The following is a 56,848-nucleotide window of genomic DNA, read 5'->3' on the forward strand; positions in this document are numbered from 1 at the left end:
TCCCACCTTGCCGAACTACCGATTCCCGGAAAGCCCGCCGGCCACTTGCTGCTGGTAGCCTCCAGTGAGCTGCCGGGCGTGTTCTACACCGGCACCCTGACAGCAAGCCTGGCCATCCTCGCCTGCAGCGTCCTGCTCTGGCTGCTGGTGGCGCGGCAAATCCGTCGCATGGTCACCCGCCCCATCCGACGCCTGGAGGAGCTCTCGCGCCAGGTGACCCGCGAAGAGAACTATGCCCTGCGTGCTCCCCGTGGAAATCGCGACGAAATCGGCAGCCTGGCGGACGCGTTCAACACCATGCTCAGCCGCATCGAGGCCCGCGAGCAGCAACTCAAGCGTGCCCGCGACGACGCCCAGGCGGCGTTCGACCAGGCCCATGAACTTGCGGAGGAAACCCGTCACTCCAACCGCAAGCTGGAGCTCGAAGTGCAGGTGCGCAGCAAGATCGAGAAGAAGCTCACCGGTTTCCAGAACTACCTGAACAGCATCATCGACTCCATGCCCTCGGCGCTCATCGCGCTGGACGAACAGCTCTACGTTACACAATGGAACCAGGAGGCCAGCGCACTCTCCGGCACACCCATGGACGATGCGCTCAACCAGCCGGTATTCCTCGCCTTTCCCTCGCTCAAGCCCTTCCTCCCGCAGATCCGCCTGACGGCCGAAAAGCACAAGGTGGAGAAGGTGGAACGGGTGAGCTGGCTGGTGGGCGAGAACGTCCACAACTATGCACTGACCTTCTACCCGCTGATGGGGGGTACCGGGCGCGGTGTGGTAATACGCATCGACGACATCACCCAGCGTCTATCGATGGAAGAACTGATGGTGCAATCGGAGAAGATGCTCTCGGTAGGCGGCCTGGCCGCCGGCATGGCCCACGAGATCAACAACCCGCTGGGTGCCATCCTGCACAACGTGCAGAACATCCGCAGGCGCATCTCCCCTGAACTCGACCGCAACCAGCAGCAAGCGGCCATCAACGGCCTCAGCCTGACATCAGTCAACCAATACCTGGAGGCACGCGAGGTGCCCAAGCTGCTAGACGACATTCATCAGGCTGGTGCCCGTGCTGCAAAGATCGTTTCCCACATGCTCGCCTTCAGTCGGCGCAGCAATCGCCAGTTGGCGCCCTGCCAGTTGCCGGTACTGATCGACCAGGCACTGGAAATCGCCAGCAACGACTTCGACCTGACGGAAGGTTTCGACTTCAAGGGTCTCAAGATCGTCCGCGAGTTTGACCCGGAGCTGGGACCCGTTCCGGGCACCGCGAACGAGCTGGAGCAGGTGTTGCTCAACCTGCTGAAAAACGCCGCCCAGGCCATTCACCTGCGCGAAGACGATGAGGAAGGCCGCATCACGCTTCGCACCAGGCTGTGCCCGCCTTGGGCGGAAATCCAGGTGGAGGATACCGGCATGGGTATCCCCGAGAACGTGCGCAAGCGCATCTTCGAGCCCTTCTTCACCACCAAGGAGGTGGGCCAGGGCACGGGGCTCGGGCTGTCGGTCTCGTACTTCATCATCACCAACAACCACAAGGGGCAGATGGAAGTGCAGTCCAAGCCTGGCCAGGGCACCTGCTTTACCCTGCGCCTGCCGCTGACTTCCGCTACCACGGAAGCAGGAACCTGAAATGGGCAATCGCCTTTCCAAAATCTATACCCGCACCGGCGACAAGGGCGAAACCGGCCTCTCCAGCGGCCGACGCGTGCCGAAGAATCACCCGCGAATCGAAGCCATCGGTGAGCTCGACAGCCTGAACAGCCATCTCGGTCTGTTGCTCGCGGAACTGGCCGAAGGGCTGCCGCAATGGCCCGGTTTGAGCGAGGTGATCGACGTGCTTGCGCCCTGCCAGCACCGATTGTTCGACCTTGGCGGTGAACTGGCGATGCCGGAGTATCAGGTGGTGGAAAAGCCAGAGATCGAGCGACTGGAGGCCGTCATCGACCTCTGGAACGACGAACTCGGGCCTTTGAAGAACTTCATTCTTCCCGGCGGCTCCCGCCTGATCGCCCAGGCCCACATCTGCCGCAGCCACGCCCGCAGTGCCGAACGCCGGACCCAGGCGCTGAATGGCGAGGAACCGCTGCGCGAAGAGCTGCTGGCCTACCTGAACCGCCTATCTGACCTGCTGTTCGTCGCCGCGCGCTTGATTGCGCGACGACAAGGGGTGGATGAGGTGCTGTGGCAGGCAGCGAAGAAAAACTGAGGTCGGTTGCACTTCGCGAACAGCTCACGCCTCTGGCCAGAACGCCCGAATTCCGGCCACACCCTGGGCACCGATCTTCCAGGCACGCTCCTGCTCATTGGGGCCAACGCCGCCCAGCAGATAGGCCGGCTGGTTGAAACCACGAAGCAGCTCCTCGGCGCGGTCCCAACCCAGGGGCTGCGCTTCGGGATGGGTCTGGGTGGCTTGCACTGGCGAGAGGGTGACGAAATCCACCTCCATGGCCGCGGCAAGTTGCAATTCCTCGATGCTGTGGCAGGACGCCGCCAGCCAGCGCTCACGTGGGAACGGGCGGCCGTTGGGGGCGTACTTGCGCAGTTGTTCGGCTGTCAGGTGCCAACCGGCAGCGGGAAAATCGCCCAGCCACTCCAGCGGTCCCTTGAGCATCAGCTGCGCCTTGCCCGCGCAGAGTCCCAGTACATCCACGGCCAGGTCGCGGTACTGGGCATCGAACATGCGCGGCGCACGCAGCTGCACCAGGCGTACGCCACTGGCCAGGGCCGTCTTGAGGCCAGCCAGCAGGGCCTGTGGTTCGATGTCATCCGGGGTTATCAGGTAGCGGTCGGGCAACCGCGCGGCGGCAACTATCGGCTTGTTCGCGGCCGGGAATTCGTAGTCGCCGAGTTCTCGCGGCGATGCCCAGGTCAGTGGCTGACCTTCGGCGCCATGGGGTTCGCCGGTGAACGCGCTGACTTCCCAGACATCCAGCAGTACATGCTTGTCCGGGTAGTCATGGTGAATCTGGATGAGTGGCCTGGCAGCGCTTACACGGATGCCCAGTTCCTCTTCCAACTCGCGGGAGAGCGCGGCCTGCACGGCCTCCCCCTCCTCCACCTTGCCGCCGGGAAACTCCCAGAGGCCGCCCTGGTGCTTGTCGTCAGGGCGCCTGGCAATCAGTACCCGGCCGTCGGCGCCGCGGATGACTGCGGCGGCAACATGCACTCGTTTCATTCGATGATCTCCGTTTCCTGCAAGGCGGCCTGGTACCAGCGTTGGAAGGCAGGCCACCGGTAGATTGTTTCGACATAGGCCTCGGCATCCGCCGGCAGCTCAACGGCGTAACTGCGCAAGCGGCTGGCCACAGGTGCGTAGAAGGCATCGGCGATACTGGCATGGCCGAACAGATAGGGACCGTCCTGGCCGAATCGCGAGCGGCATTCGACCCAGATTGCACAGATGCGACGAATGTCCTCGGCCACCTCTTCCGGCACCTCGGGCAGCGCCTGATTGCGCTTCATGTCCATGGGCATATGGCTGCGCAGGGGAACGAAGCCGCTGTGCATCTCGGCACAGACGGCACGAGCGAAGGCGCGGGCGGACTGACCGAAGGGCCACAAGTGCGCCTCAGGGAAACGTTCGGCGAGATATTCCGCTATGGCCAGGGAATCCCAGATGGTGCCGTCTTCAGACTGCAGCACCGGCACTTTGGCGGTGGGCGAATAGGCGAGCAGGCGCTTGTGACTGTCCGCCTGGTACAGCGGTACACGTACTTCGTCGTAAGGCGAGCCAGTCAGCTCCATGGCAAGCCATGCGCGCAACGACCAAGACGAGTAGTTCTTGTTGCCGATTACCAATGTCAGGGACATGTCCAGCTCCTTCTTTCCAGTTCCTCGATATGTCGCTGGATCATGAAGAGCGTATGTGCCCATGGCAAATTCCCGATTTTCATCGGGGGATGAAAATCGGGAATGCCGCCGTACTGCAGAACCCGTTCACGATCTTGCAAGCTAGAGAAGAACAAGCGGAGTAACAGCCGAAGGCTCGCCTGCAAGACGAGCGTAGCGAGTCATGGCTGAGGGCGCGGAGTTCACGAGCCGTAAACGAGCAAGCCCTAAGCCACTCCCAACGCAGTTACTCCGACCCGCATCTGATCGTGGACAGGTTATCAGGTGCGGTACTCGGCATTGATCTTCACGTACTCGTGGGACAAGTCGGTGGTCCAGATGGTCTCGCTGCAATCGCCACGTCCGAGCTCGATACGGATGGTGATTTCCTCACGGGCCATCACCGCCGCGCCCTGCGCTTCGGTGTAGGTGGAAGCACGGCCACCCTGGCTGGCGATGCAGACTTCACCCAGGAACACGTCGATCTTGCTCACGTCCAGGTTCGGCACGCCAGCGTAGCCAACGGCCGCGAGGATACGGCCCCAGTTCGGGTCGGATGCGAACAGTGCAGTCTTGATCAGCGGTGAGTGAGCCACGGCATAGGCTACATCGAGGCACTCCTGGTGGTTACCACCACCATTGACCTGCACGGTGACGAACTTGGTCGCGCCTTCGCCGTCGCGCACGATGGCCTGGGCAATTTCCATGAAGACGTCGAACACAGCCTGCTTGAGCTTGGCGAACAGCTCTCCGCTAGCCGCAGTGATTTCCGGCAGGGCTGCCTGGCCGGTGGCGATAAGCATGCAGCAGTCGTTGGTTGAAGTGTCGCCGTCAATGGTGATGCGGTTGAACGACTTGTTCGCCGCATCGCGCACCAGGGCATGCAGTACGTCGCGGGCAACCTTGGCGTCGGTGGCGATGTAGCCGAGCATGGTGGCCATGTTCGGGCGAATCATACCGGCGCCCTTGCTGATGCCGGTGATGGTAACGGTCACGCCGTCGTGCTCGAACTGGCGGCTGGCCCCCTTGGGCACGGTGTCGGTGGTCATGATGCCTTCGGCGGCCTGGGCCCAGTTACTCACCTTGAGGTCGGCAAGGGCAGCCTCCAGAGCACCTTCGATCTTCTCGACCGGCAGCGGCTCGCCAATCACACCCGTGGAGAACGGCAGCACGGCGTCTTCACCGACTCCAGCCAGCTCGGCCAGCTTGGCGCAGGCACGACGGGCACGGACCAGACCATCCGGGCCGGTTCCGGCGTTGGCGTTGCCGGTGTTGGTCAACAGGTAGCGCACTTCGCCTTCCAGGCGCTCACGGGTTACCAGCACTGGGGCGGCACAGAACGCGTTGGTGGTGGTAACACCGGCGATGGTCGAGCCTTCAGCGCAGCGCATCACCACCACATCCTTGCGCCCGGGGCGCTTGATGCCGGCAGAGGCGATGCCGAGTTCGAAACCGGGTACCGGGTGCAGCGTAGGCAGAGGGCCAAGACCAACAGCCATGGGAAGCGCTCCTTTGTCAGCGGGAGACCGGCTGCGGGCGGCGCAGGCGGCCAGGGATATCAGGAAAAACGCCGCGAGCGGCAGGGCCGGTCGCGGCGTTGTAACTACAGCAAGGCCTTAGTCAATTTGACCGTGGCAGTGCTTGTATTTCTTGCCGGAACCACAAGGGCAGGGTTCGTTGCGGCCAACCTTGGGCTCAGTGCGAACCGGAGCGGCTGCGGTAGCAACGGCCACATCACCCTGCTCGTCGGCCAACTCCGGCTCTTCGATGCTCGGAGCAGCGGCGTGCTGGAACTGCATGCGACGGGCCATTTCTTCGGCTTCGCGGCGCAGGCGCGCCTCTTCCTCGGCCGGATCCTCGCGGCGGACCTGGACGTGCGAGAGGACACGGATAGTGTCGCGCTTGATGGAATCGAGCAGGTCCTGGAACAGGGTGAAGGACTCGCGCTTGTACTCCTGCTTCGGGTTCTTCTGCGCATAGCCGCGCAGGTGAATACCGTGGCGCAGGTGGTCCATGGTGGACAGGTGGTCTTTCCACAGGTCGTCCAGCACGCGCAGCAGCATCTGCTTCTCGAAAACGCGCAGGGCTTCGGCGCCGGCGAGATCTTCCTTCTCGTTGTAGGCCGCCAGCAACTGCTCGAGGATCTTCTCGCGAAGGGTCTCTTCGTACAGTTTGTCGTCTTCGTCGAGCCACTGTTGTACCGGCAGCTTGAGGCCGAAATCGCTGTACAGCGCGGCTTCCAGGCCGGAAATGTCCCATTGCTCCGGCATCGACTGCGGCGGGATATGGGCGTCGATGGTGCTGTTCAGCACTTCTTCGCGGAATTCCTTGATGGTGTCGCCGATGTCCTCGGCAGCCAACAGGCTGTTGCGCATGTGGTAGATCACCTTGCGCTGCTCGTTGGCCACATCGTCGTATTCGAGGAGTTGTTTGCGGATATCGAAGTTACGGCCTTCGACCTTGCGCTGGGCCTTCTCGATCGCGTTGGTCACCATGCGGTGTTCGATGGCCTCGCCGGACTGCATGCCCAGGGCCTTCATGAAGTTCTTCACCCGGTCGGAGGCGAAGATGCGCATCAGGTTGTCTTCCAGCGACAGGTAGAAGCGGCTGGAGCCCGGGTCACCCTGGCGACCGGCACGGCCGCGCAGCTGGTTGTCGATACGGCGGGATTCGTGGCGCTCGGACGCAACCACGTGCAAGCCGCCTGCCTCGATTACCTGCTGATGACGCTTCTGCCATTCAGCCTTGATCTGCGAGACCTGCTCGTCAGTCGGGTTTTCCAAGGTGGCGACTTCGGCCTCCCAGTTGCCACCGAGGAGGATGTCGGTACCGCGACCGGCCATGTTGGTGGCGATGGTCACGGCGCCGGGACGGCCCGCCTGGGCGATGATCTCGGCTTCCTTCTCGTGGTACTTGGCGTTGAGCACCTTGTGCTCGATGCCAGCCTTGATCAGCAACTGGGATACGTACTCGGAACTCTCGATCGAAGCGGTACCCACCAGCACAGGACGACCGCTTGCCTGGCAGTCCTTGATGTCGGTGATGATGGCGCCGAACTTCTCTTCCTGGGTCAGGTAGACGAGGTCGTTGAAGTCCTTACGGGCGACAGGACGGTGGGTCGGGATGACGATCACGTCCAGACCGTAGATCTGGCGGAACTCGAAGGCCTCGGTATCGGCAGTACCGGTCATGCCGGACAGCTTCTTGTAGAGGCGGAAGTAGTTCTGGAAGGTCGTGGAGGCCAGGGTCTGGCTCTCTGCCTGGATCGGCAGGTTTTCCTTGGCTTCAATGGCCTGGTGCAGGCCCTCGGACAGGCGACGGCCAGGCATGGTACGGCCGGTGTGCTCGTCGATCAGCAGCACCTGGTCGTTCTGCACGATGTACTCGATGTTGCGGTGGAACAGCGTGTGTGCACGCAGTCCGGCGTAGACGTGAGTCAGCAGGCTGAGGTTGTGCGCCGAGTAGAGGCTCTCACCCTCGGCGAGCAGGCCGGCCTGGGTGAGCATTTCCTCGATGAACTGGTGGCCCATCTCGTTGAGCTCGACCTGACGGGTCTTCTCATCGACCGAGTAGTGGCCTTCCTGAGTGACCTGCCCCTCCACCTCTTCGATGTGCTGCTTGAGGCGCGGGATCAGCTTGTTGATCTGGATATAGAGCTTGGAGCTGTCTTCGGCCTGGCCGGAGATGATCAGCGGGGTCCTCGCTTCGTCGATGAGGATGGAGTCCACTTCGTCGATCACGGAGAAGTTCAGCTCGCGCTGGAACTTGTCGTCCAGGCTGAACGCCATGTTGTCGCGCAGGTAGTCGAAACCGAATTCGTTGTTGGTGCCGTAGGTGATGTCAGCGGCGTAAGCGGCTCGCTTTTCTTCCGGCGGCTGGAAGGGCGTGACAACGCCGACGGACAGGCCGAGGAACTCATACAACGGACGCATCCAGTTGGCGTCGCGGCGGGCCAGGTAATCGTTCACTGTAACCACGTGCACGCCTTTGCCGGACAGCGCGTTCAGATACACGGCCAGGGTCCCTACCAGGGTCTTGCCCTCACCGGTACGCATCTCGGCGATCTTGCCTTCGTGCAGGGTCATGCCACCGATCAGCTGAACGTCAAAGTGGCGCATGCCCATGACGCGCTTGCCGGCCTCACGCGCCACGGCGAAGGCTTCCGGCAGCAACTGGTCGAGGGTCTCGCCCTTGGCCAGACGCGCCTTGAACTCTTCGGTCTTGGCACGCAGCTGGTCGTCGGACAGGGCCACCATCTGCTCTTCGAACGCGTTGATAGCCAGCACAGCCTTGGCCATGCGCTTCACTTCGCGTTCGTTCTTGCTTCCAAAGAGTTTCTTCAACAATGGCGCAAACATATAGAGAGGATCTTCCACACATTAGGATGGAGGGCGGCCTGTAGTCGCCCGCGCAGCCGCCATGGCTGCTTGCGAAGGGGGCATTCTACCCGGAATCGTTGCCGAGGAAAGCGGGAGCACTTCCCGGTCTCCGTAGGAGGGCTTCCATAGTCCCCGGCGGGGGCCTCGCCACGAATGCACAGATGAGTTGACCGCCTGGACAGCCGAACCACGCATGACCACCGAGGACAAGGCACCCTCTGTTAATATGGGCGAACCTCCCTTCATTCAAGCAGCCCGCCATGGCGTTTCGTCCTCTGCCCGCCCGCTCCCCTGCCGCACTGCTGCGGGAGCAAAAACCTCTGCGAGCACTATTCAACGAAGCCCAGCGCATCGAGCAACTACAACAGCTGCTCGCCAGCCAGTTGCAACCGGCCGCCCGCGACCACTGCCACGTGGCCGCCTGGCGCGAGGGACGCCTGCTGCTGATCGTCACTGACGGGCACTGGGCCACCAGGCTGCGCTATCAGCAAACTCGCCTGCTGCGGCAACTAAAGGGATTCGAGGCTTTCGCAGGTCTGGAACGGATCGTATTCAAGGTACAACCAAGCTTCGCACCCAGCAGTACGCCGGTGACCGAGGGCCGCCTGTCTTCCACAGCCGCAGAAAGCCTGCAAGCCACGGCGGAGACCGTCACGGACCCACGCCTGCGGGAAGCACTGGAGCGCCTGGCGCGCCACGGAAAACCAAAAGAGTGAGCATTCCCGAATAGAAAGGATAAAAAAAGGCCACTCGAAGGTGGCCTTTGAAGTCAGGAAAGAGGGTATTGCTTAAACGGCTGCTACCGGTCGCATATAGGAGATAGGTGCAGTCCTGGCATCCTCGAAGGTCACCACTTCCCAGGCGTCCTTCTGCTCAATGAGCTGGCGCAGTAAGCGGTTGTTCAGCGCGTGGCCCGACTTGAAGCCACGGAACTCGCCGATCAGGCTGTTTCCGAGCAGGTAGAGGTCACCAATCGCATCGAGAATCTTGTGCTTGACGAACTCGTCCTCGTAACGCAGGCCGTCTTCGTTGAGCACCTGGTTCTCATCTACCACGATGGCGTTCTCGACGCTGCCGCCGAGTGCCAGGTTCTGCGAACGCAGGAACTCGATGTCGCGCATGAAGCCGAAGGTCCGGGCACGGCTGACCTCCTTGACGAACGAGGTGCTAGAGAAATCCACGCTCGCACTTTGGGTGCGGTTGCGGAACACCGGATGATCGAAATCGATCTCGAAGCTCACCTTGAAACCATCGAAGGGAACGAAGGTGGCGCGCTTGTCGCCCTCCTCCACGGTCACTTCACGCAGGATACGGATGAACTTCTTCGGCGCGTCCTGCTCCTGCAGGCCGGCGGATTGAATCAGGAAGACGAAGGGACCAGCGCTGCCGTCCATGATCGGCACTTCCGACGCGGAGAGTTCGACGTAGGCGTTGTCGATGCCCAGGCCAGCCATGGCCGAAAGCAGGTGCTCCACGGTGTCCACCTTGACCTCACCGTTGATCAGTGTGGTCGACATGGTGGTCTCACCGACATTCTCGGCGCGTGCAGGGATATCCACCACGGGATCGAGGTCGGTACGGCGGAACACTATGCCAGTGTCCACCGGAGCGGGCTTGAGGGTCAGGTAGACCTTTTCCCCGGAATGCAGCCCCACGCCAGTGGCACGGATAATGTTCTTGAGAGTGCGTTGTCTGATCATGGCATTGGCCGCTTGTGCGCAAGTTGCGAACTGTTTTCAACAATGGGCGGCGATAATAGCAGAACCGCCCTTTGCTGAACACCAATCACCCTAATGCTCCTGATACAAATCATCAATCAGCCTGGCGACGCAGGAATGCCGGGATGTCCAGGTAATCCAGGTCATCCTGAGTGTTGAGCTTGGCCGCGGTGGCAGCGCCGGCGTGAGCCTGGTTGCGCATCACGGTCGGGCGATCCAGGTCGCGGTAGTTGACGGACGACTGCTCCGGACGAGCGGCTACAGTGGTGGTGGCCACAGTGGCTGCCTGAACGGTGTTGTCGACAACCTTGACCGGCTTCTCGATGCGCGCACCCAGGCCAGTGGCCACTACGGTTACGTGCAGCTCGTCGCGCATGTCCGGATCGATCACGGTGCCTACCTTGACGGTGGCGTGCTCGGAAGCAAACTGCTCGATGATGTTACCCACATCGGAGTACTCGCCCAGGGACAGGTCCGGACCCGCGGTGATGTTCACCAGGATGCCGCGGGCGCCCTGCAGGTTTACATCGTCGAGCAGCGGGTTGCGAATAGCGGCTTCGGTGGCCTCGCGAGCACGATTCGGACCGCTGGCGCAGCCGGTACCCATCATCGCCATCCCCATTTCGCCCATCACGGTCTTAACGTCGGCGAAGTCGACGTTGATCATGCCAGGACGTTTGATGATGTCGGAGATGCCGCGCACCGCGCCGGCGAGTACATCGTCAGCCTTGGCGAAAGCAGCCAGCAGGCTGGCGTCCTTGCCGAGGATGGTCAGCAGCTTCTCGTTGGGGATGGTGATCAGCGAGTCGACGCTTTCCGCCAGGGAGCGAATGCCCTCGTCGGCGATCTGCATGCGCTTGCGACCTTCGAACGGGAACGGACGGGTCACCACCGCAACGGTGAGGATGCCCATTTCCTTGGCCACTTCGGCAATGATCGGCGCTGCACCGGTACCGGTACCGCCGCCCATGCCAGTGGTAATGAAGACCATGTCGGCGCCTTGCAGCACTTCGGCAATGCGCTCACGGTCTTCGATGGCAGCCTGACGGCCGACTTCCGGGTTGGCGCCGGCACCCAGGCCCTTGGTCACGCCTGGGCCGAGTTGCAGCACGGTGCGCGCACCGATGTTCTTCAGTGCCTGGGCATCAGTGTTGGCGCAGATGAACTCGACGCCTTCGATGTTGCTCTTCGACATGTGGTTCACGGCGTTACCACCGCCACCACCGACGCCGATAACCTTGATGACCGCTGTTTGCGGAACGTTATCTACGAGTTCGAACATATCCCCTCTCCTTCCTTTTTTAGTTTTTCGCCTACTGCGTACCGCGTTTAAAAATTGCCCTGAACCCAGCGCTTGAGCCGTTCCAGTACAGGAGCCTTGGCCTCTTCGGCATAGCCGTAGCTGCCAGTGGAGGCAGGCATGCCGTCGGATTGCTTGCGCAATCCGTACATCAGCAGGCCCACGCCCGTGGAATAGATGGGGTTGCGCACGACATCGGCGAGCCCCTTCACGCTATGCGGCACGCCCAGGCGCACCGGCATGTGGAAAATCTCTTCGGCCAGTTCCACCGCACCTTCCATCTTGGCCGTGCCGCCAGTGAGAACGATGCCCGCCGGGATCAGGTCCTCGTAACCGCTGCGTCGCAGTTCCGCCTGAATCAGGGTGAACAGCTCGTCGTAACGGGGCTCGACCACTTCGGCCAGGGCTTGGCGCGACAGTTCGCGCGGAGGACGGTCGCCAACGCTGGGCACCTTGATGGTTTCTCCAGCACCGGCCAGCTTGGCCAGGGCGCAGGCGTAGCGAATCTTGATCTCTTCGGCGTACTGGGTCGGCGTACGCAGGGCCATGGCGATGTCGTTGGTCACCTGGTCACCGGCGATCGGGATCACCGCGGTGTGCCGAATAGCGCCCTCGGTGAAGATGGCGATGTCGGTGGTGCCGCCGCCAATATCCACCAGGCACACGCCCAGCTCTTTCTCGTCATCGGTGATAACCGAGTAGGCCGAAGCCAGCTGCTCCAGGATGATGTCGTCGACTTCGAGACCGCAGCGGCGCACGCACTTCTCGATGTTCTGCGCCGCATTCACCGCACAAGTCACCACGTGCACCTTGGCCTCCAGGCGCACACCGGACATGCCCAGAGGCTCACGTACACCTTCCTGGTTATCGATCACGTAATCCTGGGCCAGAGTGTGCAGTACACGCTGGTCGGCAGGGATCGCCACCGCCTGTGCGGCGTCCAGCACGCGCTCGATATCGGCGCCGCTCACTTCTCGGTCGCGAATGGCGACGATGCCGTGGGAGTTCAGGCTGCGGATGTGATTGCCGGCAATGCCGACGAATGCCGAGTGAATTCGGCAACCCGCCATCAACTGAGCCTCTTCCACCGCACGCTGGATGGATTGCACGGTGGACTCGATGTTCACCACCACGCCCTTCTTCAGGCCGCGCGACGGATGGGTGCCGATACCGACGATTTCCAGTTGGCCGTCAGCTGCGACCTCGCCCACCAGCGCCACCACCTTGGAGGTGCCAATGTCCAGGCCGACGATCATCTTGCCGCTCTGTACGCTTGCCATGTGTCTAACCTTCTCTCTAATTCACTGCACGGCGACCGTGGTCGCCGCGGGGGCCTCGACCTGCGTCCGCCAGGCCACAGCCAGGCCGTTGGGATATCGCAGGTCGACGCGCTCGATGTTCGCAATCTGTTCTTTCAGCGTTTTCTCGTAGATCGAGATGAATCGCCGCATTTTCTCTACCAGGTGATCCCGCCCTAGTAGCAATTCGACGCCCTGGCCGGTGGACAGGAACCAGCTGCCGCGCTCACGCAGCTCCAGCCGAACTATCGAAAAGCCGAGCGGGCGCAGCATCTGGCTGAGCATCTGGTACTGCTGCATCACTTGCTCCTGCGCCCGCTGCGGGCCCCAGAGCTGTGGCAACTGTTCGTAATGGGCCAGCTCGCGCGGGGTGAAAGCCTGCCCCTGGTTGTTCAGGAGTGCCTCGTCGCCCCAACGGGCAATGGGCAGTTGCTCTTCCAGTCGAACCATTACCTGGTCCGGCCAAACCCGGCGTACCTCCGCGTGGGCGATCCACGGCATCTGCTCCAGCTCACGGCGCATTCCCGCCAGGTCGATGCTGAAGAAACTCGCCGCGATGTACGGTGCGATGCGTTGCTGCACAGCTTGTTGGCTGATGTAGCTCAAATCGCCCTGCACATTGACCTTGGCGATGGGGCGGTCGGCGTAAGGAAGCAGGCGCTGGGCCGCTTCGTAGGCACCGAATCCGAGCACCGCCAGCATCACCGGCCACATCAGCTTGCGCAGGAAACCGAAGCTGGGCTTGGGCAGCCGCTGAGTCAGCGGCTCCTTGGCCACCATCCGACTGGCGCCACGCGGCATCGGCTTTCGCGACGGAGCGGCGCGGCCGATTACGGGTTCCTGACGGCGGATAGTGGCATTACGCATGGGATCAGCCCCTTGCCTCGACGCTGTCGGACAGGATCGCCAGCACCAGTTGCTGGAAATCCATACCCGCGGCGCGTGCGGCCATTGGCACCAGGCTGTGATCGGTCATGCCCGGTGCGGTATTGACTTCGAGAAGCCAGAAGCGCCCTTCGGCGTCCTGCATCACGTCTGCGCGGGCCCAACCCTGGATTCCGAGGGTCTCGCAGGCGCGCGCGGTGAGCTGCTTCAGTTCCTCTTCCTTTTCCGCGTCCAGGCCACAAGGGATCTGGTAACGGGTGTCACTGGCCAGGTACTTGGCGTCGTAGTCATAGAAGGTGTGCGGGGTGCCAAGACGGATGGGCGGCAGCACCTCGCCGCGTAGCCAGGCGACAGTGAATTCCGGACCGTGGATCCACTGTTCCACCAGGACTTGCGGGTCATAGGTCCCGGCCGCACGCCAAGCTTCGATGAGCGCCTCGACGTTCTCGACCTTCGCCATGCCGATGCTGGAGCCTTCGTGGGCCGGCTTGACGATCAGTGGGAAACCCAAGTCTGCAGCGGCCTGGCGGCAGTCCTGCTCGCTGGCGAGCACGGCATGACGCGGCGTCGGCAGGCCCAGGCTGATCCACAACTGCTTAGTGCGGAGCTTGTCCATCGCCAGGGCGGAAGCAAGGATGCCGCTGCCGGTATACGGAATGTCCAGGCACTCCAGCAGGCCCTGCATGCTGCCGTCTTCACCGCCCCGGCCGTGCAGGATGATGAAGGCACGGTCGATCTTTTCCGCCTGCAAGCGCTGCAGCAAGTCATCACCCACATCGATGCCAAAGGCGTCCACGCCCGCGGCCTGCAAGGCCTGCAGCACCATGGCGCCAGACTTGAGCGACACCTCGCGCTCTGCACTCTTGCCGCCGTAGAGCACAGCGACCCGGCCGAACGCAGCCGGTTCGAGGTTGGATTTCAATTGCGCGCTCATTTCGTCTTCCTCTTGGTGGCGTCGTCAGCTTGGCCACCAAACAGCGGGTTCTGAATCAGTTGCGGCGCCAACGCGCCGATATCGCCGGCGCCCTGGCAGAGCAGGATGTCGCCGGGACGCAGCAGCGGCTTGACCAGGGGCGCCAGATCGACGCCGCGCTCGATGTAGATCGGGTCCAGTTGGCCGCGCTGACGGATGCTGTGGCAGAGCTGACGGCTGTCAGCACCGGGGATAGGCTCTTCGCCGGCCGGGTAGACCTCCATCAGCAGCAGTACGTTGGCCTCGCCGAGCACCTGCACGAAATCGTCGTAGAGATCGCGGGTACGGCTATAGCGGTGAGGCTGATAGACCATCACCAGGCGACGCTCCGGCCAGCCGCCGCGGACAGCCTTGACCACCGCAGCCACTTCGCGCGGATGGTGGCCGTAGTCATCCACCAGCATCACACTGCCGCCTTCGATTTCCAGCTCGCCGTAGACCTGGAAGCGCCGGCCCACACCCTGGAAGCCGGAAAGGCCCTGGACGATGGCGTCGTCGCTGATGCCTTCGTCGGTGGCAATGGCAATGGTCGCCAGGGAGTTCAGGACGTTGTGGTTGCCCGGCATATTCACGGAGACGTCCAGCGGCTCGCGGTCCTTGCGCAGGACAGTGAACCAGGTGCGCATGCCTTCCTGGCGAACATTGATGGCCCGCACGTCCGCGTCTTCGGCAAAGCCGTAGGTCACGGTTGGACGTGCTACCTGGGGCAGGATCTCGCGCACTACCGGGTCGTCCACGCAAAGCACGGCCAGCCCATAGAACGGCAGGTTGTGGAGGAACTCGACGAAGGTCTTCTTCAGTCGATTGAAGTCCCCCTCGTAGGTACTCATGTGGTCTGCGTCGATATTGGTGACCACGGCCACCATCGGCTGCAGGTGCAGGAAGCTCGCGTCGCTCTCATCCGCCTCGGCGACGAGGTAGCGGCTGGTGCCAAGCTGGGCATTGGTGCCGGCAGCGTTCAGCCGGCCACCGATGACGAAGGTCGGATCAAGGCCTCCGGCAGCGAACACCGATGCAATCAGGCTGGTAGTGGTGGTCTTGCCGTGGGTACCGGCGACGGCGATGCCGTGGCGGTAGCGCATCAGCTCGGCCAACATCTCGGCGCGCGGCACCACTGGGATGCGGCGTTCCAGGGCAACCGCAACCTCGGGGTTGGATTTGTTCACAGCGCTGGACACCACCAGCACATCCGCATGTTCAGCGTTCTCGGCGCGGTGGCCGATGAAGATCTGGGCACCGAACTTCTCCAGGCGCTCGGTAACCGCCGAAGCCTTGAGGTCGGAACCCGAAACCCGGTATCCCAGGTTCAGTAGCACTTCTGCGATCCCGCACATGCCGACACCGCCGATGCCGACGAAATGGATCCGGCGGATGCGGCGCATTTCCGGCTGGGGCATGGCTTTCTGGCTCTCAACCATGGGCCACCTCCAGGCAGATATCGACCACGGTATGGGTGGCGGCAGGCTTGGCCAGACGGCGGGCGGTAGCGCCCATGGCCTTTAGTTTCTCGGGCTGCATCAGGACCTCGGTCAGCTGAGCGGCCAGCTTGGCCGCGTCAGTGGAATGTTGCGGAAGAAGGACAGCTGCGCCCTCCTTCGCCAGATATTCGGCGTTGCGCGACTGGTGGTCGTCGATCGCATGGGGCAGTGGCACCAGGAACGACGGCAACCCGGCGGCGGCCAATTCGCTCACGGTCAGGGCACCTGCGCGGCAGATGACCAGATCGGCCCAGGCATAGGCACGTGCCATGTCCTTGATGAAGGGGGCGACCTCCGCTTCGACCGCGGCTTCGCGATAACGCTCCGCGGTGATCTCGTCATGCTTGCGCCCAGCCTGGTGGAATACCTCCGGACGCAGGTCCGCAGGGATATTGGCCAGCGCTTCCGGCAGCAATTTGTTCAGCGGCTCGGCGCCCAGACTGCCGCCCAGCACCAACAGGCGCGGCTTGCGGCCAGTCAGGGCATCACGCGGCGTTTCCAGGAACAGCTCCTCGCGCACCGGGTTGCCGGTGGTGCGCCGTTTGTCGCTTTGCCCAAAGGTATCGGGGAAGGCCTCGCATACGCGGCTGGCGAGAGGCGCCAGACTGCGGTTGGCGGTTCCCGCCACGGCATTCTGCTCGTGGATGATCAACGGCACGCCGGACAAGCGTGCTGCCAGCCCGCCGGGCCCAGTGACATACCCCCCCATACCCAGAACGCATACAGGTTTCAGCTCACGCACGATGCGGCGTGCCTGGAACAGCGACTTCAGCAACTCGAACGGCGCTTTGAGCAGGGACTTCAGCCCCTTGCCACGCAAACCACTCACCTGAATGAGATGCAGGGGCAGGCCAGCCTGGGGTACTAACTCGTTCTCGATCCCCTTCGGCGTACCGAGCCAATGCACCTTGAAGCCGCGCGCCTGGAACTCGCGGGCGCAGGCCAGGGCTGGGAATACGTGGCCGCCGGTGCCGCCGGCCATGATCAGCACGATGCCGCTCATGGGCGCACCTCTTCATCGAAGAAATCACTTTCGACGAATTCCACTTCCTCATTACCCAGATGGGTACGGCGTTCCCACTCGATACGCAGCAACAAGGCCAGGCTGACGCAGCAGATCACCAGGGAGCTGCCGCCATAGCTGAGGAATGGCAAGGTCAGGCCCTTGGTCGGCAGCAGACCGACGTTCACGCCGATGTTGATCAGTACCTGGCCGATCCAGAGGAAGGCCAGGCCGTAGGCCACGTAGGCGGAGAAATACTGACGCGATTTCTCGGCCCATAGACCGATGTAGAGGGCCCGGACGCTGACGAAGACGAACAGGCCGACAGTTGCCAGGGCACCTATCATCCCCAGCTCTTCAGCAAGCACGGCGAATACGAAATCGGTATGGGCCTCAGGCAGGTAGAACTGCTTCTGGATGCTGTTACCCAGGCCTACGCCGAACCATTCGCCTCGGCCGAAGGCGATCAACGCCTGGCTCAACTGATAGCCGGCACCGTACTGGTCGGCCCAGGGATCGACAAAGTTGGTCAGGCGCTGCATCCGGTAGCTCTGACTGGTCATGACCAGTACGCCGGCGGCGAGCACCGCGCCGGCAAGGGGGATGAAGCGCACCAGGTTGATACCGCCAAGGAAGAGCATGGCGATACAAGAGCCAACCAGCACCACGGTGGCGCCGAAGTCCGGCTCGGCCAGCAACAGCACGGCAATCGGGCCCAGCACCAGCATCGGTTTGATGAAGCCGGTCAGCTTCTCACGCACTTCATCCTGGCGGCGCACCATGTAGCCAGCGATGAACATCACGGTAAACAGCTTGGCCAACTCGGAAGGCTGAAGGTTGAACAGGCCGAAACCGATCCAGCGCTTGGCGCCGTTGATCTCGCGACCGATGCCCGGCAGCAGCACCAACACCAGCAGGATGATGGCTGCCAGCATCAGCCGGGCGCCGTGACGCTGCCAGAAGGCCATGGGAATCTGCAGGGTTATCAGACCAGCGCCAAGACCAATCGACAGATAAATCAGATGGCGAATCATGTGGTAAAGCGGGTTGCCGGATTGCGCCGCGGCAACTTCCGACGAGGCCGAAGTGATCATCACCAGGCCCAGGCCAAGCAGCGACAGGCAACCGGCCAACAGCGGAAAGTCGATGTCGATTCCGCGGCGGCTGCGCAGCGGTGACGGGGCGGCGAGCAGACGGGCCAGCATCAGGCAAGTCCCTCCGCGGCCTGGGCGAAGAGGCGCCCGCGTTCTTCGAAGTTTTTGAACATGTCGAGGCTGGCACAGGCCGGCGACAGCAATACCGCATCTCCAGCTTCGGCCAGCTCAGAGCAGCGCTGTACAGCCTCATCCAGGGTCTTGACCCGTACCAGCGGCACGGAATCACCCAAAGCATCGGCGATCAGCTCGGCGTCACGCCCCAGCAGCACAACGGCGCGACAGAAGCGCGCCACCGGTGCCTTGAGGCCTGAGAAGTCAGCGCCCTTGCCATCGCCACCGGCGATCAGCACCAGCTTGCCACCAATGTCAGCCCCAAGGCCTTCGATTGCCGCGAGGGCCGCACCGACGTTGGTGGCCTTCGAGTCGTCATAGTAGGACACGCCACGCAGCTCGCGTACCCACTGGCAACGGTGAGCCAGACCGGGGAAGGTCCTCAGGGTGTCCAGCATGGGCTCGAACGGCAATCCCACTGCGTGCCCCAGGGCAAGCGCAGCCAGTGCGTTGGACTGGTTGTGGGCACCACGTACCTTCAGTTCGCGCACCGACATCAACTTGTCGAATTGATAGGCCAGGTACTTCTCGCCGTCTTCTTCGATAAGGCCGAAGGATTTGAAGTCAGGCTTGTTCAGCCCAAAAGACCAGCAGGGCAACTGGTCGGCTACCAGTGGCCGAGACAAGGCATCTCCGCGATTGACCACAATCTGGCGCGCGCCACGGAAGATGCGGTGCTTGGCCAGGTGGTAGGACTGCATGTCGGCATAGCGATCCATATGGTCTTCGCTGACATTCAGCACCGTCGCCACCTCGGCGTTCAGGCGATCCGTGGTTTCCAGTTGGAAGCTGGACAGCTCGAGCACGTAGAGCTCAACGTCATCATTCAGCAGGTCCAGCGCCGGCGTGCCCAGGTTTCCGCCGACGGCAACGCGCTTGCCCGCCGCCCTGGCCATGTCGCCCACCAGCGTCGTGACGGTGCTCTTGGCGTTCGAACCGGTAATGGCGACGATCGGCGCCTTGGCATTGCGAGTGAACAGCTCGATATCACCGGACAGTTTGGTGCCACGGCTTGCAGCCTCCTGCAGCGCTGGCGTTGCCACGGCGAGGCCGGGGCTCACGTAGAGCTCGCTCGCACGACTGAGGAAGTCCGGGTCGAGTTCGCCACAGCGCACTTCCACCTGCGGGAACTGGCTCCGCAGCGTCGCCAGTTCCGGCGGATTCGCGCGCGTATCAGCCACGGCAAACGGAACGCCCTGGCGCGCCAGGAAGCGCACCAGGGACATGCCGCTCTTGCCGAGGCCGACAACGATGCGGAACTGGTCGGAAGCGATCAACGTCACTCTCGGTTACCTCAGTTTCAGGGTGGCAAGGCCAACCAGGACCAGGATCACGGTGATGATCCAGAACCGTACGATGACCCGCGGTTCGGGCCAGCCTTTCAGCTCGAAGTGGTGATGGATAGGGGCCATGCGGAATACACGACGACCGGTCAGCTTGAACGAGGCGACCTGGATCATTACCGACAGCGTCTCCATGACGAACACGCCCCCCATGATGAACAGCACCACTTCCTGGCGCACGATCACAGCAATGGTTCCCAGCGCCGCCCCCAAAGCCAGGGCGCCCACGTCACCCATGAAGACCTGGGCCGGGTAGGTGTTGAACCAGAGGAAGCCGAGACCAGCGCCGACCAGGGCAGCACAGAACACGATCAGCTCGCCCGAGCCCGGCACGTAAGGAATCAGCAGGTATTCGGCAAATTTGATGTTGCCCGACAGGTAGCAGAAGATCCCCAGCGCGCCGCCGACCATGACGGTGGGCATGATGGCCAGGCCATCAAGGCCGTCGGTCAGGTTCACCGCATTGCTGGAGCCCACGATCACGAAGTAGGTCAGCACCACGAATCCGATCCCCAGAGGGATCTCGATGTTCTTCACCAGCGGCAGGATCAGAGTGGTCTCGGCCGGAGTGCTCGCGGTGATATAAAGGAAGATCGCCGCGGCGATGCCGAACACCGACTGCCAGAAATACTTCCAGCGGCTAGGCAGGCCGCGGGAGTTCTTCTCGATCACTTTGCGATAGTCATCCACCCAACCGATGGCGCCGAAGGCCAGGGTCACGGCAAGCACTACCCAGACATAGCGGTTGGACAGGTCAGCCCAGAGCAGAGTGCTGATAGCGATGGCAGTCAGAATCAGCGCACCCCCCATGGTTGGCGTGCCGGATTTCGACAGGTGCGATTGCGGGCCGTCGTTACGCACGGCCTGACCGATCTGGCGGATCTGCAGGGTGCGGATCATCCAGGGACCGAGCCAGAGTGACAGCGACAGCGCTGTCAGGACGCCGAGAATCCCGCGCAGGGTCAGGTATTGGAATACACCAAACCCTTTGTAGAACTGTTGCAGGTACTCAGCGAGCAGCAGCAGCATGATTAGTGAGCCTCCCCCGTCCCGCAGAATGCCGCGACGACTTTGTCCATCGCCGCGCTGCGAGAGCCTTTGATCAGAATTGTGGTGTTTGCATCCTGCTCGCTGACCAGCGCCTGAATCAGGCTGGCCTGGTCGGCAAAGTGGCGCCCCTGGGAACCGAAGGCAGTGACGGCATGCGCCATCAGCGGGCCCACGGCGTACAGGGCACTGACCTTGCCGCGAGCATATTCGCCAACCTCGCGATGGCCTTGTTCGGCCCAGTCGCCAAGCTCGCCCATATCTCCGAGCACCAGGACGGTGCGACCGGAAAAGCCGGCGAGTATATCAACGGCGGCCAGCATCGACGCGGGGTTGGCGTTGTAGCTGTCGTCGATTACGCGCATGCCGCTGGTGGCGAGCTGCGCTACGGCGCGGCCTTTGACAGGCTGCAGGTTTTCCAGGCCGGCCTTGATCCCGACCAGCGGCACGCCAAGGGCGTGAGCTGCAGCGGCTGCGGCCAGTGCATTGGCGACGTTGTGCGCCCCCAACAGGTTGAGCTGTATGTTCGCTTCGCCGGCCACGCCACGAAGGCGGAAGGCCATGCATCCACGGGCATCACGGGCCAGGTTCTCGGCTCGCAGGTCCGCACTGGCATCAGCAAGGGCGAAGCTCAGCACTTTGCGACCGGCTGCACGCTTGTGCCAGATCGCAAAGGCACGGTCATCACGATTGAGGATTGCCACACCATCAGCAGGCAGCCCTTCCAGAATCTCGCCCTTGGCCTCGACGATCCTTTCCGGACCACCGAACTCGCCCACATGGGCAGTACCGGCGTTATTGACGATTGCAACCTGTGGCCGGGTCAGCCCGACGGTGTAGAGAATTTCACCGACGCGCGAAGCGCCCAGCTCGATCACGGCACTGTCGTGCTCGGAGCCAAGCTCCAGAAGGGTCAGGGGCACGCCAAGATCGTTGTTCAGGTTGCCACGGGTGGCCAGCACGGAACCCTGGGTACGCAGGATGCTGGCGAGCATCTCCTTGACCGTGGTCTTGCCGCTGGAGCCCGTTACCGCGGCTACGCGACCGGTAAAACCGTCGCGATTGTAGGCGCCCAGACGTCCGAGGCCTTCGCGAGTGTCGGCAACCAGGAGTTGCGGGATCGGAGCATCCGCCACCTTGCGCTGTACGAGGGCTGCGACGGCGCCCCTGGCAGCTACGTCGGCGAGATAGTCATGGCCGTCGAAACGCGGGCCGACCAGCGCAATGAACAGCTGCCCGGCTTCGATCTTGCGGCTATCACTGGAAACACCGCCGAAAGCAACGTCGGTGCCCACCAACTCTGCCTGCAATGGCTCGAGCAGCTCAGACAACAGGAAGGGTTTAATCATGGGGCATCTCCCAGGCATCCAGTGCCTTGGCGGCCTCATCGAGATCGGAGAAGGAATGACGCACGCCGGCGATTTCCTGGTAATCCTCATGGCCTTTGCCCGCCAGCAGCACGACGTCGTCCATGCCAGCGGCGCCTATCAACCGGGCAATTGCCAAGCCACGACCAGCGACGAACTCGACCTTGTCCACGGCAACGAATCCGGGACGAATGTCATCGAAGATCTGAGAGGGGTCTTCAGTGCGCGGGTTGTCGTCAGTTACCAGTACCCGATCAGCCAACTGCTCGGCGACGGCCGCCATGATCGGGCGCTTGCCGCGATCACGATCGCCTCCACAGCCGAACAGGCAAAGCAGATTGCCGCGGACATGGGGACGCAAGGCTTGCAAGACCTTCTCCAGGGCATCCGGCGTGTGCGCGTAGTCCACGACCACCAGAGGCTTCTCGCCTCCGCCAAGGCGCTGCATGCGACCGACGGGGCCCTGCAATGACGGCAGGACGCGCAGCACATCCACCAGCGGGTAATCCATGGCAAGCAGTGCACCAACCACTGCCAAAAGGTTGCTCAGGTTGAAACGACCCAGTAACGGACTGCGCAGCAGGCCTTCACCCTGGTGGGTAACCAGCTGGGCGCGGACGCCGTGATCGTCGAAGTGAGCTTCGCGGCAATAAATGAATGCACTGGAGTCTTCCAGGCTATAGCTGAACAGCCGCGATTCATGGTGTTCCGCCGCTAGTTGACGCCCGAACTCGTCATCCAGGTTGATCACCCGGGCACGCAGGTTGGGCCAGCTGAACAGCTTGGCCTTGGCAGCCGCGTAGGCCTCCATGGAACCGTGGTAGTCCAGGTGGTCACGGGAGAGGTTGGTGAACGCTGCCACGTCGAAATCCAGCGCGGCAACTCGCCCTTGCTCAAGGCCATGGGACGAAACTTCCATAGCTACGGCACGCGCACCGGCCTGCTTCAGATTGGCCAGCGTGGCTTGCACGGCGAGCGGATCAGGCGTTGTATGGCGGCCGCTTTCCAGCTCGCCATAGAAACCGGTTCCCAGGGTGCCGACTATGCCGCAGCGCTCGCCCAACTGGTCGAGCGCCTGGGCCAACAGCTGGCTGACACTGGTCTTGCCGTTGGTTCCGGTGACGCCAACCAGGCGCAGGGCGCGGCTGGGCTCGCCATAGAAGCGACCGGCAATGGCCGACAGCTGGTTGGCCAGGCCTTTGATGGCAATGAGTTCGGCGCCAGCGACTTCGGGAACTTCGGCACCGACAGCCTCATAGGCGACGGCGACGGCTCCGCGAGCCACGGCATCGGCGATATGCGCGCGACCGTCGTGCTGGGCACCGGGAATGGCCAGGAACAGATCACCCGGACGCACCTTGCGGCTATCCAGGGTCAGTTCACGAATCAACGTGGCGCTTTGCGCCTGGGACAGTAATTGGTTCAGTGGCATGGGCATCAGATCCGCCCTCCTTTGCCTGCGGCCGCGTTCGCGGTCTGTTGTTCCTCGGTGGGCAGGTTGTCGGGCGCGATGTTCATCAGTCGCAGCGCACCAGCCATGACCTTGCCGAAAACCGGGGCCGAAACCAGGCCGCCGAAGTAGCCCGCCTTGCTGGGCTCATCGATCACCACCACCATCGCAATCCGCGGATTGGTAGAGGGACCGAAGCCCGCAAAGAGCGAGCGATAGGCGTTCTGGGTGTAGCCCTTGGTTCCTACGCTGGCTTTACGTGCCGTACCACTCTTGCCGGACACGTGGTAGCCCGGCACCTGGGCGCGGAATACACCGCGCGGCGCCTCGACCACTTGCTGCAGCATGCCCTGCATGGTTTTGGCCACTTCGGCCGGGATGACCTGCGCTCCATCGGGAATACTGTCGACGCGCGTCATGGACAGCGGCACCGCCTGACCGTTGTTGGCCAGAGTCGCATAGGCATGGACCAGTTGAATGGCAGTGATCGACAGCCCGTAGCCGTAAGACAGCGTGGCCGTCTCTGCTTTGCGCCACTCGCGGTGGTTGGGCAGGTTACCTACGCGCTCACCTGGGAATCCGAGACCGGTATCCTGGCCCATACCCAGCTTGCGCATGGTGTCGTAAATGGCCTCACCGCCAATATCGAAGGCGATCTTGCTCATGCCGACGTTACTGGAGTTGATCAGAATTCCGGTCAGGTCGAGGATCGGCCCTTCGGTCTTGGAAACGTCCTTGATGGTGTAGCGGCCGATCTGCAGCGAGCCCGGGTAGACCTCGACTTTGTCCTCAGGCTTCCAGCGGCCGGACTGCAGGGCGGCGGACATGGAAATCGGCTTCACGGTCGAACCCGGCTCGAACACGTCGATCATCGCGCGGTTGCGCATCGCGGCCGGTTGCAGGTTACGACGATTGTTCGGGTTGTAGGTGGGCTGGTTCGCCATAGCCAGCACTTCACCGGTTTTCACATCGACGATCACAAGGCTGCCGGCCTTGGCGCCGTTCTCCACCAGAGCGTTGCGCAGCTCCCGGTGGGCGAGGTATTGCAGGCGAAGGTCGATGGACAGGGCCAGGGTCTTGCCCGGCTTGGCATTGCGAGCGACCTGGACGTCCTTGATCAGGCGACCACGACGATCCTTGAGAACCTGACGCTTGCCCGGTACGCCGGCCAACCACTCTTCAAACGACAGCTCGACGCCTTCACGACCTCGGTCGTCGACGTCGGTGAAGCCCACTACATGTGCGGTCACTTCACCTGCCGGGTAGAAGCGGCGGAACTCCTCGATGCCATAAACACCAGGAACCTTGTTGGCCATGATGGCCTGTCCCTGTTCCGGAGTCAGACCACGCACGAGGTACATGAATTCGCGGTTGGCGTTCTGCTCGATTCGCTGGGCGAAGGATTTCGGATCCTGCCCGAGGGCCTGGGCGATGCGCGGCCATTCATCGCGCAGCGCCATGAGGTCTTTGGGATTGGTCCAGAGCGTAGTGACCGGCGTACTCACGGCCAACGGCTCACCGTTACGGTCAGTGATCAGACCGCGATGGGCGGGAATCGGAATGTGGCGAACGCTGCGCGCGTCACCATGAGCCTTGAGGAAGTCACGGTCGATCACGTGCAGGTCGACGATGCGCCAGGAAATGGCACCGACCATGATGGCGAGCAGGCTCAGTACTACCCGGAAACGCCAGGGGTATAGTGCGCCTTCAAGCTTCATCATTGCGCCACCATCCGAACTTCCGCTGGATCGGGGATGCGCATTCTCAGTTGTTCGCTGGCCAGGGACTCGATGCGGTTATGCGCAGTCCAGGTGCTCTGCTCGAGGACCAGCCGCCCCCACTCGGCCTGAGCCTTATCGCGCACACTGAGCTCCGCGTAGAGCTCGTTGAGCAGCTTGCGATTCCAATGGGCGCTGTAGGACACCGCGATGGCGGACAGCAACACACCGACGAACAGCAACAGCATCAACAGGCTGCCGCCGGGAAGGGGTTTGGCGTAGAGGCGGCTCATCGCAGCTTCTCCGCCACACGCATGACAGCGCTGCGCGAGCGCGGATTAGCCTTGAGCTCTTCGTCGGAAGCGTACTGCGGCTTGCCGAGCAGTTTCAGGCGCGGCTCGAAGGTAGCCAAACGGACAGGCAAGTCGCGGGGAAGCTTGTCGGCCTCGCCCTTGGCGTGCCTGCGCATGAACTGCTTGACGATACGGTCTTCCAGAGAATGGAAGCTGATCACCACCAGCCGACCACCGACAGCGAGCGCCTCGAGCGCGGCATCCAGTCCCTGCTCCAGGTCGCCCAACTCATTGTTGACGTGAATGCGAATACCCTGGAATGCGCGGGTCGCAGGGTTCTTGCCCTTCTCCCACGCGGGATTGGCAACCGTCAGCACTGCCGCCAAGTCGGCAGTCCGCTCGAAAGGTTTCTCAGCACGGCGCTGCACGACGGCACGAGCCATGCGCTTGGCGAAGCGCTCTTCGCCATAGTCCTTGAATACACGGGCGATTTCGTCCTCGCTGGCACTGGCAATCCACTGCGCAGCGCTTTGGCCACGATCAGGGTTCATGCGCATATCCAGCGGGCCGTCGTTCAGGAAGCTGAAACCACGTTCCGGGTCATCAAGCTGCGGGGACGACACACCAAGGTCGAGCAGAACGCCGTCCACCTGCCCGCCGAGTGCACGCGCGCGCACTTCGTCGCCAAGCTCGGCAAAGCTCCTTTGCACAATGACAAAGCGGCCGTCATCGGCCGCCAGAGCTTGCCCAGTCGCAATCGCTTGCGGGTCTTTATCGAACCCCAGCAAGCGACCTCCGGGCCCAAGCCGCTCCAGAATGAGCCGACTGTGCCCGCCACGCCCGAATGTGCCATCCAGGTAGCAGCCATCTGCGCGCAGGGCGAGGCCTTCCACTGCTTCTTCAAGCAGTACGGTGATATGGCGGAAGCTGCTGGTTGCGCTCACAGGATCAGGTCACGTAGTTCATCCGGCAAACCGCCGGGTTGTTTGATTGCCATGAGGTCAGCCTCGGAAATCGCAGTCCAGGCATCCTCATCCCACAGTTGAAACTTGTTCAGTTGGCCGACCAGCATGGCTCGCTTATCCAATCCGGCATGCTCGCGCAGGCGCGGAGGAACCAGAAAGCGCCCAGCGCTATCCAGCTCCAGGTCAACGGCATTACCGATCAGCAGGCGTTGCAGGCGGCGAGTTTCTTCGCGCAGAGAAGGTAGCTCTCTCAGCTTGGCCTCGATGAGCTCCCATTCAGGCAGGGGGTAGACAGTCAAACAGGGATCGACGGCGTCGATAGTGACGATGAGCTGCCCACCACAACGCGAAACGAGCTCGTCCCGATACCGACTTGGCATCGCGAGTCGCCCTTTGGCGTCGAGACTGATGGCGTTAGCTCCGCGAAACAAGGCTGCGCTTCCCCTTTTGATTGGCTTTCCTTGCCAGTAAATCCCACTTCTACCCACTTCGCTCCACTTCCGCACACTATAGAAATGCGCCAGCCCCACCGTCAAGGCACGCAAAAGCGGAAAACTCCTTACAGGACGGCAATTTAGCGAGGTTTCGGAAGGTATTGGGACGGTTTCAGCGGAGCAAGGGGGGAGCAAAATCCAGCACTTACAAGACACTGAACTTCGAACTTAAAGTAATTTGTTAAGAGTAAGATCTTTTCGGCATTTCGAAGGAGGGACAAAGAACGCGGAAGAGCTAACGCGAAGAGAAGGAAAAGCAGAGAGTCGATCTGTAAGCCGGGTTCTGTCGAGGACAGTCATTCATCTACGGCTGCCATCACTGACAGCCTTTAGCAACCTACCCGAATCCGACGCGGGCCACGCCATGGATTCCTATTTGGTCTTGCTCCGAGTGGGGTTTGCCTAGCCACGAACTGTTACCAGTCGTGCGGTGCGCTCTTACCGCACCTTTTCACCCTTACCGGCGCTTGCGCGCTTAGGCGGTTATTTTCTGCGGCACTTTCCGTAGGCTTGCGCCTCCCAGGCGTTACCTGGCACTCCGCCCTATGGAGCCCGGACTTTCCTCCCTCTCAAAATCGTAGAACGAAATGAGACAGCGACTGTCCGATCGACTCTCCGCCGACAAGGTTAACGGCAGGCGCCCTCAAGAACAAGCTCAGGAATCGGCCTGGCGCTCCAACGCGGCTTGATACAACAGGTTCTTGCGCACACCCGTGATCTCCGCAGCCAAGGCGGCAGCCCGCTTGACCGGCAATTCGGCCAGAAGCAGATCCAGCACTCGCAATGCTTCCGCGCTCAATGCGCCCTCGCCCTCCGGCGCCTGCCAGCCGCCGACCAAGACCACGCACTCACCCCGCTGCTGGTTCGAGTCCGCCGCCACCCAGCCACACAATTCTTCCAATGGCGCCCCCTTCAAGGTCTCGAAGGTCTTGGTCAGCTCCCTTGCCAGCACTGCAGGACGGTCGCCACCGAATACGCCACGCATGTCCTCCAGGGACTCCAGGAGACGATGAGGCGCTTCATAGAAGATGAGCGTTCGCGGCTCCTCCTTTAAGGCCTCCAGCCGCCCACGACGAGCAGTCGTCTTGGCAGGCAGAAAACCCTCGAAGATGAATCGATCCGAAGGCAGGCCAGCGGACGACAGCGCCGCGATGAGCGCACAGGCGCCCGGCACGGGCACAACAGGAATGCCTGCCGCACGGGCTTGACGCACCAAATGGAACCCCGGGTCGGAAATCAGCGGAGTACCCGCGTCGGAAATCAGCGCCACATCATCCCCGGCCTGCAGACGCGCCAGGAAGCGCCCGCCCTGGTCGCGCTCGTTGTGCTCATGGCAGGCCGCCAGCGGCGTTTCTATGCCGAAGTGCTGCAATAGACGAACCGAGTGACGCGTATCCTCGGCAGCGACCAGGCTCACCTCCTTAAGCACCCGCAGGGCCCGAGCAGTGATGTCGTCGAGGTTGCCGATGGGCGTTGCGACCACATAAAGCGTGCCGACCGCACTGCCGCTAGCGGGAGAAAGAGTCACAAGGCACCTCGGAAAAGACTGAAAGCGCGCATTGTATCCCGATTCACCGGCCCGACATCGCGCCTCAACCGGGGCTTGGGTACAATCGCACCTTTCTTTAACGAGTATCGGGACCGATAAATGATCGCTTGCCTGCGTCCGCTCTCCGCCCTCTGCCTCGCTGGCCTGCTGGCTGCCTGCGCCAGTTCGCCCTCGTCCAGCCTTGGCGAACTGCCCCGCACGCCCCAGGCCAGCATCGAGCAACTGCTGCAGCAAGCCAGCGAAGCCAAGCCAGAAGAGGCCGTGCTGCTCCGCCTATCTGCTGCCGACCTCGCCTACAAGCAGCAGGACATCGGCCGCTCGGCTCGTATCCTGGAACAGATCCCGCTGGACAGCATGAAGCCAGCGCAGCAGATCTTCGCCAGCACCCTGGCCGCCGAACTGGCAATGGCCCGCAACCAGCCCAAGAGCGCCCTGAAGGCCCTAAGCCACCCGAGCCTCGAGCACCTCGCCGAACTTCCCGTTGACCAGCAGGTGCGCACCCAACTGATTCGCGCCCGCGCCCTGGAAGCCGACGACCAACCCCTCGCAGCCGCTCGCGAGCGCGTATTCATCGCCCCACTACTGAGCGGCGAAGCCGCCAGCAGCAACCACGAAGCCATCTGGGCGCTGGTCTCCAGCCTCCCACTCGATCAACTGCAAGGTGGGGGCGACAAGGATCTGGCCGGCTGGCTTGAACTGGCGCGCCTGACCAAGACCTCCTCGACGCTGGAACAGCAACAAGCCGCCATCGACAACTGGCGCGCACAGAATCCAGACCATCCGGCCGCCAAACAATTGCCCCAAGCCCTGACCAAGCTGAAAGAAATTGCCGGTCAGCCACTGACCAAGATCGCCTTGCTGCTACCTCAGGAAGGCCAGCTGGCTTCAGTCTCTCGCGCCCTGCGGGATGGATTCCTGGCAGCCCACTACCAGGCCAAGCAAGCCGGACAGCCGCAACCGACCATCGAAATCTACGACAGCTCCAAGTTGACTTCCATCGACGACTTCTACCGCCAGGCTCAAGCTGATGGCGTGCAGCTTGTCGTGGGTCCGCTTGAGAAGCCGCTCGTCAAACAGCTCAGCACGCGCGAGCAACTCCCGATCACCACTCTCGCCCTGAACTACAGCGACTCCGGCCAGGAAGCCCCTGCCCAGCTATTCCAATTCGGCCTTGCAGCCGAAGACGAAGCCCGCGAAGTAGCCCGCCGCGCCTGGGCCGATGGCATGCGCAGTGCCGTTGCGCTGGTCCCCCGCAGCGAGTGGGGCGATCGCGTACTGCGCGCGTTCCAGCAGAGCTGGCAAGCCGAAGGTGGCCGCCTGATCGCTGCAGAACACGTTGACCAGCCAGTAGCCCTGGCCCAACAGATCGCCGACCTGTTCCAACTCCGCCAGAGTGAAGCGCGTGCCAAGCGCTTGCAGGGCACCCTGGGTGTTCCGGTAGCTGCCCAACCGGCGCGCCGCCAGGACGTCGACTTCATATTCCTCGCCGCAACGCCGCAGCAAGCCCAGCAGATCAAGCCGACGCTGGCCTTCCAGTACGCAGGCGACGTGCCCGTCTACGCCACCTCCCACCTCTATTCGGCGAGCAATGACCCGGCCCAGTACCAGGATCTCAACGGCATTCGTTTCTGCGAAACACCCTGGCTACTGAACGGCGACGACCCGCTCCGCCAGCAGGTAGGCAGCCAATGGCCCCAGGCCGGTGGCAGCCTGGGCCGCCTCTATGCAATGGGTGCCGATGCCTATCGCCTGGCTCCGCGCCTGGCACAGCTGAAGGCCCTGCCGGAAACCCAGGTGGATGGCCTTTCCGGCCGCCTCAGCCTCAACCCCGCCCGTCGCGTCGAGCGCCAGCTTCCCTGGGCCGAGTTCCGCGACGGGCAAGTGCAGCCCCTGAAAGACAGCGACTCTTGACTGACCGGCGTGCTCGCGGGCAAGCGGCGGAGACCCTTGCCCGCAACCACCTTGAAGCCAACGGACTGCGCTTGCTGTCCCAGAACTGGCTATGCCGACGCGGTGAGCTCGATCTGGTCATGCTCGACGGCGATACAGTAGTATTCGCCGAAGTCCGCTACCGGCGTCATGCCGGCTGGGGCGGCGCCCTCGAGAGCGTCGATGCCCGCAAGCGCGAAAAACTGGCATACGCCGCCCAGCAGTTCCTCCAACAGGAATCCCGCTGGGCAAAATACCCTTGTCGATTTGATGTGATTGCCGTCGACGCAATGGACGGTGATTCGCCCCCGCGACTGACCTGGCTGAAGAATGCCTTCGACACCTGATCGGTCGCCCCACTGAAGGTCTAACCCGATGGACATGCAACCCCGTATTCGCCAACTCTTCCAGGCCAGCATCGACACCAAGCTGCAGGCCATGGAACTGCTGGCCCCGCACATCGAGCACGGCAGCATGGTGATGGTCCACGCGCTGCTCAATGAGGGCAAGATACTGTCCTGCGGCAACGGCGGCTCGGCCGGCGACGCCCAGCACTTCTCCTCGGAACTGCTCAATCGCTTCGAACGAGAGCGCCCGAGCCTGCCCGCAATTGCCTTGACGACGGACAGCTCGACCATTACCTCCATCGCCAACGACTACAGCTACAACGAAGTCTTTTCCAAGCAGATCCGCGCCCTGGGCCAACCTGGTGACGTGCTGCTAGCCATCTCGACCAGCGGCAACTCCGCCAATGTGATCCAGGCTATCCAGGCCGCTCACGACCGCGAAATGGTGGTCGTTGCCCTGACCGGCCGCGACGGCGGCGGAATGGCCTCCTTGCTGCTGCCGGAGGATGTGGAAATTCGTGTGCCTTCCAAGATCACCGCCCGTATCCAGGAAGTGCACCTGCTGTCCATCCACTGCCTCTGCGACCTGATCGACCGTCAACTGTTTGGGAGTGAAGAATGATCCGTTCGCCACTGATACTCGCCGGCCTTGCCCTCTGCCTCGCGCTCTCCGGCTGCGGCGGCCGCACCATCGGCAAGACCATCGATGACCAGTCCATGCCGTCGAAGGTGCGCGCCAAGGTCGAAGCGGCCAGTCCTGACCTGAAAACCAACTCGCACATCGTCGTCTCCAGCTACAACGGCGTCGTACTGCTTGCTGGCCAGACGCCGCGCGCCGACCTCAAGGACCTGGCCGGCCAGGCAGCTCAGTCCGCACAAGGCGTGCGCCGCGTACACAACGAATTGCAGGTGCTGCCGCCCTCCTCGACCCTGGCGCGCATGAACGACAGCACCATCACCACCAAGATCACCACCCAACTGCTGGCCGACAGCAAGGTCCCCAGCTCGCAGATCAAGGTCATAACCGAGAACGGCATCGTCTATCTGCTGGGCCTGGTTACTCGCCAGGAAGCCCAGCTGGCCACCAGCATCGTGCAGAGTGTTTCCGGCGTGCAGAAGATCGTCCGACTCTTCGAATACACCAACTGACCTTGCGGCAAACATGAAAAAGGCGATCCGAAGATCGCCTTTTTTTGTTACTTGACCACTTTCAGACTGGGCCGACCGCTGGGGCGCGAGGGCTCACCTCCCACACCCGGAGGCTCGCCGCCGGACGGACCGTCACCCTCCGGTTCAGGATCATCTCCTGGCAATGGCGGCTCCAGGTCGAAGACCATGCCCTGGCCATTTTCCCGCGCATAGATGGCCATGACCGCAGCGGAAGGAACATAGAGGCTGTGGGCAACACCACCGAAGCGCCCTTCAAAGCTCACTGCATCGTTATCCATGTGCAGATGGCGCACTGCGCTCGGCGAGACGTTGAGCACGATCTGTCCATCATTGGCGTAGCCCGACGGCACGATTACGCCTGGGTGCTCGGCATTGACCAGCAAATGGGGCGTGCAATCGTTGTCGACGATCCATTCGTAGAGGGCACGGACGAGGTAGGGGCGACTGGAATTCATCTTGGTCTCCTCAGCGCATTTCGCGCTCGGCGGCGGACAGGCTGGCCTGGAAGGAGTCACGGGCAAACGCGCGCTCCATGTAGTCCAGAAGAGGCTTGGCCGGCCGCGGCAACTCGATGCCCATCAGGGGAAGGCGCCAGAGAATCGGCAGCAGGCAGCAATCCACCAGGCTGAAATCTTCGCTTAGAAAATACGGCTTGTCCGCAAACAGTGGCGAAACACCAGTCAGACTCTCACGCAGTTCCTTGCGCGCAACAGCCTTGTCGGCGTCTTTGTTACGCGGATCAAGGATGCGATCTACCAGCGAACACCAATCGCGCTGCACTCGATGAATGAGCAGACGGGTGTTGGCACGCGCTACGGGATAGACCGGCAGCAGAGGAGGATGGGGATAACGCTCCTCCAGGTACTCCATCACGACAGTGGACTCATAAAGTGCCAGGTCACGATCGACCAAGGTCGGAACGCTGCCGTACGGATTGACCTCAGCCAGCTTGGGCGGGCAGCGGCCTGGCTCGACATTGATGATCTCGGCGGCGACGCCCTTCTCAGCGAGCACGATACGCACGCGATGGGAGTAGTGGTCGGCGGGGTCGGAGTAACAGGCCAGCCTGTTGGTGACGGCCATTGCGTCCTCCTCACATTGGAAAATTTCAGGGGCAGAAAAAGCGCGCGCCCAATAAGGGCGCGCGCTTCTTGCAACGGTGCAGCAGTGTATCAGTGCACGTCCTTCCAGTACTCGCGCTTGAGCAGGTAGGCGAACACGAAGAAGAACGCCAGGTACAGCAGCACGTAGGTACCGATGCGCTGGCTTTCCAGCTTGACCGGGTTGGCGGAGTAGGCGAGGAAGGTAACCAGATTCTGGACCTTCTCGTCGAACTCAGCCTCGGTCAGTTTGCCGGTCTTCGGCATTACGGTCAGCTGATCACAGGCTTCGTGGGTCAGCGGAGCGCCGGTCAGCGGATCGAACTGCTTATTGCCGCCCTCAACCACTTGAACCTGCTTGCAACCAATGACCTGACGGCCCTGCAGGCCGACCAGGACGTTCGGCATGCCGACGTTCGGGAAGACCTTGTTGTTCACGCCCCACGGACGCGCAGGATCCTCATAGAAGGAACGCAGGTAGCTGTACAGCCAGTCAGTGCCGCGTACGCGTGCAACCAAGGTCAGGTCAGGCGGAGCAGCACCGAACCAGGTCTTGGCGTCTTGCGGCTGCATACCAATCTTCATGTGGTCGCCAATCTTGGCGCCAGTGAGGACCAGGTTCTGCAGCATGAGGTCTTCCGGAATGCCCAGATCCTTGCCCACGCGCTCATAGCGCTGGAACTTGGCGCTGTGACAGCCCATGCAGTAGTTCGCGAAAGTACGCGCGCCGTCCTGCATTGCAGCCTTGTCGGTCAGGTCGATGTCGACCTTGTCCAGATGCACGTCATGGCCACCGGCGGCGAAAGACAGAGCCGGCAGCGCAGCGAAAACAAATGCAGCAAATAGCTTTTTCATCAGCCTGTCACCCTTTCCGGTACCGGTTTGGTTTTTTCCATCCTTGTGTAGAACGGCATCAGGATGAAGTACGCGAAGTACAGGATGGTGCACACCTGCGACAGCAGAGTACGGCCCGGAGTCGGCGCCAGAACGCCCAGCACGCCGAGGATGATGAAGGAGATGCAGAACACCAGCAGCCAGATCTTGCTCAGCCAGCCTTTGTAACGCATGGACTTCACCGGGCTGCGATCCAGCCACGGCAGAACGAACAGCACGGCGATCGCAGCACCCATGGCGATAACACCGAGAAGCTTGTCCGGTACCGCACGCAGAATCGCGTAGAACGGAGTGAAGTACCAAACCGGTGCAATGTGCTCAGGAGTCTTGAACGGGTTGGCCTGTTCGAAGTTCGGCTTCTCGAGGAAGTACCCCCCCATCTCCGGGAAGAAGAACACCACGAAGCAGAACACGAAGAGGAACACCACCACGCCGACGATATCTTTCACCGAGTAGTAGGGGTGGAACGCAATGCCGTCCAGCGGAATGCCGTTCTCGTCCTTCTTCTTCTTGATATCCACGCCGTCCGGGTTGTTCGAACCCACTTCGTGCAGCGCCAGGATGTGCAGCACGACCAGGCCGAGCAAGACGATCGGCAGAGCGATCACGTGCAGGGCGAAGAAGCGATTCAGGGTGATGCCCGAAATCAGGTAGTCACCACGAATCCACTGGGTCAGGTCGTCGCCCACGACAGGGATGGCACCGAACAGCGAGATGATCACCTGAGCACCCCAATAGGACATCTGGCCCCAGGGCAGCAGGTAGCCCATGAAGGCCTCGGCCATCAGGGCGAGGTAGATCAGCATGCCGAAGATCCACACCAGCTCTCGCGGCTTCTGGTAGGAGCCGTAGAGCAGACCGCGGAACATGTGCAGGTAGACAACGATGAAGAACGCCGATGCACCCGTGGAGTGCAGGTATCGGATGATCCAGCCGTACTCCACGTCGCGCATGATGTACTCAACGGACGCAAAGGCTTCTTCGGCGGACGGAGTGAAGCTCATGGTCAGCCAGATACCGGTGAGGATCTGGTTTACCAGTACCAGCAGTGCCAGCGAACCGAAGAAATAGAAGAAGTTGAAGTTCTTCGGGGCGTAGTACTTGCTCAGATGGTCTTCCCACATCTTGGTCGCGGGGAAGCGCGCATCGACCCATTCCATGAATTTGCTCATCAGGCCTTCTCCTGGTCCACACCGACGACGATGACGTCATCCGACTCGTACGAGTACGGCGGCACCGGCAGGTTCAGAGGCGCGGGCTGCGCCTTGTAGACACGACCGGCGAGATCGTAACGGGAGCCGTGGCAGGGACAGAAGTAGCCGCCTACCCACTCAGCACCCAGGTCAGCCGGGGCAACTTCCGGACGGAAGGACGGCGAGCAGCCAAGGTGGGTGCAGATGCCGACCAGTACCAGGATTTCCGGCTTGATCGAACGGTTTACCGGATCCACATAGGTCGGCTGAACCGACGCTTTGGATTCTGGGTCTGCTATGCGGTCGTGGATCTTTGGCAGGTTCGCCAGGATCTCTTCAGTACGACGCACGATGAACACCGGCTGACCGCGCCATTCGGCAATGATCTGCTGGCCTGCCTCGACCTTGCTTATATTCACCTTGACCGGTGCACCCGCGGCCTTGGCCTTGGCACTGGGCAGCCATGACCCCACGAACGGGACCGCAGCCCCCACCGCTCCCGCCGCACCAACCACGGACGTGGCCGCTACGAGGAAGCGACGCCGGCCTGCATTCACGCCGTCATTGCTCATTCAGTCGTCTCCCATCAGCTTTTGTGGCCCGTTGTTCAGGCCTCTACTAAGTAAAAAATCGAGCCGCGCAAAAAATTCGCCAAATGGTAAAGAAAACCCCCTTTCCTGACAAGGTAATAGCCGGATACAAATAGCCCGAAAGCCTTGATTGGCGGGGGATCCGCATGTGCGACAAGCTGTCGCACGGACAAATTCTTCACGCATAAAAAAACGCCCAGTTCCGAAGAAACTGGGCGCTTTTCGCAAGCGTCGAATTAACGCTTGGAGTACTGCGGACGCTTACGCGCTTTGCGCAGACCGACTTTCTTACGCTCAACTTCGCGAGCATCGCGAGTCACGTAGCCGGCCTTACGCAGCGGGCTGCGCAGGGTCTCGTCGTATTCGATCAGGGCGCGAGTAATGCCGTGGCGGATAGCACCGGCCTGACCGCTTACACCACCGCCAACGACGGTGACATAGATATCGAATTTCTCAACAGTCTCGGTCAGCTCCAGCGGCTGACGCACGACCATGCGAGCGGTTTCGCGGCCGAAGAAAGTATCCAGGCTGCGGTTGTTGATGGAGATCTTGCCAGTACCCGGACGCAGGAAGACGCGTGCGGTAGCAGTCTTACGACGGCCGGTGCCGTAATTTTGAGTCGCCGACATAATGAACTTATCCCGTTAAATCTTCAGTTCTTGGGGCTGCTGAGCGGTGTGCGGGTGAACAGCACCCTTGTACACCTTCAGCTTGCGATACATGTCGCGGCCCAGCGGGTTTTTCGGCAGCATGCCTTTGACCGCGGTCTCGATCACGCGCTCGGGGGCCTTGGCAATCAGCTTCTCGAAGTTGATTTCCTTGATGCCACCCGGGAAGCCGGAGTGCGAGTAGTACATCTTGTCGGTGGTCTTTGCACCGGTAACACGAACCTGCTCGGCATTGATCACGACGATGTAGTCGCCGGTATCAACGTGAGGGGTGTATTCGGGCTTGTGCTTGCCACGCAGACGGCTGGCAATTTCGGTGGCCAGACGACCCAGGGTCTGACCTGCAGCGTCGACGACGTACCAGTCGCGCTTAACAGTTTCCGGTTTTGCAGTAAAAGTCTTCATTCGCTATAGCCTCAGGGGCCGCCCTGAAAATTAGACGGCGGATCTTACTGAATAGTGCTCGCCCTGACAAGGTCAGAGACAGCCGGAAACAGACGCTATCGGGGGCTCGGGTCAGCGCGTCCGCTACGGCAAGGGTTGTTCGGCAGGCTAGGCATCCCCGCCTTCCTTCTTCGCAGGCTAGGCATCCCCGCAAAGAAAGCCGCGGAATTATGCCGATTGCAGGAAAAAATTCAACCTGATTTCATGCATCCTTTACAAAAACGCAGGAGGCAGCGATGGAATACCGCCAACTTGGCCGCACTGATCTCAAAGTCAGCAGCCTTTGCCTGGGCACCATGACCTGGGGCGAGCAGAACACCGAGTCAGAAGCCTTCGCCCAGATCGAGCGCGCCAAAGGCTACGGCATTAATTTCATGGACACGGCGGAGATGTACCCGGTACCGCCTCGCGCGGAAACCTATAGCGCCACCGAAACCATCATCGGCAACTGGTTCGCCAAGCATCGTGACCGCGCAGACTGGGTCCTGGCGAGCAAAGTGGCTGGCCCGGGAAATGGCATCAGTCATATTCGCGGCGGCAACCTCAAGCACAACCGAGAGCACATCACCGCCGCCCTGGATGCCAGCCTCAAACGCCTGCAGACCGATTGGATCGACCTCTACCAACTGCACTGGCCTGAGCGCAGCACCAACTTCTTCGGCCAGCTCGGCTACCAACACAAGGACGAAGCGTTCACCCCCCTTCAGGAAACCCTCGAGGTGCTCGGCGAACAGGTCAAGGCGGGCAAGATCCGCCACATCGGCCTGTCCAACGAAACGCCCTGGGGCACCATGAAGTTCCTCCAGCTCGCCGATCAGCTCGGCCTGCCACGCGTCGCTTCCATCCAGAACCCCTACAACCTGCTCAACCGCAGCTTCGAAGTGGGCCTGGCGGAAGTGGCGATGCGCGAGCAATGCGGCCTCCTCGCCTATTCCCCCATGGCATTCGGCATGCTTTCCGGCAAGTACGAGAACGGTGCTCGCCCTGCGAACGCCCGGATAACCCTGTTCAGTCGCTTCACCCGCTACACCAACCCGCAGTCTCAGGCAGCCTGCTCGCGTTACGTGCAACTCGCTAGGGAACACGGTCTGGATCCAGCGCAGATGGCGCTTGCCTTTGTCACTGCCCAACCTTTCGTGACCAGCAACATCATTGGCGCCACTTCCCTTGAGCAATTGGAGACAAACCTGCGCAGTACCGAGCTGAGACTTTCCGAAGGCGTTCTGGAAGGCATTGCCGCCATCCACAAGGACCAACCGAACCCGGCTCCCTGAGAACAAGAAAGCCCGGCAATCGCCGGGCTTCTTGCTTTTGCAGAGGTAGGTCAAACCAGGGAACGGGCGATGATCTCCTTCATGATCTCGTTGGTACCGGCATAAATCCGCTGCACCCGCGCATCCGCCCAGGCCCGAGCTACCGCGTATTCCCACATGAAACCGTATCCACCGTGCAGCTGCACGCATTCGTCCAGCACCTTGCACTGGAGGTCAGTACCCCAGTACTTGAGCATCGCCGCCGTCGGCACATCCAGCTTGCCTTGCAGGTGCAGCTCCAGGCAGCGATCAACGAAAACGCGGCCGATCTGGATCTCCGTTGCCATCTCCGCCAGCTTGAAACGGGTGTTCTGGAACTCGGCGACAGATTTACCGAACGCCTTGCGCTCACGTGTGTAGTCCAGGGTCCAGTTAAGCGCCGCTTCGGCCGACGCCAGGGCACCGATGCCGACGGTCAGGCGCTCCTGAGGAAGCTCCTGCATCAGATAGGCGAATCCCATGCCGGCCTGTCCTAGCAGGTTTTCCTTTGGAACCCGAACATCCTGGAAGAACAGCTCGGATGTGTCCTGAGCCTTCATGCCGACCTTTTCCAGCCGCTTGCCCTTGGCAAAGCCGGGGGTTCCCGCCTCGACCAGGAATAGGCTGGTGCCTTTCGCCCCCGCCTTCGGGTCGGTCTTGGCGACCACGATCACCAGATCAGCGAGGAAGCCGTTGGTAATGAATGTCTTGGAGCCGTTGATGACGTAATCGTCGCCGTCCAGTACCGCAGTGGTTTTCACGCCCTGGAGGTCAGAACCGGCACCGGGCTCAGTCATGGCAATGGCCGTCACCAGCTCACCACTGACCAGTCTGGGTAGATACTTCAGCTTCTGCGCCTCGGAACCGTAATGAAGGATGTACGGTGCAACGATGTCGGAATGCAGGGAGAAGCCGATACCAGTCAGACCCAGGCGGCCGATCTCTTCGATCACCACCGCACTGTAGAGAAAGTCGGCGCCCATCCCGCCGTACTCTTCCGGGATATGCGAGCAAAGCATTCCGGCCTCACCCGCCTTGTTCCATAGGGCGCGATCGATGTGGCCGTCCTTTTCCCACTGGTGGTGGTAAGGCACTGCCTCCTGCTCGAGGAACTTGCGCACACTGTCGCGGAATAGTTCGTGATCGGAGCTGAACAGGGTTCTTGGGATCATGGCATCACCTTGGAATGACACTGCGTGTCGTATGGGGTCAGAGGCAACCGACTCTAGGCCAGTCCCCTCCCCCGCCACACTGGACACTTAGGACAAAAAATAAGACGATCCAGCCGCAGAATGACCGCTTTCCCCTAATAAGAACAACACCATGAGTATTACGCAGTCCCCCAACCTTCGACAGGTCAGCATCCTGGCCATCGATGGCGTCTTCGCCTCCACCCTCATGCAGGCCAAGGACTTCTTCCACATGGCCAGCTTGCGCTTCGGCAAGCTCCAGGGTAAAGGCCTCACACCTGCTTTCCGGACCCGCCTGGTCAGCCCTGATGGCCTGCCAGTCGACAGCTTCAGCGACGTGAAAGTCCCAGTCGACGGGCCGCTGGACGACGCAGAGATCATCATCATCCCTGCCTTCTGGGGCGACTTCGATGCCCTGCTATCTCGTTATCCGCAAGTCTGCGAATGGCTGCGCGCGCGTCACGCCGCCGGCAGCGCCATCTGTGGCGAGGCCACTGGTGTGTTCTGGATGGCCCAAGCGGGGCTTCTGGATGGAAAGGAAGCCACTACTTACTGGCGCTTCTTTGGTGAGTTCGCCGAACGCTTCCCCAGGGTATTGCTGAACCAGGACAAGCATCTTTCCGACGCCGACAACCTCTACTGCGCTGGCGGCGTCACCTCGGCCTGCGATCTCTATATCTACCTGATCGAACGCTTCTGTGGCGCCGGCATCGCTCAGGCGGTGGCCCGTGACATTCTCTATGAAGTCCAACGCAGCTATACCCCGGGCCGCATCGGCTTCGGCGGACAGAAGCTGCACCACGACATGACCATCCTGCAGATCCAGCAATGGCTGGAAGACCACTTCGCCGACAAATTCCGCTTCGAGGACGTGGCCCGCGACCACGGTATGAGCATTCGCAACTTCATGCGGCGCTTCCAGGCAGCCACTGGCGACAAGCCCCTGCATTACCTTCAAAGGTTACGCATCGAAACAGCAAAGGGGCTTCTTTCGGGTACGCGCAAGAGCATCAAGACCATCAGTTACGAGGTGGGCTACGACGACGCCAGCTTCTTCGCCCGCCTGTTCCGCCAGCACACCCAGCTCTCTCCGAACCAATACCGGCACCAGTACCAGCAGAAAGGTGAGTGAAGCGGAGTTCGCTCACGCTCAGCTCATGCACCTGCCGCTGCAGCAGTCCCGCTGGCGCTAGCCAGCGATTCCGCCACCTCCTGGCACTGCCATCCCAAGGATGGGTTGGCCCCATGCCTCATCGCCCTATGATCGGCCCATGCCCGAACGGGTTGCCCAGACCCCGCGCCTGTCATCGCGCGGGAGGAAAACAACAAGAAAAGGTCCATCGCCATGCGCCGCTACCTGCTTGCACTGCTGGCCGCCTGCAGCCTCACCGCTGTGGCGGATGAAAACTGGAAACCCTTCCCCTACGACAAGGCCGCCTATGACTACTCCGGCGACAAGCTGCGCGAAGCCTGGCCGCGCCTGACTCGCGGATTCGGTCCCAACTACCCCTATCCGGATGCCGACTGGGTCGTGACCATGGCCAGCCAGTACCCCAAGGCCCTCGAACTGACCGTGACTGGAAATACCGGCTTCACCGGCAAGCCCGAGGAAGCCGAAGCCTACGCAGCGAAGCTCCAGGATGTCTGGCGCCTGATGTTCCGTGGTGACTTTGCCCAGGCCAAGAAGCAGGGACTTGCCCTGGGTGTTGGTGGCCAGGTGCCGGCAATGTTCGCCCAGGTGGTCTACGCCATGTTTCTCGTACCGGACCAGGAGGAGAAGCATCGCCTGCTGGAGGAAGTGATCCGCTACACCGATGAAGCCGGCGACCTGGTCAAGGCCGATGTGGTCGCACAGTTCGGTCGCGCCTATGCCAAGGCCCGGTTGGGCGAAGAGCTGCCGGTACCGGTGGTGCTCAAGCGCGGGTATACCAGCCAAATCCCCGATGAACTGGATGCCCTGTTGAAGACGCAGCCTGGGCAACCCTTCGCCCTGGCCCTCTACGGTGGCTACGAAGCCGGTGTCATTCGCAAGGTGGGCAAGCTGGTGGGCAAGATGACCTACGGAGTCAGCTCGGACAAGATGGAGCAGTACTTCGCCCGCTCCTTCAAGGCCATCGACGATTTGCCCATAGGCCACTACGAATACGCCAACGCCCTGGAGTACGTATACGGCGAGGACGAGGAAGCCAGGGTCCTGGAGCACCTGAAAATGGCGGTGGCGATCAAGCCGATCAACGCCATGGAAGCCCTGGAAGTGGCTCATGCACAGAGGTTGCTGAAACAGCAGGAACAGAAGCTGGCGCAGAACTGACACACCAGCGGAAATGAAAAAGGCTGCCTTCAGGCAGCCTTTTTTCGTACGCATCTCAGGGTTTGTGAGGCCGCGAAAGGAACTCGTGCGATTGCATCTCCAGCAGCCGGCTCAACGTACGCTGGAACTCGAAATTCAATCGGCCACCGGAATAGAGATCCTTCAGCTCCACCTCGGCGGAAATGATCAGTTTCACGTTGCGATCGTAGAACTCGTCCACCAGGTTGATGAAGCGGCGCGCCATGTCGTCCTTGGCCACGCCCATCTGCTCGACGTTGGCGAGGATCACCGCGTGGAAGATCTTGCCAAGCTCGATGTAGTCGTTCTGGCTGCGCGGACCGTCGCAGAGTTCGCGGAACTCGAACCAGGCAACGTCTTCGCAGACGCGGACGGCTCGGATCTCGCGGTTTTCGATCATCAGGGCTTCGTTTTCCTGCGCCATGGTGCAGTCCGGCAAGAGGCTCTTGAAGCTGCGACTCAGGCTGGCTTCGGCTTCAGCGTCCAGCGGGAAGTGGAACAGCTCGGCCTGCTCCAAGGCGCGCAGGCGGTAGTCCACGCCGCTGTCGACGTTGACGATGTCGGTGTGCTCCTTGAGCAGAGCAATCGCCGGCAGGAAGCGCGCACGCTGCAGGCCATCCTTGTAGAGGCCGTCGGGAACGATGTTGGAAGTCGCCACCAGACTGACACCATTCTTGAACAGCTCCTCGAGGAGCGTGGCCAGGATCATGGCGTCGGTAATATCGGAGACGAAGAATTCGTCGAAGCAGATTACCCGGGCCTCGTCGGCAAATCGCTTGCCGATGATGGTCAGCGGGTTCTTCTCGCCCTTGAGGGTTTTCATCTCCTCGTGGACGCGCTTCATGAAGCGGTGGAAGTGGGTACGCATCTTCTGCTTGAACGGCAGTGCCTCGTAGAAGGTATCCACCAGGTAGGTCTTGCCGCGACCCACGCCACCCCAGAAGTACAGGCCCTTCACCGGACCTTGGCGCTTCTTGCCGAACAGACTGCCCAGCAATCCGGGCTTGCTGCGTTCATCGGCGATCAGGTCGTCATACAGCCGCTGCAAATGGCGAACGGCGGTTTCCTGCGCGGCATCGTGGAAAAAATCCGGCCGCTTGAGATCGGACTGGTAGCGCTCGAGGGGGGTCATGATCGATAGCAAGGCAACGAAAAACGGGGCAGGTACTTTAGAGCCTGCCCCGTCGATTGGCAATTGGCCGGCTGAACCGGCCGCTGGAAAGACAGTTATTCCTGGGGGGCGAGAGCCGAGTAGAGGCGCTGGATCGCCGCATCTCGGGCCGCAGCATCGGCGAACGCCGGGCTGGAGGCCACTTGCTCATCGTCCAGCCAGATGCCGAACGCGTCTTCTTCCACACGCAGATCCAGCTCATCGCCCGACTGCAGGCGCTTGCTGGCCTGGCCAGCTGCTTTGCCGTCGGCAAAAGATCGCGAGAGCAGCAACTGCTCGCCATCGGCGTCCAGCAGGCGGAAGCGGAAGCTGCCATCTTCATCGCGGAAGCTGACGAAACGGGCGCTCTTGGCGGCCTTCTTCTTGGTGTCGCCGCCGGCCTGCACGTTGGTGCGGAAGGAACGCAGGCCGACCGCCTCACGCAGCTCGTTGAGGAAAGGCGTAGCGATCTTGCGAGCCTTGGCGGCGCCAGCTAGGAGAATGTCTTCCAGATCGGATGGACGCTCGATCAGTGCGTGATAGCGCTCGCGAGCCTCACCCAGTTCGTTGTCCAGCAATTGGAACAGGCGCTGCTTGGCTTCACCCCAAGCAAGGCCCGCCAGCAGGTCGGCGCGGAACTCGGCCAGCTGCACTGGAGTGGCGAAGGCCTGGTAGAGGGTGAACAGGTGGGCGTTGTCCGGATCCTTCGGTTCACCCGGCGCGCGGGAGTCGGTGACGATACGGGCAATGGCGTCCTTCAGTTGCTTGGCACTGCCGAACAGCGGAATGGTGTTGTCGTAGCTCTTCGACATCTTGCGGCCATCGAGACCGGGCAGGGTCGCCACTTCTTCCTCGATCACCGCCTCGGGCAGGGTGAAGAACTCACGGCCAGCGCCGAACAGGTGGTTGAAGCGCTGACCGATGTCGCGGGCCATCTCCACGTGCTGGATCTGGTCGCGCCCTACCGGCACCTTGTGCGCGTTGAACATCAGGATGTCCGCAGCCATCAGCACCGGGTAGCTGTACAGGCCCATGGTGACACCTGCGTCCGGGTCTTCACCGTTCTCCAGGTTCTTGTCCACGGAAGCCTTGTAGGCGTGCGCGCGGTTCAACAGCCCCTTGGCACTGACGCAGGTAAGCAGCCAGGTGAGTTCGGGAATTTCGGGAATGTCGGACTGGCGATAGAAGGTCGCCTTGTCGGTATCCAGGCCACAGGCCAGCCAGGTGGCGGCGATTTCAAGCCGCGAGCGCTGGATACGGGCCGGGTCGTCGCACTTGATCAGTGCGTGGTAGTCGGCCAGGAAGTAGAAGGAGTCGACGTCGCTGGCGCGGCTGGCGACGATGGCCGGGCGGATTGCGCCCGCGTAGTTGCCCAGGTGCGGCGTGCCGGTGGTGGTAATGCCGGTAAGGATTCGAGTGCTCATGGAGTTCGCTTGTCGGACTACGTTCAGAATCAGAGACGCGGCAGGACCAGGTCCTTGAGATCGGTCAGCTTGCCGTGGAAGAAGTGCCCGCATTCTGCCACTTTCAGCAGCTCATGGGGACGCGCAAGGCCGGCGGACCAGTCGTAGACCGCCTGGGGTGGGACGACCTCGTCGGCGTCCGGCTGGATGACGGCCAGTTCACCCCTCTCGGGCAACGGGTTGTCCGCAGTCAGGCGCATTACGGCCGGAGCCACCATGAACAGACGCGGAACCGTGATGCCCTGACGTTCCAGACGACCAGCCAGACTGGCCGCAACGAAGCCCCCGAAGGAGAAGCCGAACAGGGTCAGCGTCAGCTCCGGACGTTGCGCACGGAACCAGTGGGCCGCAGCTTCGGCATCGTCCACTTCGCCTGTTCCCATGTCATGACTGCCAGCGCTGGCACCCACGCCACGATAGTTGAATCGCAAGGTGCTGTAGCCTGCGTCACGGGCAGTGCGCTGCAGGGTAGAAACCACTTTGTTGAGCATGGTGCCGCCTTGCACCGGGTTGGGATGACAGATCAGCGCCAGGCCCTTGGCCTCAGGCAAATCAAGATGCAACGCCTCGAGTTGACCACATGGGCCATCGAGCAGAAGAGGGTTTTCGCGGATCAACAAGGGAAACTCCGTGACCTCGTGACGGGTCGACTCGTCTTGGATTAGCACAACAGGGCTTGTGTCGCGGTATACAGCGCGGATTCGAGCCGTTAACGTAAAGCAAAGCCGTTTATAGAGGAAGGACTCGTGGAACAGTCGCTCACCGTCTGGTTGTTACCAGCCTTCGCCCTGCTCGCCGGTATCGGCATCGGTTTCCTGATCGCCCGTCTGGTGCCAAATGCGGCTCCAAGCCGGACGCAGCGTCAGCTGGATGATCTGCAGGAACGCTTCGATACCTATCAGAGCGAGGTGGTCACTCACTTCAACACCACCGCCAGCCTGGTGAAAAAGCTCACCCAGAGCTACCAGGAAGTACAGGAGCATCTGTCCGAAGGCGCCAGCCGCCTGGCTCTGGACGAACTGACCCGCCAGCGTCTGCTGGCTGCGCTGCACGCTGACGAGGCTGCCAGCCCACGCGAGCGCCTGACCCCGCCCAAGAGTAACGAAGCACCGAAAGACTATGCACCCAAGGCACCGGACGCCCCCGGCACCCTGGACGAGACTTTCGGCCTTAAAGGCAAGTACTGATTTCCAGCAGGCTGGCCCAACGGCCGGTCTAATCGGAAGGCAATAAAAAGCCCCGCATTTGCGGGGCTTTTTATTGGGCTAGGCGTTAGATCGCACCGCGTTCGCGGAGCACCTCAAGCACCAGCTTCACACCTTCTTCCACATTGACGGACTGAGTATCGATCACCAGATCGGCATTCAGAGGAACATCGTAGGGGAAGGACTCACCCGGGATATTGTCCTGGCCAGCAGCGTAGAGGCCTTGTGGATCACGCTCGCGGCATGCCAGTGGCGATGCCTGCACGTAGACGGTGATCAGACGGTCGGCACCGATCAGCGCCTTGGCCTGCTCGCGCCCTTCGGCATCCGGCGCCACGAAAGCAGCCAGGGTAACCAGGCCGGCTTCGTTGAACTGACGCGCGACGTGAGCGGCTCGACGCCAGTTCTCAGTGCGCCCAGCTCGATCTTGCGGCAGTCCCTTGTTCAGGTCGTGGCGCAGGTTCTGACCATCAAGCACGTAGACGGCACGCCCCATGTCGAACAGCTTGCGCTCCACGGCATAGGCCAGTGTGCTCTTGCCAGCGCCGGACAGGCCACTGAACAGCACGGTTGCCGGTTGCTGGCCGAACCGAGCGGACCGCTCTTCGCGAGAAACGTGGGCCAGCTTGCCATGGTGGCCAACGACGTTACGGCCCGCCTGCGGGTCGGCAATGATCATGCCGGCGCCGACGGTGCCATTGGTCAGGCGGTCGATAACGATGAAAGCACCAGTCGTGCGGTTCTGCTCGTAGCCATCGAGAGCAACGGAGGCATCCAGGCTGACCTTGACCTTGGCGATCTCGTTCAACTGCAGGCTGCTGGCTGGGGCTTCTTCAAGGGTATTGACGTCCACCTTGTGCACGATGCTCGGGATGGAGCCCGGCACATAGCTGGTTGCGCGCTTGATGTCGTATTTCTTGCCCGGAAGCATGGGCTCCTCGGCCATCCATACCAGCATGGCGTCGAAGCTGTCGGTCACCACGGGACGGTTGTCGGCATGTACCAGCATGTCGCCGCGGGAGACGTCGATCTCGTCTTCCAGGGTCAGGGTAACCGCCTGGCCGGGACCTGCCTGCTCCAGTTCACCTTCGTAGGTGACGATGGACTTGACCCGGCTACCCTTGCCGGACGGCAGGGCTACCACGTCGTCCCCCTTGCGCACGATGCCGCTGGCGAGGGTGCCGGCGAAGCCGCGGAAGTTCAGGTTCGGACGGTTCACGTACTGCACCGGGAAGCGCATATCGGAGACGTTTCGGTCGCCGGCGATTTCCACGGTTTCAAGGATTTCCATCAGCGACTGCCCGGTGTACCAGGGCGAGCGCTCGCTCTTGTTCACCACGTTGTCGCCCTTCAGCGCCGACATCGGCACGAAGTGGATCGAAGTGGGGTTGAGCTTGATGCGTTCGGCAAACTGCAGGTAGTCGGCCTTGATGCTCTCGAACACACCCTGGTCGAAGTCTTTCAGGTCCATCTTGTTGATGGCGACGACGATGTGCTTGATACCCAGCAAGGACGCGATGTAGCTGTGCCGGCGGGTCTGGGTCTGCACGCCGTAGCGGGCATCAACCAGGATGATGGCCAGGTCGCAGGTGGACGCGCCAGTGGCCATGTTACGGGTGTACTGCTCATGGCCGGGCGTGTCGGCGATGATGAACTTGCGCTTGGCGGTGCTGAAGTAGCGGTACGCCACGTCGATGGTGATGCCTTGTTCGCGCTCGGCCTGCAGGCCGTCAACCAGCAGTGCCAGGTCGACATCGTCACCGGTGGTGCCGACTTTCTTGGAGTCGCGGGTAATGGCTTCCAGATGGTCTTCGTAGATCATCTTGGAGTCGTGCAGCAGACGCCCAATCAGGGTGCTCTTGCCGTCGTCGACGTTGCCGCAAGTTAGGAAGCGCAGCAGTTCCTTGCGTTCGTGCTGGGCCAGGTAAGCGAGGATGTCCTCGCTGATCAGATCGGATTGGTGGCTCATGGTGCGGAATCCTTAGAAATAGCCCTGACGTTTCTTCTCTTCCATCGAGCCGGCGGCGTCGTGGTCGATGACCCGCCCCTGGCGTTCGGAAGTACGGGTCAGGAGCATTTCCTGGATGATTTCCGGCAGAGTCGTAGCAGTGGATTCCACCGCACCGGTGAGCGGGTAGCAGCCCAAGGTGCGGAAACGCACCATACGCTTCTCGATGCGTGCTTTCTCTTCGTCGGAGAGATGCTCGAGGATGCGCTCGTCGTCGATCATGATCAGCGTACCGTTCTTCTCGATGACTTCACGCTCGGCGGCGAAGTACAGCGGGACGATCGGGATCTGTTCCAGATAGATGTACTGCCAGATGTCCAGCTCGGTCCAGTTGGACAGCGGGAAGACGCGGATCGACTCGCCCTTCTTCACCTTGCCGTTGTAGACGTTCCACAGTTCCGGGCGCTGGTTCTTCGGGTCCCAGCGATGCTTGCTGTCGCGGAAGGAGTACACACGCTCCTTGGCGCGGGACTTCTCCTCGTCGCGACGGGCGCCGCCGAAGGCCGCATCGAAGCCGTACTTGTCGAGTGCCTGCTTGAGGCCCTCGGTCTTCATCACGTCAGTGTGCTTCGCGCTGCCATGGGTGAAGGGGTTGATGCCCTGGGCGACGCCTTCCGGGTTCACATGAGTGATCAGGTCCAGGCCCATTTCGGCGACCATCTTGTCGCGAAACTGGTACATCTCCTGGAACTTCCAGCGAGTGTCGACATGCATGACCGGGAACGGCAGCTTGCCAGGGAAGAACGCCTTGCGCGCCAGGTGCAGCATGACGGCGGAGTCTTTACCGATGGAGTAGAGCATCACCGGGTTGTCGAATTCGGCGGCCACTTCACGAATGATGTGGATGCTCTCCGCCTCCAGCTGTTTCAGGTGCGTCAGTTTATCGAGCATGGCTACTCACGAAGGTCTTTCTGATACGACGGCCGGCGGGCCGTGGACGAGCGGGCACTCTATCACAGCAGAAGACTCTAACTGGAGGACGGCTTATACCAAAAAAATATACTTATATAGCCGTACGAATTCAGTGACATAGACGTTGCCAGGACCATTTCACCTGAGCCACGACGCAGCCTCGGAGGGTGCAGCAGCTCGGCGGCTCGCACCTTCCTCGGACTTCTGCCAAGAGGGTACGACAGGGCCGGCAGGGCAAACTCAACTCGCGACTTGTGCCTGCGCAGCGGCGCGATAGCATAGCCGGCACATTTTCCTGTCCGGAAGACTTTCTATGCGCCGCGTCGCTTTCGCCCTGCCTTTGCTCGTCCTGATCTCCGCGTGCAGCAGCAAACCAACTTCCGTCCCAAAGCCGGTCCAGAAGCCAAAGCAACCGACGCTCATAACTCCCAGTGCCCATCCGACATTCGGTTCGGTGCAACCGATCACGCCGCTGCGCGGCGACTTCGCGGGCAACGTCAGTGCCCGGCGCTTCATCGATCGCATGGTCAGCCAGCACGACTTCAATCGCCAGCACCTGCAAGACCTGTTCTCCCAAACCCGCGAACTTGATTGGGTGATCCGCCTGATGGACCGCCAGGCGCCCACCTACACACCGCCCAGTGGCCCCAACGGCGCCTGGCTACGCTACCGAAAGAAATTCATCACACCGGGCAACGTGCGCAACGGCGTGTTGTTCTGGGACCAGCACGAAGCTGATCTGCAGCGCGCCTTCCAAACGTACGGCGTACCGCCGGAAATCATTGTCGGCATCATCGGTGTGGAGACCCGTTGGGGACGCGTAATGGGCAAGACTCGGATCATCGACGCGCTGGCCACCCTTTCCTTCTCTTACCCTCGCCGCGCCGAGTTCTTCAGTGGCGAACTTGAGCAGTTTCTTCTGCAGGCGCGCAAGGAAGGTGACGACCCACTGTCGCTGCGCGGCTCCTATGCCGGCGCGATGGGCTATGGACAGTTCATGCCGACGTCCTTCACCAAATATGCCGTGGACTTCGATGGCAACGGACAACGAGACTTGTGGAACCCCCGCGATGCTATCGGCAGCGTGGCCAACTACTTCAAGCAGCATGGCTGGATCACCGGCGACGCCGTCGCCGTGCGCGCCATCGGCCAGGCGCGCTCGCTGGAAGACGGCTTCAAGACCCAATATCCGGTCAGTGTCCTGACTGCAGCCGGGCTCCGGCCGCAAAGTTCGCTGGGCAATCACCAAAGCGCCAGCCTGCTGCGCCTGGACATGGGCAACACCTACCAGTACTGGTATGGCCTACCAAACTTCTACGTGATCACCCGCTATAACCACAGCACGCACTACGCCATGGCGGTGTGGGAACTGGGCAAGGCGGTGGAGAGCCAACGTCACGGCTCCCGATGAAAAACGGCCGGTTTACTGAGCCGGCCGTTTTTTCTTTGCCATACGAACTCAGGCAGGATTGGCGCAGTCGATGAACAAGTGCTCGATGGCGAAGCGCTTGGCCAGGTAGTCGCCTAGCGCCTGCACGCCATACCGCTCAGTGGCATGGTGGCCGGCGGCGATGAAACTGACACCATTCTCCCGCGCGCTATGCACTGTCTGTTCGGAGACTTCGCCAGTGAGATAGGCATCGACACCCGCAGCAATCGCCTGATCGATATAGCCCTGTCCACCGCCGGTGCACCAGCCGATCCGGCTGATCATGCGATCGCCCTCCACCACCAGGGGTTCACGCCCGAGCACCTCGCGTACGCGACGGGCGAAGTCGGTGGCGGTCATGGGCTCGGCCAGGGAGCCGATCAACCCGACAGTCCGCGGATTATCCGGCTCCAGTGGGCCTTCGACGATGATGTCCAGTTGGCGCGCGAGCTGCACGTTGTTACCCACATCCGGATGCAGATCCAGCGGCAAGTGATAGGCGAGCAGGCTGACGTCATTGGCTAGCAGGGTCTTCAGGCGACGCTGCTTCATGCCCACCACACAGGGGTTCTCGCCTTTCCAGAAGTAGCCGTGGTGCACCAGTACTACGTCCGCCTCAGCCTCCACTGCTGCGTCCAACAACGCTTGGCTGGCGGTGACGCCGGTGACGATCCGGCTGACCTGCGGACGCCCCTCGACCTGCAGGCCGTTGGGGCAGTAATCCTGGATGCGCGCGGCGTTGAGGTAACGGTCCGCTTCTTCTACCAGGGTGTTCAGGGCAATCGCCATGGCATTCCTCACAAGCTGTTGCGGACGGCTCGTTTTTAACAAGCGCCCTCGTATAATGGCGCCACCTTAAGGGGCACCCCTGCCCCCCGCAACCCTCAGGATTCTCCCTCGATGCTCAAGGCCCTGCGATTTTTCAGCTGGCCCCTGATTGTCGGCGTGCTCGCGGCACTGCTGATCATCCAGCAATACCCGGAATGGGTCGGCCTGCCCCGCCAGGAAGTGCATCTGCAGGAGGCCCCCAAGTTCAATTTCACCCGCCAGGGCCCCGACTCTTATGCCGATGCGGTCACCAGTGCATCGCCTGCGGTTGCCAACCTCTACACCACCAAGATGGTGAGCAAGCCGGCGCATCCGCTGTTCGAAGATCCGCAGTTCCGCCGGTTCTTCGGTGACAACCTGCCGCGCCAGCGACGCATGGAGTCCAGCCTGGGTTCGGCGGTGATCATGAGCCCGGAAGGCTACCTGCTGACCAACAACCACGTGACCGCAGGTGCCGACCAGATCGTGGTAGCCCTGAAGGACGGACGTGAAACCCTGGCACGCCTGGTGGGAAGCGATCCTGAAACCGACCTCGCGGTGCTGAAGATCGACCTCAAGGATCTCCCGCCGATCACCCTCGGCCGCTCGGACAATATCCGCATCGGCGACGTTGCCCTGGCGATCGGTAACCCTTTCGGAGTCGGCCAGACCGTGACCATGGGCATCATCAGCGCCACCGGCCGGAACCAGTTGGGCCTGAACACCTATGAAGACTTCATCCAGACCGACGCCGCGATCAACCCCGGTAACTCCGGCGGCGCGCTGGTTGACGCCAACGGCAACCTGATCGGCATCAACACCGCGATTTTCTCCAAGTCAGGTGGCTCCCAGGGCATCGGCTTCGCCATTCCGGTCAAACTGGCGCTGGAAGTCATGAAGGCGATCGTCGAGCACGGCTCGGTGATTCGCGGCTGGCTAGGCATCGAAGTACAACCCCTGACCCCGGAGCTCGCGGAATCCTTCGGCCTGGAAGGTCGCCCCGGCATCGTAGTCGCCGGCATCTACCGCGACAGCCCAGCCCAACGCGCCACCCTGCAACCCGGTGACATCATTCTCAGCATCGACGGCGAACCGGCTGGTGACGGCCGCCGCTCGATGAACCAGGTGGCGCGTACTCGCCCCGGTGAAAAGGTAAGCATTCAGGTGATGCGCAACGGCCAGGAACTGGAATTGACCGCAGAAGTCGGTGTGCGGCCGCCGCCCAGTAGCAACGGCGGCAGCTGATCGATAAACACGGCGCCTGAGGGCGCCGTTTTCGATTTCTGGGCCAAAGCAGGAATCATCCGACGCTGGACAAGAACGATTCTCGCCTTGCAAAATGTTATGTTATTACATCTTCTGCGAGACTTCCGATGCGCTCCCACCACCTCGCGCCTGTCACCGGGTTGCTTCTCAGCCTGCTGGGCGAAGCCACTGCCGCCGAAGCGACCCTCCCCCTTCTACTGGACGACATTCAGATCAACGAGCACCGTCAGGAAAACGCGGATGGCCCGGTACGCGGCTACCGCGCAACCCGTTCGGCCAGTGCTACCCGCACCGATACCGATATCCGCGACATCCCCCAGGCGATAAGCGTGATTCCGGCTCAAGTGCTGGAGGACCTGGACATTTCCCGCCTCGATCGAGCCTTGGATTTCGCCGGGGGCGTATCGCGGCAGAACAACTTCGGCGGCCTGACCTTACTCTCCTACAGCATCCGCGGCTTCACCACGGGCGAGTTGTACAAGAACGGTTTCGCAATAAACCGCGGCAGCTACAGCTCGCCAGACACCTCCGTCATCGAGCGCATCGAAGTGCTCAAGGGACCCGCCGCCAGCCTGTATGGGCGCGGCGATCCGGGTGGCACTGTGAATATAGTGACCAAGAAGCCCCAGGCCGAACGCTTCTCGCGCTTCAAGGCCAGTGCCGGGAGTTGGGACCGCTATCGCGTCAGCCTGGATGTCAACGCGCCGCTCGATGATGAAGACATGCTGCTGTCGCGCATCAATCTGGCAACTGAGGACAACAGCAGCTTTCGCAACCATGCCGGCAACCAACGCCTGGCGATCAGCCCCTCCCTGAGCTGGCAACTGACCCCCGATACCCGCCTGCTGCTGGAGACGGAGTTCGTCCAGCACGAATCGGTGTTCGATCGCGGTATCCCGGCCGTGAACGGAGAGCTGGGAACGGTCAAACGCTCCACCTTCCTCGGCGAACCCTACGACGGTGAAGTCCGCAATCGCAACCAGATGATCCAGGCCAGCCTGGAGCATCACCTCAATGACAGCTGGAAACTGCGCCTGGCCAATCATTACGCCCAGGGACACTTGCAGGGTGACTCCTCAGAGACCTCACGACTGATCGGCACCCAGGTGACCCGTTTCTATCGCCAGCGGGATTTCGAGTGGAACGACAGCATCACTCAACTGGAACTGCATGGCCTCTTCGAGACGGGCAATTGGCTGCACCAGAGCCTGGCTGGCATCGAGTACGAGAACTACCGCAACAGCCAGAAGTACCCACAAAGCCTGACATCACTGGATTACGGCCTGGACATCTATAACCCGGTGTACGGCAGGCCGAAGCCGCCAATCGTCAATCCAAACGACTTCTTCGAACAGGTGGAAAGCCGCGCATTGAACCTGCAGGACCAGATCGACTTCGGCCAAGGCTGGAAGGGCTTGATCGGCGCCCGCTTCGAACATTTCGAACAGACGGCACTGAACCGCGCGACGCGAATCAGCAATGGCCAGGACAAGGAAAGCCTGACCCTGCGAAGCGGCCTGCTCTACCAGCTGACACCAGAGATAGGCCTGTTCGCCAACGCGGCGACATCAGTCAAACCCAACGCAATCGGCAGCCAGGGCACTGGCTTCGATCCGGAAAAAGGTTTCGGCAAGGAGGCTGGCTTAAAGCTCGACCTGCTGGGTGGCCGCATCGGTGCAACGGTCGCACTCTTCCACATCGACAAGGAAAACGTACTCACGGCCGCCCCAAACAATCCCGGCGAAAACATCGCAGCCGGCCGCGCGCGCAGCCAGGGCCTGGACCTGCAGGTCAGTGGACAGCTGACCGACACGGTACGGCTGATCGGCGCCTATGCCTACATCGACGCCGAGATCACCAAGGACAACGTGCTGCCCGAAGGCAGTCGCCTGCTCGGCGTGCCCGAGCACAGTGGCAGCCTGCTGGCTGTCTATGAGTTCAAGGGCGGTCGTCTGCAGGGCTCGGATATCGGAGCCGCCCTCAACTATGTCGGCAATCGCTCCGGCCAGGCCGGCAGCCCGCTCGAGCTCCCTGCCTACGCCACCCTCGACCTGCTCGCCCATTACGAGGCGAGCGAACGAGCAACAGTCGGCCTGAACCTCAACAACCTCTTCGACCGCAAGTACTACGAGCGCTCGTACAACAGCGCTTGGGTCATGCCCGGCGAGCCCCGCAACCTCAACTTCAGTCTCACCCTCGACCTCTGATAGGAAATCTCCATGCGCCTGGACAAACGCTTCTTCCTCACCCCCATCCTTGCAGCTGCCTTCGCAGGTCACGTTCATGCCCACGGACTGTGGACCGAACAACGGCGCGGCAACATCGAAGTGATCTACGGACACGGCGCCGAAGACGACGCCTTCAAGGCGGATAAAGTCAGCGGTGCCTGGGCCTTTGACGCACAGGGGCGGATGATCCCGGTGTCGGTCGAGCGCCTGGTGGACCATGCACGGCTCAAACCCTTGAAAGCGCCAGCAATCCTGGCGGTAGCCCTGGACAACGGTCCTTGGTCGCAGACCGCCGACAAGCAGTGGATAAACCAGGGGCAGCGGCAGGTTCCCGGGGCTGTTGCGTCCATCCATACCTGGAAGTACAACCTGGCGTTTTATCAATCAGGAACGCAGCTCCCGGAGCTCAAGCGCATACGCCTGGCGATAGTGCCGGAAGCCGATCCGCTGGCGGTTGGACCGGGTAATTCGCTGCCGGTAAGGGTGCTACTGGACGGCAAGCCGGCGTCCGGTGTCGAACTGATCGGCGACTACCGGGGCGAACCCGATACCGTAAGCGCCACAACCGACGCCGACGGTCGCGCCAAGATGCCGGTACGCAATTCCGGGCTGAACATCATCGCCGCCCAGGTCACCCTGGATACTCCGAACGATCCCGACGTGAAACAGCACGGACTGTTCAGTTCGCTGACCTTCCTTGGCGCACCGCACCACGAATGAGCGCCCAAGAAAAAAGCCGAGGCGGTGACCCGCGCTCGGCTTTTCTTTTACTCACCCGCGAAAATCAGAGATTACGCAAGGCATCCAGCAACGCCTGGTTCTGCTCGGGCGTGCCAATGGTGATGCGCAGGAACTGGGCAATTCGCTCCTGCTTGAAGTGGCGAACGATCACGCCCTGTTCGCGCAATCCAGCGGCAATGCTGGCGGCATCCTTCTGGGGATGGCGCGCGAATACGAAGTTGGCCGCCGAGGGCAGCACCTCGAAGCCCAGCTTTCCCAGATCAGCCACTAGCGATTCGCGGCTGTCGATCACCTTGCGGCAGGTTGCCTCGAAGTACGCCTTGTCTTCGAACGCAACCGCGGCACCAGCGATTGCCATGCGATCCAGCGGGTAGGAGTTGAAGCTGTTCTTGATCCGATCCAGCGCCTCGATCAGGTCCGGATGGCCGACAGCCAGGCCAACCCGCAGCCCCGCCAGAGACCGGGACTTGGACAGGGTCTGGGTCACCAGCAGGTTCGGATAGCGGTCCACCAGGCTGATAGCCGTCTCGCCACCGAAGTCGATGTAGGCCTCGTCCACCAGCACTACGGTGTCCGGGTTGGCCCTGAGCAGACGTTCGATAGCCTCCAGCGCCAGCAGGCAGCCAGTGGGTGCATTGGGGTTGGGGAAGACGATGCCGCCATTGGGGCGCGCATAGTCTTCGACGCGAATCTGAAACTGTTCGTCCAGCGGCAGCGCCTCGAAGGGGATGCCATACAGCCCACAGTAGACCGGGTAGAAGCTGTAGCTCACATCCGGGAACAGCAGCGGCTTGCCGTGCTGGAACAGGCCGTGGAAAGCGTGTGCCAGGACCTCGTCCGAGCCGTTGCCGACGAACACCTGGTTCGTCTGCACACCGTAGTAGTCGGCCACCGCCTGCTTCAGGCGGTCACTGTTCGGGTCTGGATACAGGCGCAGGTTGTCACCCACCTCAGCCTGCATGGCCGCCACCGCTTTGGGCGACGGACCGTAAGGATTCTCGTTGGTGTTCAGCTTGACCAGCTTCGCCAGCTTGGGCTGCTCGCCAGGAACGTAGGGCACCAGGCCCTTGACGAAGGGACTCCAGAATTTGCTCATGCTCACTCCCCCTTGATGCGGAATTCGGCGCTGCGCGCGTGGGCTGTCAGAGACTCGCCCCGGGCCAGGATGGACGCGGTCTTGCCCAGTTCGGACGCGCCGTCGGCCGAGCAGAAAATGATCGAGGAACGCTTCTGGAAGTCGTACACACCCAGCGGTGAGGAGAAGCGCGCAGTGCCGGAGGTCGGCAGAACGTGGTTCGGACCAGCGCAGTAGTCGCCCAAGGCTTCGGCGGTATAACGCCCCATGAAGATGGCGCCGGCGTGGCGGATATGCGGGAGCCAGGACTGCGGATCGGCAACGGACAGCTCCAGGTGCTCGGGAGCGATGCGGTTGGCCACTTGGCACGCCTGGGCCTCATCGGCCACCAGGATCAGTGCGCCGCGGTTCTCCAGGGAGGTGCGAATGATCTCGGCACGCTCCATGGTCGGGAGCAGTTTGTCGATGCTGGCGGCAACCTTGTCGAGGAAGGCGGCATCGGGGCTGACCAGGATGGCCTGGGCGTCTTCGTCGTGCTCGGCCTGCGAGAACAGGTCCATGGCGATCCAGTCGGGATCGGTGCCGCCATCGCAGACCACGAGAATTTCCGACGGACCAGCAATCATATCGATACCTACCTGTCCGAAGACGTGGCGCTTGGCCGTGGCGACATAGATGTTGCCCGGACCGACGATCTTGTCCACCTGGGGCACGCTCTCGGTGCCATAGGCCAGTGCGGCCACCGCCTGGGCGCCGCCGATGGTGAAGACACGGTCCACCCCAGCCACACAGGCAGCCGCAAGGACGATCTCGTTGATTTCGCCGCGAGGCGTCGGCACGACCATCACCACCTCGGCAACTCCAGCGACCTTGGCGGGAATCGCATTCATCAACACGGACGACGGATACGACGCCTTGCCGCCGGGTACATAAAGACCTGCGCGATCCAGCGGAGTTACCTGCTGGCCCAGTACCGTGCCGTCAGCTTCGGTGTAGGTCCAGGAGTCCTGTTTCTGCTTCTCGTGATAGCTACGCACACGAGCGGCAGCGGTTTCCAGCGCC

The 56,848-nt window shown here is 61.7% G+C and carries 52 protein-coding genes and 1 other RNA gene (2 of these 53 cut by a window edge); 15 read left to right on the plus strand and 38 right to left on the minus strand.

The genetic code is table 11. The features are described from left to right. Positions 1 to 1,629, plus strand: the 3' portion of a protein-coding gene (locus D6Z43_RS14375) for a HAMP domain-containing sensor histidine kinase (RefSeq protein ID WP_120652848.1). It extends 390 nt beyond the left edge of the window; the window shows 1,629 of its 2,019 coding nt (coding positions 391-2,019); its start codon lies off the left edge, out of view; its stop codon occupies positions 1,627 to 1,629. Between the two features lies 1 nt (position 1,630). Further along, positions 1,631 to 2,206 (plus strand): cob(I)yrinic acid a,c-diamide adenosyltransferase, encoded by a 576-nt coding sequence (locus D6Z43_RS14380; RefSeq protein ID WP_120652849.1) that lies wholly within the window; start codon positions 1,631 to 1,633, stop codon positions 2,204 to 2,206. A 24-nt stretch (positions 2,207 to 2,230) separates the two neighbouring features. Here D6Z43_RS14380 and D6Z43_RS14385 read toward each other — a convergent pair whose 3' ends face one another. The 4 genes from D6Z43_RS14385 to secA form a co-directional block, all read right to left on the minus strand. Further along, complete coding sequence (locus D6Z43_RS14385; RefSeq protein WP_120652850.1) at positions 2,231 to 3,175, minus strand: Nudix family hydrolase; 945 nt, start codon at positions 3,173 to 3,175, stop codon at positions 2,231 to 2,233. Beyond that, positions 3,172 to 3,810 (minus strand): glutathione S-transferase family protein, encoded by a 639-nt coding sequence (locus tag D6Z43_RS14390; RefSeq protein WP_120652851.1) that lies wholly within the window; start codon positions 3,808 to 3,810, stop codon positions 3,172 to 3,174. Before D6Z43_RS14390 ends, D6Z43_RS14385 begins: the two co-directional genes overlap by 4 nt. A 299-nt stretch (positions 3,811 to 4,109) precedes the next feature. Further along, complete coding sequence (gene argJ, locus D6Z43_RS14395; protein ID WP_120652852.1) at positions 4,110 to 5,327, minus strand: bifunctional glutamate N-acetyltransferase/amino-acid acetyltransferase ArgJ; 1,218 nt, start codon at positions 5,325 to 5,327, stop codon at positions 4,110 to 4,112. A 117-nt stretch (positions 5,328 to 5,444) separates the two neighbouring features. After that, a complete protein-coding gene (gene secA / locus D6Z43_RS14400; protein WP_120652853.1) occupies positions 5,445 to 8,186 on the minus strand; it encodes a preprotein translocase subunit SecA in 2,742 nt (913 codons plus the stop codon). A 281-nt stretch (positions 8,187 to 8,467) separates the two neighbouring features. Here secA and D6Z43_RS14405 point away from each other — a divergent pair, with 281 nt between their 5' ends. Further along, entirely contained in the window at positions 8,468 to 8,923 is a 456-nt protein-coding gene (locus D6Z43_RS14405) for a DUF721 domain-containing protein (protein ID WP_120652854.1), read from the plus strand. A gap of 72 nt (positions 8,924 to 8,995) precedes the next feature. Here D6Z43_RS14405 and lpxC read toward each other — a convergent pair whose 3' ends face one another. The 18 genes from lpxC to rsmI all read right to left on the minus strand — a co-directional run bounded on the left by lpxC (position 8,996) and on the right by rsmI (position 28,335). Continuing rightward, positions 8,996 to 9,907 (minus strand): UDP-3-O-acyl-N-acetylglucosamine deacetylase, encoded by a 912-nt coding sequence (gene lpxC / locus D6Z43_RS14410; RefSeq protein WP_028628442.1) that lies wholly within the window; start codon positions 9,905 to 9,907, stop codon positions 8,996 to 8,998. Between the two features lie 112 nt (positions 9,908 to 10,019). Continuing rightward, a complete protein-coding gene (gene ftsZ / locus D6Z43_RS14415) occupies positions 10,020 to 11,207 on the minus strand; it encodes a cell division protein FtsZ (RefSeq protein WP_120652855.1) in 1,188 nt (395 codons plus the stop codon). 47 nt (positions 11,208 to 11,254) lie between these two features. Further along, a complete protein-coding gene (gene ftsA, locus D6Z43_RS14420; protein ID WP_120652856.1) occupies positions 11,255 to 12,505 on the minus strand; it encodes a cell division protein FtsA in 1,251 nt (416 codons plus the stop codon). 21 nt (positions 12,506 to 12,526) lie between these two features. Continuing rightward, positions 12,527 to 13,390, minus strand: a complete 864-nt coding sequence (locus tag D6Z43_RS14425) for a cell division protein FtsQ/DivIB (protein ID WP_120652857.1) — start codon at positions 13,388 to 13,390, stop codon at positions 12,527 to 12,529. 4 nt (positions 13,391 to 13,394) lie between these two features. Then, the gene (locus D6Z43_RS14430; RefSeq protein ID WP_120652858.1) at positions 13,395 to 14,342 is read right to left on the minus strand and encodes a D-alanine--D-alanine ligase; all 948 of its coding nucleotides are present in this window, start codon (positions 14,340 to 14,342) and stop codon (positions 13,395 to 13,397) included. Continuing rightward, entirely contained in the window at positions 14,339 to 15,799 is a 1,461-nt protein-coding gene (gene murC, locus D6Z43_RS14435) for a UDP-N-acetylmuramate--L-alanine ligase (protein ID WP_120652859.1), read from the minus strand. Before murC ends, D6Z43_RS14430 begins: the two co-directional genes overlap by 4 nt. Continuing rightward, positions 15,792 to 16,862, minus strand: coding sequence for an undecaprenyldiphospho-muramoylpentapeptide beta-N-acetylglucosaminyltransferase (murG, locus tag D6Z43_RS14440; RefSeq protein ID WP_120652860.1), 1,071 nt, complete (start codon positions 16,860 to 16,862; stop codon positions 15,792 to 15,794). The genes murC and murG overlap by 8 nt, the downstream gene beginning before the upstream one ends. After that, the gene (gene ftsW / locus D6Z43_RS14445; protein WP_120652861.1) at positions 16,859 to 18,067 is read right to left on the minus strand and encodes a putative lipid II flippase FtsW; all 1,209 of its coding nucleotides are present in this window, start codon (positions 18,065 to 18,067) and stop codon (positions 16,859 to 16,861) included. Before ftsW ends, murG begins: the two co-directional genes overlap by 4 nt. After that, positions 18,067 to 19,413, minus strand: coding sequence for a UDP-N-acetylmuramoyl-L-alanine--D-glutamate ligase (gene murD, locus D6Z43_RS14450; protein ID WP_120652862.1), 1,347 nt, complete (start codon positions 19,411 to 19,413; stop codon positions 18,067 to 18,069). The genes ftsW and murD overlap by 1 nt, the downstream gene beginning before the upstream one ends. A 6-nt stretch (positions 19,414 to 19,419) precedes the next feature. Further along, entirely contained in the window at positions 19,420 to 20,502 is a 1,083-nt protein-coding gene (gene mraY, locus D6Z43_RS14455; protein ID WP_120652863.1) for a phospho-N-acetylmuramoyl-pentapeptide-transferase, read from the minus strand. 2 nt (positions 20,503 to 20,504) lie between these two features. Next, the gene (gene murF, locus D6Z43_RS14460) at positions 20,505 to 21,869 is read right to left on the minus strand and encodes a UDP-N-acetylmuramoyl-tripeptide--D-alanyl-D-alanine ligase (RefSeq protein ID WP_120652864.1); all 1,365 of its coding nucleotides are present in this window, start codon (positions 21,867 to 21,869) and stop codon (positions 20,505 to 20,507) included. Then, entirely contained in the window at positions 21,862 to 23,325 is a 1,464-nt protein-coding gene (murE, locus tag D6Z43_RS14465; protein WP_120652865.1) for a UDP-N-acetylmuramoyl-L-alanyl-D-glutamate--2,6-diaminopimelate ligase, read from the minus strand. Before murE ends, murF begins: the two co-directional genes overlap by 8 nt. Further along, positions 23,325 to 25,058 (minus strand): peptidoglycan D,D-transpeptidase FtsI family protein, encoded by a 1,734-nt coding sequence (locus tag D6Z43_RS14470; protein ID WP_371924223.1) that lies wholly within the window; start codon positions 25,056 to 25,058, stop codon positions 23,325 to 23,327. Before D6Z43_RS14470 ends, murE begins: the two co-directional genes overlap by 1 nt. Further along, entirely contained in the window at positions 25,055 to 25,348 is a 294-nt protein-coding gene (ftsL, locus tag D6Z43_RS14475) for a cell division protein FtsL (protein ID WP_120652867.1), read from the minus strand. Before ftsL ends, D6Z43_RS14470 begins: the two co-directional genes overlap by 4 nt. Continuing rightward, a complete protein-coding gene (gene rsmH, locus D6Z43_RS14480; RefSeq protein WP_120652868.1) occupies positions 25,345 to 26,292 on the minus strand; it encodes a 16S rRNA (cytosine(1402)-N(4))-methyltransferase RsmH in 948 nt (315 codons plus the stop codon). The genes ftsL and rsmH overlap by 4 nt, the downstream gene beginning before the upstream one ends. Continuing rightward, positions 26,289 to 26,744: a division/cell wall cluster transcriptional repressor MraZ gene (gene mraZ / locus D6Z43_RS14485; RefSeq protein WP_120655269.1), complete on the minus strand. Its 456-nt coding sequence runs from the start codon at positions 26,742 to 26,744 to the stop codon at positions 26,289 to 26,291. The genes rsmH and mraZ overlap by 4 nt, the downstream gene beginning before the upstream one ends. Before the next feature lie 319 nt (positions 26,745 to 27,063). Continuing rightward, positions 27,064 to 27,422: RNase P RNA component class A (rnpB, locus tag D6Z43_RS14490), an RNA gene on the minus strand. A 40-nt stretch (positions 27,423 to 27,462) separates the two neighbouring features. Beyond that, positions 27,463 to 28,335, minus strand: coding sequence for a 16S rRNA (cytidine(1402)-2'-O)-methyltransferase (rsmI, locus tag D6Z43_RS14495; protein WP_120652869.1), 873 nt, complete (start codon positions 28,333 to 28,335; stop codon positions 27,463 to 27,465). A 120-nt stretch (positions 28,336 to 28,455) separates the two neighbouring features. On the opposite strand from rsmI, the gene D6Z43_RS14500 reads away from it, so the two are divergent. Genes D6Z43_RS14500 through D6Z43_RS14515 form a run of 4 tightly spaced genes read left to right on the plus strand, consistent with a single transcriptional unit; the run spans position 28,456 to position 31,781 of the window. After that, complete coding sequence (locus tag D6Z43_RS14500) at positions 28,456 to 30,267, plus strand: penicillin-binding protein activator (protein ID WP_120652870.1); 1,812 nt, start codon at positions 28,456 to 28,458, stop codon at positions 30,265 to 30,267. Next, a complete protein-coding gene (locus D6Z43_RS14505; protein WP_120652871.1) occupies positions 30,264 to 30,632 on the plus strand; it encodes a YraN family protein in 369 nt (122 codons plus the stop codon). Before D6Z43_RS14500 ends, D6Z43_RS14505 begins: the two co-directional genes overlap by 4 nt. Before the next feature lie 28 nt (positions 30,633 to 30,660). Beyond that, positions 30,661 to 31,254 (plus strand): phosphoheptose isomerase, encoded by a 594-nt coding sequence (locus tag D6Z43_RS14510; protein ID WP_069082327.1) that lies wholly within the window; start codon positions 30,661 to 30,663, stop codon positions 31,252 to 31,254. Next, on the plus strand, positions 31,251 to 31,781 hold the full coding sequence (locus D6Z43_RS14515; RefSeq protein ID WP_120652872.1) for a BON domain-containing protein: 531 nt from the start codon (positions 31,251 to 31,253) through the stop codon (positions 31,779 to 31,781). Before D6Z43_RS14510 ends, D6Z43_RS14515 begins: the two co-directional genes overlap by 4 nt. 47 nt (positions 31,782 to 31,828) lie before the next feature. On the opposite strand, the gene D6Z43_RS14520 is transcribed toward D6Z43_RS14515, so the two are convergent. The 7 genes from D6Z43_RS14520 to rplM all read right to left on the minus strand — a co-directional run bounded on the left by D6Z43_RS14520 (position 31,829) and on the right by rplM (position 36,652). Beyond that, a complete protein-coding gene (locus tag D6Z43_RS14520; RefSeq protein WP_120652873.1) occupies positions 31,829 to 32,257 on the minus strand; it encodes a ClpXP protease specificity-enhancing factor in 429 nt (142 codons plus the stop codon). 10 nt (positions 32,258 to 32,267) lie between these two features. Further along, positions 32,268 to 32,885 (minus strand): glutathione S-transferase N-terminal domain-containing protein, encoded by a 618-nt coding sequence (locus D6Z43_RS14525; protein ID WP_120652874.1) that lies wholly within the window; start codon positions 32,883 to 32,885, stop codon positions 32,268 to 32,270. Positions 32,886 to 32,974: 89 nt separating this feature from the next. Further along, positions 32,975 to 33,757: a cytochrome c1 gene (locus tag D6Z43_RS14530; protein ID WP_120652875.1), complete on the minus strand. Its 783-nt coding sequence runs from the start codon at positions 33,755 to 33,757 to the stop codon at positions 32,975 to 32,977. After that, positions 33,757 to 34,968 carry a cytochrome bc complex cytochrome b subunit gene (locus D6Z43_RS14535; RefSeq protein WP_120652876.1) on the minus strand — a complete coding sequence of 404 codons (1,212 nt, stop codon included), beginning with the start codon at positions 34,966 to 34,968 and terminating at the stop codon, positions 33,757 to 33,759. The genes D6Z43_RS14530 and D6Z43_RS14535 overlap by 1 nt, the downstream gene beginning before the upstream one ends. Then, positions 34,968 to 35,561 (minus strand): ubiquinol-cytochrome c reductase iron-sulfur subunit, encoded by a 594-nt coding sequence (gene petA, locus D6Z43_RS14540; protein ID WP_120652877.1) that lies wholly within the window; start codon positions 35,559 to 35,561, stop codon positions 34,968 to 34,970. Before petA ends, D6Z43_RS14535 begins: the two co-directional genes overlap by 1 nt. Positions 35,562 to 35,815: 254 nt before the next feature. Next, positions 35,816 to 36,208, minus strand: a complete 393-nt coding sequence (gene rpsI, locus D6Z43_RS14545) for a 30S ribosomal protein S9 (protein ID WP_003448478.1) — start codon at positions 36,206 to 36,208, stop codon at positions 35,816 to 35,818. Between the two features lie 15 nt (positions 36,209 to 36,223). Next, positions 36,224 to 36,652: a 50S ribosomal protein L13 gene (rplM, locus tag D6Z43_RS14550; RefSeq protein WP_016490991.1), complete on the minus strand. Its 429-nt coding sequence runs from the start codon at positions 36,650 to 36,652 to the stop codon at positions 36,224 to 36,226. Positions 36,653 to 36,927: 275 nt separating this feature from the next. On the opposite strand from rplM, the gene D6Z43_RS14555 reads away from it, so the two are divergent. Then, positions 36,928 to 37,965: an NADP(H)-dependent aldo-keto reductase gene (locus tag D6Z43_RS14555; protein ID WP_120652878.1), complete on the plus strand. Its 1,038-nt coding sequence runs from the start codon at positions 36,928 to 36,930 to the stop codon at positions 37,963 to 37,965. 50 nt (positions 37,966 to 38,015) lie between these two features. Here the strand turns inward: D6Z43_RS14555 and D6Z43_RS14560 are convergent, their stop codons facing one another. After that, positions 38,016 to 39,155, minus strand: coding sequence for an acyl-CoA dehydrogenase family protein (locus D6Z43_RS14560; protein WP_120652879.1), 1,140 nt, complete (start codon positions 39,153 to 39,155; stop codon positions 38,016 to 38,018). 250 nt (positions 39,156 to 39,405) lie between these two features. On the opposite strand from D6Z43_RS14560, the gene D6Z43_RS14565 reads away from it, so the two are divergent. Both D6Z43_RS14565 and D6Z43_RS14570 read left to right on the plus strand, forming a co-directional pair. Continuing rightward, positions 39,406 to 40,305 carry a GlxA family transcriptional regulator gene (locus tag D6Z43_RS14565; RefSeq protein WP_162945902.1) on the plus strand — a complete coding sequence of 300 codons (900 nt, stop codon included), beginning with the start codon at positions 39,406 to 39,408 and terminating at the stop codon, positions 40,303 to 40,305. A 213-nt stretch (positions 40,306 to 40,518) separates the two neighbouring features. Then, entirely contained in the window at positions 40,519 to 41,484 is a 966-nt protein-coding gene (locus D6Z43_RS14570; protein WP_120652881.1) for a hypothetical protein, read from the plus strand. 55 nt (positions 41,485 to 41,539) lie between these two features. Here the strand turns inward: D6Z43_RS14570 and zapE are convergent, their stop codons facing one another. The 3 genes from zapE to D6Z43_RS14585 form a co-directional block, all read right to left on the minus strand. Beyond that, positions 41,540 to 42,634 carry a cell division protein ZapE gene (gene zapE / locus D6Z43_RS14575; protein WP_120652882.1) on the minus strand — a complete coding sequence of 365 codons (1,095 nt, stop codon included), beginning with the start codon at positions 42,632 to 42,634 and terminating at the stop codon, positions 41,540 to 41,542. Positions 42,635 to 42,729: 95 nt separating this feature from the next. Then, on the minus strand, positions 42,730 to 44,076 hold the full coding sequence (locus D6Z43_RS14580; protein ID WP_120652883.1) for a tryptophan--tRNA ligase: 1,347 nt from the start codon (positions 44,074 to 44,076) through the stop codon (positions 42,730 to 42,732). Positions 44,077 to 44,105: 29 nt separating this feature from the next. Next, positions 44,106 to 44,735 (minus strand): alpha/beta hydrolase, encoded by a 630-nt coding sequence (locus tag D6Z43_RS14585; RefSeq protein ID WP_153922249.1) that lies wholly within the window; start codon positions 44,733 to 44,735, stop codon positions 44,106 to 44,108. Between the two features lie 126 nt (positions 44,736 to 44,861). Here D6Z43_RS14585 and D6Z43_RS14590 point away from each other — a divergent pair, with 126 nt between their 5' ends. Beyond that, entirely contained in the window at positions 44,862 to 45,302 is a 441-nt protein-coding gene (locus tag D6Z43_RS14590; RefSeq protein ID WP_028628476.1) for a YhcB family protein, read from the plus strand. Positions 45,303 to 45,387: 85 nt separating this feature from the next. On the opposite strand, the gene cysN is transcribed toward D6Z43_RS14590, so the two are convergent. Together cysN and cysD are read right to left on the minus strand one after the other, a co-directional pair. Next, the gene (gene cysN, locus D6Z43_RS14595) at positions 45,388 to 47,289 is read right to left on the minus strand and encodes a sulfate adenylyltransferase subunit CysN (protein ID WP_120652884.1); all 1,902 of its coding nucleotides are present in this window, start codon (positions 47,287 to 47,289) and stop codon (positions 45,388 to 45,390) included. A 12-nt stretch (positions 47,290 to 47,301) separates the two neighbouring features. Further along, positions 47,302 to 48,219, minus strand: a complete 918-nt coding sequence (gene cysD / locus D6Z43_RS14600; protein WP_120652885.1) for a sulfate adenylyltransferase subunit CysD — start codon at positions 48,217 to 48,219, stop codon at positions 47,302 to 47,304. A gap of 334 nt (positions 48,220 to 48,553) precedes the next feature. On the opposite strand from cysD, the gene mltB reads away from it, so the two are divergent. Further along, complete coding sequence (gene mltB, locus D6Z43_RS14605) at positions 48,554 to 49,651, plus strand: lytic murein transglycosylase B (protein ID WP_120652886.1); 1,098 nt, start codon at positions 48,554 to 48,556, stop codon at positions 49,649 to 49,651. A 48-nt stretch (positions 49,652 to 49,699) separates the two neighbouring features. On the opposite strand, the gene D6Z43_RS14610 is transcribed toward mltB, so the two are convergent. Beyond that, complete coding sequence (locus tag D6Z43_RS14610) at positions 49,700 to 50,458, minus strand: Nif3-like dinuclear metal center hexameric protein (protein ID WP_120652887.1); 759 nt, start codon at positions 50,456 to 50,458, stop codon at positions 49,700 to 49,702. 111 nt (positions 50,459 to 50,569) lie between these two features. Here D6Z43_RS14610 and algW point away from each other — a divergent pair, with 111 nt between their 5' ends. From algW to D6Z43_RS14625, 3 genes are all read left to right on the plus strand, one after another. Next, entirely contained in the window at positions 50,570 to 51,721 is a 1,152-nt protein-coding gene (algW, locus tag D6Z43_RS14615) for a Do family serine endopeptidase AlgW (protein ID WP_120652888.1), read from the plus strand. A 128-nt stretch (positions 51,722 to 51,849) separates the two neighbouring features. Further along, positions 51,850 to 53,949 (plus strand): TonB-dependent siderophore receptor, encoded by a 2,100-nt coding sequence (locus D6Z43_RS14620; protein WP_120652889.1) that lies wholly within the window; start codon positions 51,850 to 51,852, stop codon positions 53,947 to 53,949. Between the two features lie 12 nt (positions 53,950 to 53,961). Then, on the plus strand, positions 53,962 to 54,690 hold the full coding sequence (locus D6Z43_RS14625; RefSeq protein WP_120652890.1) for a DUF4198 domain-containing protein: 729 nt from the start codon (positions 53,962 to 53,964) through the stop codon (positions 54,688 to 54,690). 64 nt (positions 54,691 to 54,754) lie between these two features. Here the strand turns inward: D6Z43_RS14625 and hisC are convergent, their stop codons facing one another. Next, entirely contained in the window at positions 54,755 to 55,807 is a 1,053-nt protein-coding gene (gene hisC / locus D6Z43_RS14630) for a histidinol-phosphate transaminase (RefSeq protein WP_120652891.1), read from the minus strand. A gap of 2 nt (positions 55,808 to 55,809) precedes the next feature. Next, on the minus strand, positions 55,810 to 56,848 hold the 3' portion of the coding sequence (gene hisD / locus D6Z43_RS14635) for a histidinol dehydrogenase (protein WP_120652892.1). The gene runs 275 nt beyond the window's last position; the window shows 1,039 of its 1,314 coding nt (coding positions 276-1,314); the start codon falls outside the window, past its right edge; it ends in the stop codon at positions 55,810 to 55,812.

The sequence above is a fragment of the Pseudomonas sp. DY-1 genome (assembly GCF_003626975.1).
GTDB lineage: Bacteria > Pseudomonadota > Gammaproteobacteria > Pseudomonadales > Pseudomonadaceae > Metapseudomonas.

Coding starts and splice junctions, on each gene's coding strand:
- D6Z43_RS14525 (WP_120652874.1), bottom strand. CDS start 32,885: ATGGCCGTCACCAACAGGCTGGCCTGTTACTCCGACCCCGCCGACCAC.
- hisC (WP_120652891.1), bottom strand. CDS start 55,807: ATGAGCAAATTCTGGAGTCCCTTCGTCAAGGGCCTGGTGCCCTACGTT.
- secA (WP_120652853.1), bottom strand. CDS start 8,186: ATGTTTGCGCCATTGTTGAAGAAACTCTTTGGAAGCAAGAACGAACGC.
- murF (WP_120652864.1), bottom strand. CDS start 21,869: ATGATTAAACCCTTCCTGTTGTCTGAGCTGCTCGAGCCATTGCAGGCA.
- ftsZ (WP_120652855.1), bottom strand. CDS start 11,207: ATGTTCGAACTCGTAGATAACGTTCCGCAAACAGCGGTCATCAAGGTT.
- D6Z43_RS14570 (WP_120652881.1), top strand. CDS start 40,519: ATGCGCCGCTACCTGCTTGCACTGCTGGCCGCCTGCAGCCTCACCGCT.
- mltB (WP_120652886.1), top strand. CDS start 48,554: ATGCGCCGCGTCGCTTTCGCCCTGCCTTTGCTCGTCCTGATCTCCGCG.
- D6Z43_RS14620 (WP_120652889.1), top strand. CDS start 51,850: ATGCGCTCCCACCACCTCGCGCCTGTCACCGGGTTGCTTCTCAGCCTG.
- murG (WP_120652860.1), bottom strand. CDS start 16,862: ATGAGCGGCATCGTGCTGATCATGGCCGGCGGCACCGGCGGCCACGTA.
- cysN (WP_120652884.1), bottom strand. CDS start 47,289: ATGAGCCACCAATCCGATCTGATCAGCGAGGACATCCTCGCTTACCTG.
- algW (WP_120652888.1), top strand. CDS start 50,570: ATGCTCAAGGCCCTGCGATTTTTCAGCTGGCCCCTGATTGTCGGCGTG.
- murE (WP_120652865.1), bottom strand. CDS start 23,325: ATGCCCATGCCACTGAACCAATTACTGTCCCAGGCGCAAAGCGCCACG.
- D6Z43_RS14510 (WP_069082327.1), top strand. CDS start 30,661: ATGGACATGCAACCCCGTATTCGCCAACTCTTCCAGGCCAGCATCGAC.
- ftsW (WP_120652861.1), bottom strand. CDS start 18,067: ATGCTGGCCCGTCTGCTCGCCGCCCCGTCACCGCTGCGCAGCCGCCGC.
- D6Z43_RS14500 (WP_120652870.1), top strand. CDS start 28,456: ATGATCGCTTGCCTGCGTCCGCTCTCCGCCCTCTGCCTCGCTGGCCTG.
- D6Z43_RS14535 (WP_120652876.1), bottom strand. CDS start 34,968: ATGAGCAAATTCATGGAATGGGTCGATGCGCGCTTCCCCGCGACCAAG.
- D6Z43_RS14470 (WP_371924223.1), bottom strand. CDS start 25,058: ATGATGAAGCTTGAAGGCGCACTATACCCCTGGCGTTTCCGGGTAGTA.
- murC (WP_120652859.1), bottom strand. CDS start 15,799: ATGGTTGAGAGCCAGAAAGCCATGCCCCAGCCGGAAATGCGCCGCATC.
- D6Z43_RS14520 (WP_120652873.1), bottom strand. CDS start 32,257: ATGAATTCCAGTCGCCCCTACCTCGTCCGTGCCCTCTACGAATGGATC.
- D6Z43_RS14580 (WP_120652883.1), bottom strand. CDS start 44,076: ATGAGCACTCGAATCCTTACCGGCATTACCACCACCGGCACGCCGCAC.
- D6Z43_RS14565 (WP_162945902.1), top strand. CDS start 39,406: ATGGCCAGCTTGCGCTTCGGCAAGCTCCAGGGTAAAGGCCTCACACCT.
- lpxC (WP_028628442.1), bottom strand. CDS start 9,907: ATGATCAGACAACGCACTCTCAAGAACATTATCCGTGCCACTGGCGTG.
- D6Z43_RS14530 (WP_120652875.1), bottom strand. CDS start 33,757: ATGAAAAAGCTATTTGCTGCATTTGTTTTCGCTGCGCTGCCGGCTCTG.
- rplM (WP_016490991.1), bottom strand. CDS start 36,652: ATGAAGACTTTTACTGCAAAACCGGAAACTGTTAAGCGCGACTGGTAC.
- D6Z43_RS14405 (WP_120652854.1), top strand. CDS start 8,468: ATGGCGTTTCGTCCTCTGCCCGCCCGCTCCCCTGCCGCACTGCTGCGG.
- D6Z43_RS14425 (WP_120652857.1), bottom strand. CDS start 13,390: ATGCGTAATGCCACTATCCGCCGTCAGGAACCCGTAATCGGCCGCGCC.
- rpsI (WP_003448478.1), bottom strand. CDS start 36,208: ATGTCGGCGACTCAAAATTACGGCACCGGCCGTCGTAAGACTGCTACC.
- D6Z43_RS14380 (WP_120652849.1), top strand. CDS start 1,631: ATGGGCAATCGCCTTTCCAAAATCTATACCCGCACCGGCGACAAGGGC.
- D6Z43_RS14625 (WP_120652890.1), top strand. CDS start 53,962: ATGCGCCTGGACAAACGCTTCTTCCTCACCCCCATCCTTGCAGCTGCC.
- D6Z43_RS14610 (WP_120652887.1), bottom strand. CDS start 50,458: ATGGCGATTGCCCTGAACACCCTGGTAGAAGAAGCGGACCGTTACCTC.
- D6Z43_RS14390 (WP_120652851.1), bottom strand. CDS start 3,810: ATGTCCCTGACATTGGTAATCGGCAACAAGAACTACTCGTCTTGGTCG.
- D6Z43_RS14555 (WP_120652878.1), top strand. CDS start 36,928: ATGGAATACCGCCAACTTGGCCGCACTGATCTCAAAGTCAGCAGCCTT.
- ftsA (WP_120652856.1), bottom strand. CDS start 12,505: ATGGCAAGCGTACAGAGCGGCAAGATGATCGTCGGCCTGGACATTGGC.
- D6Z43_RS14560 (WP_120652879.1), bottom strand. CDS start 39,155: ATGATCCCAAGAACCCTGTTCAGCTCCGATCACGAACTATTCCGCGAC.
- D6Z43_RS14515 (WP_120652872.1), top strand. CDS start 31,251: ATGATCCGTTCGCCACTGATACTCGCCGGCCTTGCCCTCTGCCTCGCG.
- argJ (WP_120652852.1), bottom strand. CDS start 5,327: ATGGCTGTTGGTCTTGGCCCTCTGCCTACGCTGCACCCGGTACCCGGT.
- cysD (WP_120652885.1), bottom strand. CDS start 48,219: ATGCTCGATAAACTGACGCACCTGAAACAGCTGGAGGCGGAGAGCATC.
- petA (WP_120652877.1), bottom strand. CDS start 35,561: ATGAGCAATGACGGCGTGAATGCAGGCCGGCGTCGCTTCCTCGTAGCG.
- ftsL (WP_120652867.1), bottom strand. CDS start 25,348: ATGAGCCGCCTCTACGCCAAACCCCTTCCCGGCGGCAGCCTGTTGATG.
- mraY (WP_120652863.1), bottom strand. CDS start 20,502: ATGCTGCTGCTGCTCGCTGAGTACCTGCAACAGTTCTACAAAGGGTTT.
- D6Z43_RS14430 (WP_120652858.1), bottom strand. CDS start 14,342: ATGAGCGCGCAATTGAAATCCAACCTCGAACCGGCTGCGTTCGGCCGG.
- zapE (WP_120652882.1), bottom strand. CDS start 42,634: ATGACCCCCCTCGAGCGCTACCAGTCCGATCTCAAGCGGCCGGATTTT.
- D6Z43_RS14385 (WP_120652850.1), bottom strand. CDS start 3,175: ATGAAACGAGTGCATGTTGCCGCCGCAGTCATCCGCGGCGCCGACGGC.